A 55,182-nucleotide genomic window follows, 5' to 3' on the forward strand; every position below is an offset into this window, starting at 1 on the left:
CGGGTTTGAGCTCGGGGATTTTTTCTGGGCGGGCCTTGCCCGGCTGCTCGTCGACGGCAATCTCGGTCACGGCCTTGCGCGTAGTGACCGTGACCGGAGCGACTTCATCCGCGAAGGCCCCGTTTTCGATTGCAGCCAGCGCATTGGAGAGCGAGGTCAGCGCATAGTCGTCCTGCGCGGCGCGGGTAAACTGGTACTTCTCTGCGCAATCCTCGGCAAAGGTGCCCATCAGCCGGCCCTTGTCATAGGCGTCTTCGAGCCCGTCGAGAAACATGTGGTCGATGGTTTGACCATGCCCGATCCGGGCGCCGCCGCGCATGTTGGGCAGCAGATAGGGCGCGTTCGTCATGCTTTCCATGCCGCCCGCGACGATCAGATCCGTTTGCCCGAGGGCCAGTTGATCGAAGGCGATCATAGCCGCCTTCATGCCCGAGCCGCACATCTTGTTGAGTGTGGTGGCCGGCACGTCCTGGCCCAGACCGGCCTTGAACCCCGCCTGACGCGCCGGGGCCTGCCCTTGGCCTGCCGGAAGGACGCAGCCCATCAGAAGCTCATCGACCTGATCGGGGCCGGCGCCGGATTGAGCCAGCGCCGCGCTGATAGCGACCCCGCCGAGATCCGCCGCCGACACATTCGAAAAAGCGCCTTGAAACCCGCCCATCGGGGTGCGGGAGGCCCCGCAGATCACCACCTTGTTCATCTGACCCTCCGTCTCTGTCACCGGCCCATGGATACCGAATGGTAAGGATTGCCGTCTATGCTTTAACGCAGCACAGACGGAAGGAACAGCGATGAACCTTGTGAAAGATGCCGCGGGGGCCATCACGATCATTCATGTCGACGAGGATCGGCTAGATGCCGCCGTCGCCATTCAGTTCAAGGACAGTTTTCGCGCGCTGGTCGAAAACGGGACAGGGCCGGTCGTGATGAATCTGGACAAGGTGGAGTTTCTCGATTCAAGCGGGCTGGGCGCAGTTGTCGCCGCGCGAAAACTGCTGGGCGCGGATCGAAGGCTGGATCTGGCAAGCCTGCAGCCCGCCGTTGAAAAAGTGATGACATTGACCCGCATGAACACGGTCTTCACCATTCATGACGATCTACAGCAGGCGTTGGAGGCCTATGGCGCCGCGCGGGCAAGTTGACCGCTGCGAAGATGAGGCGACGACATGTATCGATACACGGGACAGACATCGGAAGATGACCCTTTCGCTCGATTTTCAAAGCACCCCCGACGCGGTGGGGGAGGCGCTTGGACGGATGCGCGCACATGTCAAAGGCCACGGCCTCTCTCCCGAACATGTGGACGCCGTGGAAATCGTGCTGGCCGAGGTTCTGAACAATATCGTGGAACATGCCTACGGGGCCGACGGGAGTTCCGTTATCTCGATGACGGTCACTGTGCACAAGCATGGCGTGGATTGCGTGGTCTGCGACCGGGGGCTGGGGATGCCGGACGGCAAGATACCCTGCCCCAGACGCTTTGATGCGGAGCTGACGGATGTGGACGACCTGCCAGAGGGGGGATTCGGTTGGGGCCTGATTCATGACCTCGCCTCCGATCTGCGGTACACCCGCGAGGGTAACGAGAACAGGCTGAGCTTCTCGATTGCATCGCCTGTCGCATCAATCACCTGATATCCGACCTATTGTTTCGAGTTTTATCAAATTGCCGCGGTGGAGCCACAATAGCTCCGCAACTTGGCCCGGTTGAACGGCCATTACCGGGTCTGTAGCTGCATAGGCTTCCCTCGGCACCGTGTCTCAAAGCCCCCACCCAGTGGCGCGGTGCCGAGGTCCTTCCAGCGTTTCCCGCTTGCCCCCCCTGATTGATCGCTTACCTTGCGCACACGCAGGGGAGAGGCAAAGCTATGCGAGATTTCCATCAACCGGGCCGGTCGGCGGTTTTCGCCGAAAACGGAATGTGCGCCACATCGCACCCGTTGGCCGCGAAGACGGCCATCAACCTTCTGGAACAGGGCGGAAATGCCGTGGATGCCGCCATTGGCGCGGCGGTCCTGCTGGGTATCTGCGAGCCGCAGATGACCGGGCTTGGCGGCGATATGTTCGCGATGATCAAGCGCGGCGACAATGAGATTATCGGTCTGAATGCCTCCGGGCGGGGCCCGGCCGGCCTGTCGGCGGAGGCCTTGCGCGATGCCGGGCACGAGACTATGCCGCTTCGCCATGCCGCCGCCGTCACCATACCCGGCGCCGTCGACGGATTTTGCAGGCTGCACGGCGACCACGGGCAGATGTCATTGGCGGATGTTCTGGCCCCGGCGATCCACTATGCCGAAAACGGTGTGCCGGTCGCGCCGCGCGTCGCCGCGGACTGGATGGAAAGCGAGGGCAATCTCGCCGGGCGCGCGCGGGAGACGTTCCTGCTTGCCGGGGCCGTGCCGAAACCCGGCCAGATATTCGCCGCGCCGGGCCAGGCCGACGTGCTGCGCAAGATCGCGAAAGACGGGCGCGCGGGGTTCTACGAGGGGGAGGTGGCCGCGGATATGGTGGCCAGCCTGCGCGCGCTCGGCGGCAGCCATACCGAGGCGGATTTCGCCGAAACCGCCTGCGATTACGTGACCCCCATCAGCACAACGTACAAAGGGGTCGAGTTGATCGAACTGCCCCCGAACGGACAGGGCGCAACGGCCTTGCTGTTGGCCAATATGCTGGCCGAATTCGATATCGGAAACATGGACCCATGGGGTGCCGAACGTGCCCATATCGAAGCCGAAGCGACCAAGCTCGCCTATGATGCGCGCAACCGCTTCATTGCCGATCCCGGGAGTTGCACGGGCACCGACCATATGATGTCGGCGAAAACCGCCACGGCACTGGCCGCGTTGATCGACCCGGATCGCGCAATGGCCAACCCCAGCCGCGTTTCGGAAGCGGTGCACAAGGAAACGATCTACATCACCGTGGTCGATCGGGACCGGCTGGCGGTTTCGCTGATCTACTCGATCTTTCACAGCTTCGGTTCCGGTCTGGCCAGCGACAGGTTCGGGATCCTCTTTCACAACCGGGGCGCCGGTTTCACCCTGACCAGGGGGCACCCGAACGAGGCCGGGCCAAGCAAGCGGCCGATGCATACCATCATCCCCGGCATGATCCGGCAGGCCGATGGCAGCCTGATGCCCTTCGGTGTGATGGGCGGGGCATATCAGGCAACGGGCCATGCCAGATTTCTGACCAATGTGGTGGATTTCGGCCTGTCACCGCAGGCCGCCATAGACGCGCCGCGTTGCTTTGCCGACGTGGACGGACTGAGCATCGAGCGGGGCTATACCGTGCAGGTGCAGGACGCACTGCGCGCCAAGGGGCATACGCTCACCATTCCCGCATTGCCCATCGGTGGCGCACAGGCCATTCGCATCGACGCCAGAACCGGTTTGCTCGAAGGTGGCTCGGACCCGCGCAAAGACGGTTGTGCGCTTGGATACTGAGAGAGGACGCGGATTGCCGATTACGCCGGTAAAATCACTGGTTGCGGCTGCAAAGGCTGAAATCACGTCTCTATCGCCGGCCGAAGCCCGGGCCCGAGCCGAAGACGGCCGCGCCTTGCTTGTCGATATCCGGGACGTTCGCGAGCTGAAACGCGACGGCCGCATCCCGGGCGCGTTTCACGCCCCGCGCGGCATGCTGGAATTCTGGATTGACCCTGAAAGCCCCTATCACAAACCCGAATTGGCGACCGACAGGACGCTGATCCTTTTTTGCGCCGCCGCGTGGCGATCCGCTTTGTCGGTCAAGACCTTGCAGGATATGGGGGTGGAGGACATCGCCGAGATCGAGGGCGGTTTTTCGGCATGGGCCGAGGCCGGGCTTCCAGTCGCAAAGGACGAAGCGCCCTAGTTCAGCTGGTACTCAAGCGGGTAGCGCCCGTCCTGAAAATCTCCGAAAAGCTCCGGCAGGTCGGGATGATCGACCGGTTCGCCTGTATGGTCGGCCACGAGATTCTGCTCCGACACGTAGGCCACGTAATAGGTCTGATCGTTTTCCGCCAGAAGATGGTAAAACGGCTGCGCCTTGGACGGACGGCTTCCTTCGGGGATGGCATCGTACCATTCCTCGGTGTTCGAAAACTCCGGATCGATATCAAAAACAACCCCGCGGAACGGGTGTTTCTTGTGCCGGACCACTTGGCCCAGATTGTACTTCGCATGACTGGTCAGCATCGCGCGGCGCCCCTTTTACCCTCTCTTTCCTATCCTCTGAGGCAGGGCGTTGTCCATGGAACAGGGCGGATTTCAAGGGAAACAGACTGTGAACCTCGTTCAGACAGTGCCGAAGCGCCTTGCGGGCAAGCCCGATCCGCGCATGCCGGCGCCGTCTTCACATTCCCGTTTCCGATCAAGCCGAAATGACGACAGCCCATTCCCACCGGCCCCGATTTCCATTATGATACGGCAAAACACAACAATATGTTCGAGCAGGCAGTTTTCATGAGACAGGTCGTATTCTTCCTGATTCTACTGGTGTTGGCAGGCTGCGGGCGCAACTTTTCCGCCCCGCGGGATCTCGACAACGCGTGTTCCATCATCAATGAGCGCCCGGCGTACTTTCGTGCCATGCGCGCAAGCGAGCGGAACTGGGGCGTGCCGGTGCATGTCCAGATGGCGACAATCTATCAGGAAAGCAGATTTATCGGCGATGCACGCACTCCGTTCCGCTATGCGCTTGGCGTGATCCCGCTTGGGCGGCAAAGCTCCGCATACGGGTACAGTCAGGCGCTGGATGGCACCTGGGACGAGTATCGCCAGCGCACGGGCAATCGCGGGGCGCAGCGCCACAATATCCGCGACGCGACCGATTTCATGGGCTGGTACATGACGCAGACGGTCGAGCGGAACGGCGTGCCGCTCACCGACGCGCGCAGCCAGTATCTGGCCTATCACGAAGGCCATACGGGTTTCAGCAGGGGCAGCTACAATGCCAAGCCCTGGCTTCTGCGGGTGGCAGACGAGGTTGCGGCGCGGGCCCAGGTCTATCAGTTGCAACTCGCACGCTGCCGCTGATCCCGGCGCGCCCGCGTCAGTCGAAGTCGCGGGATGCTATCTCTTGCGGGATGTTGAAGAGCCGCGCGCCCATGCGGCCGCCGGTTTCCAGCCCACGGAGGATCACGGTGGTTTCGCTGCCCGTTTCGTCGGTGATCACCCATTGGCGAAGCTCCACGGGCGAGCCCGTGAAAACCAGGGTGATCTGCCCGATCTCGGGGTTTTCGGGATCCTGGGCTATGACACGTGTCGATGTGCCGTCGCTTTCGTGCCCGACCACCATGCCCGACCGGCCCAGATCGACATTCTGCGCCAGGATCAGATGCAGCGGCGTCCGTTGCAGCGGATACTGCTCGGGCCGGGAGTTGGACCGGCCATCGAATATCGCCACCTGTCCACCCCCCGCTATCACCAGCAGGTCGTCGTCGTCGCCCCCATATTCGAACCTGACACGGCCGGGGCGGTGGAGATAGATCGTACCGTTTGAAATAGAGCCATCGGCGTTAATCTGGGTGAAGTCCCCCTCGGCCGTTTGCAGCGAGTTCAGATAGGCCGAAAGCTGGGACAGCGGTATCGCTTGCGCCCAGGCCGGCAATGCAGTGGCAGTCATCAGCGCCACGGAGAGAAGAAACCGTTTCATAGCCTCAATTTAGGAGATCGATGCAACAGTTACACCTCACGACCGCGAGATCGGCGAAATTTTACGCCTGCTCGGGCACCAGGATTTCGCGTTTGCCCACGTGGTTGGCGGGCGAGACAAGGCCGCTTTCCTCCATCTGCTCCACCAGACGGGCGGCCTTGTTGTAGCCGATCGCCAGTTTCCGCTGAATATAGGAGGTGGAGCATTTGCGATCGGTGATCACGATCTGAACCGCCTGATCGTACAAGGCATCCTCGCCATCGGTGTTGCCGCCGAGACCGAGTACCAGATCGATATCGCTTTCCTTGTCGCCGTCCGGGCCGTCCAGCACCGATGCCGCATAGTCCGGCGGACCGAAGCTTTTCAGATGACACACGATCTCTTCGACCTCTTCGTCGCTGACGAAGGGTCCATGCACGCGGGTGATCTTGGCGCCCCCGGCCATGTAGAGCATATCGCCCATGCCCAGAAGCTGCTCGGCACCCTGCTCACCCAGAATGGTGCGGCTGTCCACCTTGGAGGTCACGTGGAACGAAATCCGCGTGGGGAAATTCGCCTTGATCGTGCCGGTGATCACATCGACGGAGGGACGCTGCGTCGCCATGATGATGTGGATGCCGCTGGCCCGCGCCATCTGCGCGAGACGCTGTATGCAGGCCTCGATCTCCTTGCCCGCCACCATCATCAGGTCGGCCATCTCGTCCACGATCACCACGATGAAGGGCATCTTCTCGGGTGCGAACTCCTCCGTCTCGAACACGGGTTCGCCGGTATCATCGTCAAATCCGGTCTGCACCGTGCGGCTGAACATCTCCCCCTTCGACAAGGCGTCCTCGACCCGGCTGTTGTAGCCCTCGATATTGCGCACGCCCATCTTGGACATCTTGCGATAGCGCTCTTCCATCTCGCCCACGGTCCATTTCAAGGCGACCACCGCCTTCTTGGGGTCGGTCACGACCGGGCTGAGCAGATGCGGAATGCCGTCATAGACGCTGAGCTCCAGCATCTTGGGGTCGATCATGATCATCCGGCACTCTTCCGGCGTCAGCTTGTAGAGAAGGCTCAGGATCATGGTGTTGATCGCCACGGATTTGCCCGAACCGGTGGTGCCCGCAATCAGCAGGTGGGGCATTTTCGCAAGGTTCGCGACGATCGGATCCCCGCCGATATCCTTGCCCAGAGCCAGCGGCAGGCTCTGATTGCCATCGCCGAAATCACGGCTCGACAGGATCTCGCGCAGCACGACCTTCTCGCGATGCTGATTGGGCAGTTCGATCCCGATCACGCTGCGGCCGGGCACTGTGGAGACGCGGGCGCTGAGCGCGGACATGGACCGTGCGATATCATCGGCCAGACCGATCACACGGGAGGCTTTGAGACCCGGGGCAGGTTCCAGCTCGTACATGGTCACGACGGGGCCGGGACGGACCGAGACGATCTCGCCCTTCACGCCGTAGTCATCCAGCACGTTTTCCAGCATCCGCGCGTTTTCCTCCAACGCCTCGTCGGACAGATTGTAACGCTCGACCGCGACCGCGCTGCTCAATAGCGACAGCGGCGGGAATTCGTACTCCGCCGTCTCCGCCTCCAGTGGCAGCGATGGCTGCGCATCGGCCATGGCCGCGCGCGAGGGCGCGGGCCTGCGTGTCTGATGCTGAACGACTTTCTTCGGTTCGGCTTGCGGCACCGCAAAGCCCCCGGCGCGCGACGGCTCTCCCTGAAGCTCGGCAATCCGTTCGGAATAAGGCAGTTCGATCGTCTGCTCCGCGGCATCCGGGGACCGCATGTCGGCGGAGGTGAGCGGCGGTTCAACGCGCGTCAGCGGCGGGACGACGGTACGCATCGCAGCGGCGGACTGGTGCCGTGCCACGGCAGCTTGTGGCGCGGTCAACGGGCGGCGCACCCGGTTCTTGATCACGTCGGCGATTTTCTCGCGGATCCGGTCGTCATCCGGGGCGGAGATCTCCGCCCCGGCAATCGGGGGCGCTGCCAGCAGTTCCGGCTCCGGCTCGGGCGAACGGTCCCGGCTGCGCAACAGGGGCACGCGCTCCAGCAAGCTGGGGCGCGGCGCCGATGCGCGCACGACCGGCTCCACCCTTTCCACAATGTCATCTTCATAGGCGTCCGCCAGATCCTGCCGCGCCGCGATCCGCGAAAGGCGGCGTTCCTGCAAGGCCTGTGCCGCCTGCCCGGCGCCGCGCCCGGCCTGACCGAACAGCGCCGCCAGCCCCGCGATGGTGGAAATCAGGCCCACGATCAGGAACCGCAGACCCACCCGCAGCTCTGCCCCGTTCACACCGAGGACAAATAGGCCAAGCCCGATGGCGGCGAGGAAACTGAGGGCGGCGAGAAGTTTGAGACCAAAGGCCGCGCCGAAAGGCAGTATGTTCAACAGCGCGCCCAGAACCGTATCGCCGAACAGGCCACCCAGCCCGAAACTGTGCGTCCATCCCGCACCGGGGACATAGCTTGCGGCATAGATCGAAGCCAGAGCGACCGCGATCGGCAGAAACACGATGCGTCCGAAAACACGGTCTTCCCCGCGATGCAGCAGGAAACGCAGGCCCCAGACCAGAGCGCCCGCCGCCAGACCATACGCCCCATATCCGACGATCAGCATCAGGACCGCGGCCAGGGACGCCCCGAGATGGCCCAGAATGTTCTGCGGCACGGCATCCGTCGCCACGGTCCAGTTCGGATCCTCGGGCGTGTAGGAGGCCAGCATCAGCGCAAGCGCCACCCCGAGCACACATAGCAGCAGGCCAAGAAGCTCTTTGCCGCGACGCTCGATTGCGGCCTGCATCCGGCTGTCAAGAAGCGGGTCTCTCTGTCGTGTCTGATACGCCATTTCCGTCCTACCTCACCGATACAGGCAGTCACGGAGCTTGATCAGCCCGCGCTGCATTTCTTCCTTGTCGGCCACCATCGCCACGCGGATCCGGTCCGCGCCGGGCGTATGCCCGCCGACATCGCGCGCCAGATAGGCACCGGGCAGAACCCGGACGCCCGTCTCGCGCCATAACTTCATTGTCGCGACTTCGCCGTCATCCACCGGAAGCCACAGGAAAAAACCCGCTTCCGGCGGGGAGTATCCCTGGATGTCGCCAAGGATCTCATCGGCCATCGCATATTTTTCCGCGTAGAGCGCGCGGTTGGCGATCACGTGATCTTCGTCTTGCCAGACCCGTTCAGCGACCGCCTGCAACGGCATGGGCAGCGGGGCACCCGCATAGGCGCGAAGCTGTTTCAGCCGCGCGATGCTGTCGGCGCCACCGGCTGCAAAGCCGGACCGCAGACCGGGCAGGTTCGACCGTTTCGAGAGCGAATGAAAGATCACCACCCGGTCGGGATGTGCGCCAAGCTCCCGTGCCACCTGAAGCGCGCCCGGGGGTGGGGTATCGCGATATATTTCGGAATAGCACTCATCGGCGAAAATCTGGAAGTCATGACGCTCGGCCAGCGCGATCAGGTCGCTCCAATACGCCCGATCCGCGACCGCGCCCTGCGGGTTCGCGGGCGAGCAGATATAGGCCACCGCAACGCGGTTCAGCACGGTTTCCGGCAAACTGCCGTAGTCAGGCAGGTTGCCCGTCGCCTCGGTCGCGGGCACATAGATCGGCTCGGCCCCCACGGCCAGCGCCGCGACCGCGTAGACCTGATAGAACGGGTTCGGCGTCAGCACCACGGGGCGCTTGCCCGCCTTGGTTTCCGGGCAAAGCGCGATCAGCGCGTTGAACAGCCCCTCCCGCGTGCCGTTCAGCGGCAAAACCTGCCGCGCGGCGTCAACCGTCACGTCATATCGGCGCGCAATCCAGTCGGCAATCGCCTGTTGCAAGGCCGGCGTGCCGTCATTCGCGGGGTATTGGCCAAAACCGGCGACATTCTCCGCCAGCACGTCCCGGACCCAATCCGGAAACGCATGGCGCGGCTCGCCAATGGTCATCACAATCGGCTCGCCCCCCGGTTCATGGGAATCGAGCAAGGTCCGCAAACGCGGAAAAGCATATTCTGGCAGGTCCGAAAACCGCTCGGGGAAAATCATATGTGCCTCGGTTTCAGGATCATGACGCCCTGATTTGGCAACAGGTTACCCGCCAAGACCGCGCGGGTCCAGAAAAACGAGCCATTTCAGGCCGTAAAGGCGCGATGTCTGTGGCGATTAGGCCAATACTGCCTCTGCCGCGGCCGCAATGCGCAGAAGTTGTGGCTCAGCCATCGGCGGACACAAGATCATGATGCCGGTTGAGGGCACACCTGTCGGCAGGGTCACTCCGCATAGCCCCATCAGGTTGCCGACACGGGTGTTTCTGAGCGTCAGAAGGTTTTCGGCCACGAAATACGCATCATCGCTCATCAGCCGTTGCGCATGTGCGGGCAGGTTCGCCGCCGTCGGCAAGAGCACCGCGTCATACGCGGCCGTCTCGCGCGCCCAGTCTTGCCGAAGCCGCCGCAGACGTTGCCATCCGGCCACGAAATCAGGCGCGCTGACCTCACGGCCCTGCCGAAACCGCTCCCGGATGCGGTCGAACATCTTTTCGGGCGCCGCTTCGATCACATCGCCCCAGGTGCCATAAGCCTCGCCCGTGAACAGCATCAGCGTCTTCTGCATCGCCTCGTCAATCGCGGGAACGTTGCCGGTTTCGATATGGGCGCCCGCCGCACCAAGCCTGTCCAGCGCGGACTGAAACGCCGCGCCGGGCCCGTCCCGGACATCGCTGGAATACGGCTCCAGAACCAGAAACCGTTTGCCGGAAAGATGCGCGCCCTTCAGGTCGACCGGTTTCGTGCCTTCCATCACCGCCAGAAGATGCACCGCATCCTCGACCGTTCTGGTCAGGGGTCCGACCGTATCGAAGCTTTCGGCCAGCGGCACGACCCCCTTCAGGCTCAGCCGCCCGTGCGTGGTTTTCAGCCCGACCAGATCGTTATAGGCCGCCGGCAGGCGGACGGAGCCGCCCGTGTCCGACCCTATGCCCGCCGCCGCCAGACCGAACGCGACCGAGGCCGCCGCGCCGGAAGATGATCCGCCGGGCACCAGATCGGGATCGTTGACGTTGGGGGGCGTCGCGGTCTTGGGGTTCAAACCAAGCCCCGAGAAGGCCAGTTCCGTCATATGCGTCTTGCCGAGACAGACCAGCCCGGCGCGGGTGGCACGGGCCAGAACCTCGGCGTCTTCTGCAGGAACACGGCCTTTCAGCAAGGCCGATCCCGCCTCCGTCGGCAACCCGGCGGTGTCGAACAGATCCTTCCATGAAATCGGCACGCCATCCAGCAGACCGTGGCGCAGGCCACTCCTGGCGCGCAGCGCGGCAGCCCGCGCCTCCGCAAGGGCGCGATCGGGTGTCAACATCGTATAGATCCGGTTCCTGTGGGCATGCGCGCCGCAGGCCTGCAGATAGGCTTCGGTCAGCTCCACCGGGTCGATCTCTCCGTCACCGATCGCACGGCCCAGATTGCTTGCGCTCAAGCTTTGCCAATCGTCCCGCATGTCCCTGCCCCCGTCATGGTGTCGCGGGTCACGCTATCCGGGCGCAGTTCGTTGGACAATCCTTGCCGCACCTGCATATTCCCCCTCATGGCACATGACGCAGATATTCTGATTGTCGGTGGCGGACTGAACGGTCCCTGCCTCGCGCTGGCCCTGTCGCAGGCCGGGTTCTCGACCGTGGTTCTGGACGCGCTCAGCACCGAAAACAGGGGCGCGGACGCGTTTGACGGTCGGTCATATGCGCTGGCTCTGGCCTCTACCCGGCTGCTGGCTGCACTTGGTCTCTGGGACGATCTGGTGGCGCAGGCGCAGCCGATCTTGGAGATCACGGCCAGCGACGGGCGCGCGGGCGAAGGGCCTTCGCCCTTCTTCCTGCATTTCGATCATGCCGAGATCGAGGAAGGCCCGATGGGCCATATGATTGAAGACCGCTACCTGCGTCAGGCCCTGCTTGCCGCGATGGAGGCCGACCCGCGTATCACCCACCGGCCCGGCGCGCGCGCGACCGCGCAAGATACCGCAACCGGCGCCAGCGTGACGCTGGAGGACGGAACCACGCTGTCCGGGCGTCTGCTTGTCGGTGCCGATGGCCGGCAAAGCGGCACCGCCGCGCGCGCCGGGATCAAACGCACCGGATGGGAGTATGGTCAGACCGCGCTGGTCTGTGCCATCGCCCATGAAAAACCTCACAATGGTATTGCGCACCAGTTCTTCATGCCGCCCGGCCCTCTTGCGATCCTGCCGCTTCCGGGCAACCGCTCGTCCATCGTATGGAGCGAGACCCATGCCGCCGCCGCAAAGCTCACCGCGATGGATGACGCGGGCTATCTCGACCATCTGCGCCCCCGCTTCGGCGATTTCCTGGGCGAGATCCGGCTTGAAGGTCGGCGGTTCAGCTATCCGCTCGGGCTGAGCCTCGCCAACAGGTTCGTCGCGCCGCATCTGGCGCTTGTCGGCGATGCGGCCCATGGCGTTCACCCGATCGCCGGGCAGGGCCTGAACCTCGGCTTCCGCGATGTCGCGGCCCTTGCCGAAGTCCTGACGGATGCCAGACGCCGGGGGGAAGATTTCGCTGCGCTGGATGTGCTGGAACGCTATCAAAGCTGGCGCAGGTTCGACACTGCCGCCTTGGCCGCGGCGACGGACGCGTTCAACCGGCTGTTCTCAAACGACAACCCGGTTCTTCGCGGGGCGCGGGATCTTGGATTGGGGGTGGTGAATGCGCTGCCCGGCATCCGGCGCAGGTTCATTCGCGAAGCCGCCGGCCTGACCGGGGATCTGCCCCGCTTGCTGCAGGGGCGGCCACTTTGACGGCAATGGCTCAGTCGAGTTTCCGAGCTTCCTCTTCCAGCATGATCGGAATGCCGTTCCGGATCGGAAAAGCCAGATGCGCGGCCTTGGAAATCAACTCCTGCGCATCCGCGTCATAGCTCAGCGGCGCATGGGTCAGCGGGCATACCAGCGCTTCGATCATGCGCCGGTCCGCAAGCGGGTCAGCACTCATTGCAGGATTTCCTCCGTGGTTCCGCCGCGCAGCGCGAACTCGATCAGGGTCACCAGCGTTTCGCGCCTTGTGCCAAGCGAGGGCGCCTCCAGCAACGCCTGTTTCTCCTCGGGCTCGAAGGGACACAGCATGGAGAGCGAGTTGATCAACAACTCGTCTTCGGCGTCCTTCAGGCTGTCCCAATCCGTCGACAGCGACAGCGCCTCGAAATACCGGGACAGAAGGTCGAGAAAGCGCGGGCGATCGAAACTGCGGTCCTTCTCCACGCCGCCCAGATCGACTTCGAACCCCTCCCAGGAGATATCGGCCTTGAGATAGGGGCTGAAGCCCGAAACCTCGCGCGTCACGCGATAACGAGAGATGCCGCTCAGGGTGATCATGTAGCGCCCGTCTTCGGTTTCCGAAAACTGCGTGACACGGCCCGCGCAGCCAATCGCGTGCAGGCGCTTGTCGCTCTTGCCGGGCACTTCGCGCGGCTGAACCATGCCGATCAGCCGGTGTGAGGTCTTGAGCGCATCATCGAGCATCGCGAGATAGCGCGGCTCGAAAATATGCAGCGGAAGGCGCGATCGCGGCAACAGCAATGCCCCCGGCAAGGGGAACAACGGGATCGTCTGGGGAAGATCAGCAGGTGACATCATGCCCTTTACCTAGCGCTCCGCGCGATCAGGCAAAGATCATCGAGCTGAGTTTCCGCCGTCCGGTCAGTACAATCGGATCTTCCGGCTTCAATGCGTCGAAGATCGTGAAAAGCTGCGTCTTGGCGGCGCCATCGTTCCAGTCCCGGTCCCGGCGAAACAGATCCAGAAGCTGCGTCACCGCATCCTCGACCTGACCGGCGGCGTGAAGCGCCAGCGCATAGTCGAACCGCGCCTGATGGTTGTCGGGCTCCGCCTCGACCGCGGCGGACAGTTCGGCCAATGGGCCTGCATCCTGTGCCTGCCGGGCCAGTTCCAACTGCGCCCGGGCCGCCTCGACCTCTGCTGCGGCGGCAATCGCGGCGGGGACATTCGCCAGCAAGGCCTCCGCCTGATCCAGTTCGCCCATGGCCAGATGCGCCCGGGCCAATCCACCATAGGCCGCGGGATTTTCGGGCTCTTCGCCAAGGATCGCGGCAAAGGTCTGTGCCGCATCCACGGCAGCCCCTTCGTCCAGCATTGCCTCGGCCGCTTCGATGGCTTCGCCAAGACCGCCGTCATCACCGGACAGGGCAGAGAGTTTCTCGACGAAACGCTTGACCTCCGCCTCGGATACCGCCCCCTGAAACCCGTCGACGGGCTGGCCCTGATAGAACACATAGACCGTCGGGATCGACTGAACCCGCAACTGCGCCGCGACCTGCTGGTTCTGGTCCACATCGACCTTCACCATTCTGACCTTGCCCTTGGCCGCGGCGACCGCCGCTTCAAGCTGGGGACCAAGCGTCTTGCAGGGGCCGCACCAGGGCGCCCAGAAATCGACGATGATCGGCACATCCTTGCTGGCTTCGACGACATCGGCCATGAATGTCGCATCGCTGCTGTCCTTGATCAGATCGGCTGTGCCCGTGGCGTCCTTCGCCTGTCCAAATTCAAGCATGGCTCATCTCCGTTCAATTCTCGTGCTTGCGTGTTATATGCGCCTGCGGCCCAGCCCCGCCAAGGGGTCACAGATCGAATGTGGCGAATACCGGTGCATGGTCGGACGGTTTTTCCCACCCCCGCGCATCACGCAACACGCGCGAGCCGTGGGCCGCGTTGGCGATATCCGGCGTGGCCCAGACATGATCGAGCCTGCGGCCCTTGTCCGCTGCATCCCAGTCCCGTGCCCGGTAGGACCACCAGGAATAGAGCTGCCCTTCCGGGATATCCTTGCGCGTCACGTCGACCCAACCGGCGCTGTCTTGCACCTGCGCAAGATGGTCGACCTCGATCGGTGTATGGCTCACCACTTTCAGCAATTGCTTGTGGGACCAGACATCGTCTTCACGCGGCGCGATGTTCAGATCGCCGACCAGAATGCTTTTCGCGGGGGTTTCCCCGTGAAACCAATCCCGCATCTCCGTCAGAAAATCGAGCTTGTGGCCGAATTTCTCGTTCACCTCCCGGTCCGGGAGATCACCACCAGCGGGGACGTAGAAGTTGTGAATGGTAACGCCGTTTTCCAGCTTGGCCGCCACATGGCGCGCATCGCCCCGGGCAACGAAATCGCGATGGCCCACGTCTTCGACCGGCAGTTTCGACAAGATGGCCACACCGTTATAGCCCTTCTGGCCACGGGCCACGATATGGCGATAGCCCGCCGCGGCGAACAGCTCGACTGGGATCTTGTCGACCGGCGATTTGCATTCCTGAAGGCACAGCACATCCGGCGCTTCCTCGCGAAGAAGCTTCGTCACAAGATCCGCACGCAGCCGGACCGAGTTGATATTCCATGTGGCAAGGGAAAAGGACATCGGCGCATGCTCCGTCTGGCTAGGCCCTTGGTCTAGGCTGCAAGCCCACGGCTTGCAAACCGATTGCTGACATGCGCGCAAAAAAGGCCCGAACCGCGAGGTTCGGGCCAGTCCAACAGGGAGGTAGTGGGTAAAGAGTATTCACAACTCATGGTTGCGCCTTGATCTCAATCAATCCCGCAATGCGCGCGTCACGCAACCAGCCGGTATCCACCGCTTTCGGTAACCAGAAGGCGCGCGTTGGACGGATCGGGCTCGATCTTCTGGCGCAGGCGATAGATATGCGTCTCAAGCGTGTGGGTGGTGACGCCCGCATTGTATCCCCAGACTTCGTGTAGAAGAATATCCCGGGCAACGACACCATCCTGCGCGCGATAGAGGAACTTCAGGATATTCGTCTCTTTCTCCGTCAGCCTGATCTTCTTGTTGTCCTCGGTCTCCAAAAGCTTCATCGCCGGTTTGAACGTGTAGGGCCCAAGCTGAAAAACAGCGTCTTCGGATTGCTCATGCTGGCGCAGCTGCGCGCGAATCCTGGCCAGAAGCACGGGAAACTTGAACGGCTTGGTCACATAGTCGTTGGCCCCCGCATCCAGACCGAGGATCGTGTCGGCATCGCTGTCATGGCCCGTCAACATCAGGATCGGGCATTTGACACCCTGCTTGCGCAACAGGCGGCAGAGTTCGCGGCCATCGGTATCGGGCAGGCCCACATCGAGGATCACGAGATCGTAGATCGCCTCTTTTGCCCGCTCCATCGCGCCCGCGCCATTCCCGGCTTCGAAGACGTCGAATTCCTCGGTCATCACAAGTTGTTCGGACAGCGCCTCGCGCAGGTCCTCGTCATCATCGACCAGCAGGATCTTTCGCAGTGTGGCCATGGTGTCTACCTCGTTTTCCTGTTTCTGCTCACCGACATGCGCGCCTTGCGTCAACTTGGCAAGACGGTCGAAAAGAACCTCACGCAGCCGTGTCAGGGTGGGAGCGAATGTTTCAAATTGCGACAGCAAAGGGTATGGAACGGAACATCCCGCGCTTATGTGAGAAAGAATGAGCCTGATCCCCACCCCAGCCGAGTTGATGGCCCGCGCCCGCGCCGATCTGCGCGTGGGCCTGCCCGTGGTCGTCGGCGATGCGTCGGGCGGCGGGATCGTCGCCTTGGCCGCTGAGCGGATAGGCGACGACCGGCTTGACGATCTGCGGGTCCTGTCGGCGGAGGTGACGGTTGCCATCACCGCGTGGCGCGCGGAGACGCTGAAGGCGCGGGCTTATGATGGCGATCTGGCGCGGCTACGGTTGCCGGCGGAGGCCCGCGCGGATTGGGTCCAGGCCATCGCCGACCCGGCGAATGACCTGCGCGCGCCGATGAAGGGCCCGTTGCTGAGCCTGCGCGACGGAACCGCGGGCTTGCACCGTCTGGCGCTGCTACTGATGAAATCGGCGCAGTTGCTGCCCGCCGCGGTCATCGTGACGGTGCCCGATGCCCGCGCCATTGCCGAAAACCACGGCCTTACGCTTCTTTGGGCCGACAGCGCGGGCGAAGATCTTGCCGCGCATCACCCCCTGCATCCGGTCGCCGCCGCGCGCCTGCCGCTGGAAGCGGCCGAGGCGGGGCGGTTGCATATCTTTCGCCCCGACAATGGCGGGATCGAGCATTACGCAATCGAAATCGGGCGGCCCGACCGGGCCAAGCCCGTGCTTGCACGCATCCATTCCGCCTGTTTCACGGGCGATGTGCTTGGATCCCTGAAATGCGATTGCGGGCCGCAATTGCAGACCGCGCTGGCGGCAATGGCCTCCGAAGGCGCGGGGCTTCTGCTCTACCTCAATCAGGAGGGGCGCGGGATCGGTCTGGCCAACAAGATGCGCGCCTATTCCCTTCAGGATCAGGGGTTCGATACGGTCGAAGCCAATCACCGGCTTGGGTTCGAGGATGACGAGAGGGATTTTCGCCTCGGGGCCGGGTTGATCAAGACCATGGGCTTTGGCGCCGTTCGCCTGATGACGAACAATCCGCGCAAGGTGGAGATCATGGGCCAGATGGGCGTTGCAGTGACCGAGCGCGTCCCGCTTGTGACCGGCACCAACCGCCACAACGCTCATTATCTGGCCACAAAAGCCGAGAAATCGGGGCATCTGCTTTGACACCTGCCGATCTGGTTCTGACCCCGCGCGGGCTGCGCTTCATGGGCCGGATGTTTCCCTGTACGATCGGGCGTGGCGGCCTGAGCGTCCGCAAACGCGAAGGCGATGGCGCGACGCCGGTGGGTATCCATCGGATCATCGGCTGCCTGTATCGCCCGGACCGTCTTGCTAGGCCCTGCGACTGGGCCGTACCTGTGGGGCCCCGCGATCTGTGGTCCGACGATCCGGAGGATGAGGATTACAACCTGATGGTCCGCGCACCTTATGCGGCCAGTCACGAACGGCTTTGCCGGGCCGATCCGCTTTACGATCTGATCCTGCTGACGGACTGGAACTGGCCTCGTGCGGTGCGGGGACAGGGTTCAGCGATATTCCTGCATCAATGGCGGCGACCCGGATATCCGACCGAGGGATGCATCGCCTTCGATCGCGGCGATCTGCACTGGATTGCGCCACGGATCACGCATCGCAGCCGCGTCATCGTGCCGCCACTCGCTGAGGTCACCGGCAGGTTGAACCAGCCACGGACGCGCGGCGGAGCCAGCTGCATGTTGACGTGATTTTTGGCAGGTCTCCAGGTCTTCGGCGCAGATCAGGCCTGCTGGGCCGGCCGCTCTCCGAAGATCGCCGATCCGACGCGCACATAGGTCGCCCCGAAGGCGATTGCCTTTTCGAAATCCGCGCTCATCCCCATGCTGAGTTCGCGCAGATCGTTGCGCGCGGCGAGTTTCGCCAGAAGCGCGAAATGAAGGCTCGCCTCCTCCTCCACGGGCGGGATACACATAAGCCCGGTCACCGGCAGATCCATCGCGCGCGCCTCTGCGACGAAGGCATCGGTTTCGGCGGGCAGGATCCCGGCTTTCTGCGGCTCCTCGCCGGTGTTCACCTGGATCAGCAATTCCGGGCAGGCGCCGCGCTCCTGCGCCAGATCGGCAAAGCGGCGGGCCAGCTTGATCCGGTCCAGCGTATGGATCGCATCAAACATCTCGACCGCCTGGCGGGCCTTGTTGCTTTGCAACGGCCCGATCAGATGCAGCGAGATGTCCTCGTAGCGCTCCTGAAAGGCGGGCCATCTGCCAGCGGCCTCCTGCACCCGGTTCTCGCCAAAGAGCCGATGACCCTGATCAAGCACCGCCGCCACCCGGTCTTCCGACTGAACCTTGGAGACCGCGATCAGCTTGACCGACCCGGCCGGGCGATCCGCGGCGGCTTCTGCCTTGGCTATGGAAGCCGTAATGTCAGATAACGCCATCGGCCACCTCTGAAACAGAAAAGAGCGGGCCCGGGGCCCGCTCTCTCCTTACCAAATAATCCGTGAGGATTAGAAGGACATTGCAACACCGAGCGACCAGAAGTCGGTGCTGAAACCGCCTTGGTCGGAGGAGCCGTATCCAAGATGGATGCCTGCACCGCCGCCGAGATCATAGGCAGCTGCCAAGCCGAAGCCTTCGGCGCCACTGTCGAACTCACCATAGTTGGCATGGATCGAGAAGGCGTCAAAGGAGTAGCCCAGACCGATGCCGATGTGGTCATCATCTACACCTGCGGCACCGTTTACGTCGGTCCAGTCACTGTACTGGATTGTGGCCTCGAAGCCGCCGGCAAAGACAGCTGCAACGCTTACGCCAACGATCGCCTGATCGTCAGCCGTGCCAAAATCGGTAACCTGGTAACCCAGACCGAACTGCAGATCGACACCTGCGAGAGCAGCATCGTAACGGAAACCGATAGCAGTTGAACCATCACGTGCGTTCGTCGGCACAAGGCCAGTTGCCGCGGGGGCGTTCTGCTCATGCGAGATTGCGATGCCAAAGGAGTCGAAGGTGTATTCGTAACGGAGAACTTGGTTGTCACCGTTAACGCCACCGCCTTGACCGTCGCCATAGGAACCGAGGTAACCGGCATGCACGGTTTCCGCGTCGTCGATCGAGCCGGGGTTGCCCGCAGTGTTGGCTTCGGACAGTGCCCAGTCCAAGGCGCCATCGGTATCACCCAAGGTCAGGGTGCCGAAGTTGCCGGACAAGAACACCGAGGTGCCCTGATTGTCGATCTCGTTACCCAGGTTACCGGCTTCGTCCAGGTCGACGACAGCGCCAAAGGTCAGGCCGTTATCGGTCGTGCCCGAAAGAGTGAATCTGATGTCCACGTCGTTGAAGAACTGTGTCGCATCAGTCGTAGCCAGGGCGCCGTTGACCGGATCGCCAGCCGCATCGCGGTCGCCGCCAATGATACCCATCTCGGCCGAGCCGCTGATGGTTACGTCGGCTGCCGCTGCGCCGGCCAGAGCAACCAGTGCCGTGGTAGCGAAGAGAACCTTTTTCATGGTTTTTCCCTCGTATTCTTAAAGAAGGTGCACCTCAACACGGGGAATTCCGAATTGAGTATGCCCTTCTCTACCTCTTCGCCCCCTGAATTGCAAGAAAGGCCAAAGACATGGCGCCATCTTGCACCGGTCTGGTGCAGACTTGCCACAGTCATGGTCACGTCCGGCGGGCCAAGACCCTTGCCGCGCAAAGAGGCCTAAGATACCAAGGCGCTGATGGTTCGAGCGAAGAAGGGGCAGCCCGGCATGAAATTTTCCCGTGTTGCAAGAATTGGCGCCGTTATTCTGCTGATGACCGCACTTGTCGCCTGCGGTCGTTCCGGCAACGTATTCAACAACGAGATGAACTCGGAAACGCGGGCACAGTTGGAAGAAGCCGGTCTTCTGCCAGACCCGGATCGTCGCACGATCTTCGATCTTTTCGATAACAGCGCCGACCCCAATGTCACGGTCGAGGTCAATCGCTATCTCTGGAACGCGTCCCTTGAGATCCTCGATTTCATGCCGATCGAGGCGGCCGATCCGTTTTCCGGCGTGATCGTCTTCGGTTACGGCACACCACCGGGCTCCGGCCGCGCCTATCAGGCGACGGTCTATGTGCAGGACCCGGCGCTGGACGCGCGCAGCCTGCGGGTTGCGCTGCGGAGCCGGGGTGGCCCGGTCAGCCGCGAAACCGCGCGCCAGATCGAGGATGCGATCCTGACCCGCGCACGCCAGCTACGGATTCGCGACGCGGACCTCTAGACCCTGCGCTAAGCTCCGCCTAAACACACCGCCGGGCCGTCCTTGCCCGGCGTTTTTGCGTTTGACCCCCTGAGGAATGACCGATGTCCCGCTATCAACCTTCCAAGCTGGAACCGAAATGGCAGCAGGCCTGGGAAAAAGCCGGCACCTTCCGCGCCACGCGAGACGGCGACAAGCCGAAGTATTACGTGCTGGAGATGTTCCCCTACCCGTCGGGCCGCATCCATATCGGGCATGTGCGCAACTACACGATGGGCGACGTGATCGCGCGCTACAAGCTGGCCACCGGCCATAACGTTCTGCACCCGATGGGATGGGATGCCTTCGGTCTGGCCGCGGAAAACGCGGCGATGGACCGCGGCATCCATCCGGCTGACTGGACCTTCAGGAATATCGACGACATGCGCGCCCAGATGAAACCCCTGGGGTTCTCGCTGGATTGGAGCCGCGAGATCGCGACCTGTCATCCGCAATACTATCGCCATCAGCAGGCGATGTTCATCGACATGCTGGAAGCCGGGCTGATCGACCGGAAGAACGCCGTGGTGAACTGGGATCCAGTGGACATGACCGTGCTGGCCAATGAACAGGTGATCGACGGCAAGGGCTGGCGCTCGGGCGCGGATGTTGAACGGCGCGAACTGACGCAGTGGTTTTTCAAGATCTCCGACATGGCCGATGAGCTGCTGCAGGCGCTGGACGGGCTCGACAACTGGCCGGAAAAGGTCAAGCTGATGCAGGCCAACTGGATCGGCAAGTCCCGCGGCCTGCAATTCTCCTTCGGGATAACGGAGGGCGTGGGCGGTCATGACCGCGTGGAGGTCTATACGACCCGCCCCGACACTCTGCTTGGCGCAAGCTTCATCGGCATCTCGCCCGATCATCCGCTGGCCCGGGAACTGGAAACCAGCCGCCCGGACGTTGCGGCCTTCTGCGCCGAGTGTCGCGCCACCGGCACATCCGAGGAAGCGCTGGAGAAGGCGGAGAAGAAAGGCTTCGACACCGGTCTGACCTGCCGCCATCCGTTCGACACATCCTGGGAACTGCCGATCTATATCGCCAATTTCATCCTGATGGATTACGGCACCGGCGCGATCTTCGGCTGCCCGGCCCATGATCAGCGGGATCTCGATTTCGCGCGGAAATACGGACTTGAAGTAGCCTCCACCTATGCGCCGGCGGGCGATCCGGCGGGGTTTACCCTGCCTGAGGATGGCGGTGATGCCTATGTTCCGCCCAAGACGGAAAAGGTTCACTACATCAAGGGATTCGCCGGCGAAGAGTACCAGACGGGCGCCGAAGGCATCGATGCGGCCATCGCCTTTTGCGAGGAAAACGGCGTCGGTCAGGGCGTGACGAAGTTCCGCCTGCGCGACTGGGGCCTGTCGCGCCAGCGCTACTGGGGCTGCCCGATCCCGGTGGTGCATTGCGACGCCTGCGGCGTGGTTCCGGAGAAAAAGGAAAACCTGCCCATCGAACTGCCGAAAGACGTCAGCTTCGACATCCCCGGCAACCCGCTCGATCGCCACCCCACATGGGCGTCAACGCCCTGCCCGTCCTGTGGCGCGCCCGCAAGGCGCGAAACGGACACGATGGACACCTTTGTCGACTCGTCGTGGTATTATGCGCGCTTCACCGCACCCCATGCGGAGACGCCGACCTCGGCCGAGGACGCGGCCTACTGGATGAATGTGGACCAGTATATCGGCGGGGTGGAGCATGCGATCCTGCACCTGCTCTATTCGCGCTTCTTCGCCCGCGCGATGCAGATCACCGGCCATCTGCCTGCCAGCGCCATCGAACCTTTCGACGCGCTGTTCACGCAAGGTATGGTGACCCACGCGATCTACCGGACCGCACGGGGGGAGGACGGGCGGCCCGTCTACCACTATCCCGAAGAGGTGGAGCTTCGCGACGGTGCCGCCTTCCTGAAGGAGGATGGCCGCCCGGTCGAGGTCGTCCCATCTGCCAAGATGTCGAAATCCAAGAACAACGTCGTCGACCCGGTCGCGATCATCGAGCAATACGGCGCCGACACCGCGCGCTGGTTCGTGCTGAGCGATTCGCCGCCCGAGCGCGATGTGGAATGGACAGCCGCAGGCGCCGAGGCCGCTTTCAAGCATCTGGGCCGCGTCTGGGCATTGTGTGACCGGATCGGCAAGATGGACCCCGACGCGACAGGCGACGGCGACGAGGACCTGCGCCGCGCGATGCACCGTACCATCCACGATGTGACGATGGGCATCGAAAGCTTCGGCTTCAACGCCGCCATCGCCAAGCTTTACGCGTTCACCAATGTGCTGACGAAATCCAACGCCGCCCATGCCACGCAGCGCGAGGCAATCATGGTGCTGGCACAGCTCATGTCGCCGATGACCCCCCATCTGGCCGAGGATATCTGGGCCCATCAGGGTGGCGAGGGGCTCATCGCCAACGCCCCCTGGCCCGTCGCCGACGAGGCGATGCTGGTCGATGACAGCGTGACGCTGCCGATCCAGATCAACGGCAAGCGCCGCTCCGAGATCACGGTGCCCAAGGATCTGGCAAAGGAAGAGGTTGAAAAGCTGGCGCTGGCGGACAACGCTGTGATCAAGGCCCTCGATGGCGGGGCGCCGAAAAAGCTGATCGTCGTTCCGGGCCGGATCATCAATGTCGTTATCTGACCGCCGCACCGTTCTTGGGCTTCTGGCCGCCGCTCCGCTCGCGGCCTGCGGGTTTTCCCCGGTCTATGCGCCGGGCGGCGCGGGCGATGCGTTGCGCGGGCAGATACTTGTGGAACCCCCGGAGACGCGAAACGAGTTCCTGCTGGTGGCGCGTCTGGAGGATCGGCTTGGCCGCGCCGGCAGCCCCCGCTATGCGCTGACGCTCGACACGGATGTGGAGGAGCGCGGCATCGCTGTGACCGGGTCGAACGATATCACCCGGATCAATCTGACCGGCACAACCCGGTTCCGCGTGGTGGAGGCGGGAACGGATGTGCAGGTTCATGCAGGATCTGTGCGAACCTTCACGGCCTATTCCACCACAGGCTCGACCATCGCCACGGCGGCTGCCGAACGCGACGCGCAGGAGCGGCTGATGACGGCGCTGGCCGATCAGATCGTCTCCAATCTTCTGGCAAGCGCCAGCCGCTGGTCATGAAACTGTCCCCGCGGGAGGCCTCGGGCTATTTCGCGCGGCCCAATCCCGATGCGACCGGATTGCTGATCTATGGTGCCGATGCCATGCGCGTGGCGCTGAAGCGCCAGCAGGTGCTGGAGGCGCTGCTTGGCCCGGAAGCCGAAGCGGAGATGCGCCTGAGCCGCATTCCCGCCTCCGATCTCCGGTCGGACCCGGCCGCACTGCTCGATGCGATCAAGGCGCAGGGCTTTTTCCCCGGACCGCGCGCAGCCTTCGTCGAGGATGCGGGCGACGGGCTTGCGCCCACCATCAGGACAGCGCTGGAAGACTGGCAGCCGGGCGATGCGCAGGTGATCGTTACGGCAAGGCAGCTTACGGCGCGATCCGCCTTGCGGAAGCTTTTCGAAGGGCACAAGACCGCCTATGCGGTGGGCATCTACGATGATCCGCCCACACGGGCCGAGATCGAAGAGACGTTGCAAAAGGCCGGTATCCTCAACATCTCCTCCGGGGCGATGGTCGATCTGACCAGCCTCGCGCAATCGCTCGATCCCGGTGACTTCCGCCAGACGACCGAAAAACTGGCGCTCTACAAATATGCCGATACCGACCCGGTGACACCCGAGGACGTGGCCGCCTGCGCGCCCGCCACGATCGAGGCCGAACTGGACGATATCCTTCATGCCGCGGCGGAAGCACAGGCCGGCGCCATCGGCCCGCTGATCACCCGGCTTGGCGGGCAGGGCGTGCAGCCGGTGGGTCTTTGCATCGCGGCCCTGCGTCATTTCCGGGTGCTGCACAGTGCTGCAAGCCATCCCAACGGCGCCTCCGCCGGTATCGCCTCCGCGCGGCCACCGATTTTCGGGCCCCGCCGGGATCGAATGACACGGCAGGCGAATGCCTGGGGCATGCATAATCTGGAAACCGCGCTCAGCCTTCTGGTGGAGACCGATTTGACATTGCGCTCCAGCCAGCAGGCTCCGCAAATGGCCCTGATGGAGCGCGCATTGATCCGGCTGGCGATGATGCCGCGCGCGCAACGGGGAGGATAGGCCATGTATCAGGTGATCGGCGGGGTCAAAAGCCGCGCGCTGCGGGTTCTTTGGACGCTGGAGGAGATCGGGCTGGACTACGAGCATGTGTCCGCGCCGCCCCGGTCCGACGCGGTGATCAGCTTCAATCCGGCGGGGAAAATCCCGGTTCTGGTGTCCGGAGGTGTGCCGATCACCGATTCTGTCGCGATCATGACCTATCTGGCGGACAAACATGGCGCGCTGACCTTCCCGGCCGGCACCATCGAACGCGCGCGGCAGGACAGCCTGACCCAGTTCATCGTCGACGAGTTCGACCAGTTGCTCTGGACCGCTGCCCGGCATTCCTTCGTCTTGCCCGAGGACAAACGCGTGCCCGAGATCAAGGACAGCCTGAAATGGGAATTCGAGCGGTCGCAGAAGGCGCTGATCCCGCGCATGGCCGAGGACGGGCCGTTTCTGATGGGCGACACGATGACGATTGCCGATATCCTGCTGGCCCATTGCGGCGGGTGGGCGGTGGCGGCGAAGTTTCCGATCGTGGAGCCGCAATTTCGTGATTTCGTGACCATGATGCGGGAACGGCCCGCCTTTCAGCGGGCAATGGCAGCCTGAGACAGCACTGGCTCCGCCGCTGACCTGTGGCCGGCGGACCGGTTCCCGCTGATGCTGGCAGGCCGCGCGGCGCGGCGCCTCCACCGGCCACGTTTTCAACCTGGTAATGCGGGCTCCTTGTTCCAATCCGCAGCATGTTGTCCGGCCCACCGCCCCGTGGACAGGCATGCCGTCAGCAGGTAGCCGCCCGTCGGCGCCTCCCAATCCAGCATTTCGCCTGCACAGAAGACGCCCGGCAGCGCCCGCAGCATCAGAGTTTCATCCAGCGCCGACCGTGCGACACCGCCCGCCGTCGAGATCGCTTCGTCCATTGGGCGCGGGCCCTGATGCGGGACCGGCAAGGCCTTGATCAGCGCCGCAAGCGCGGGGCCCTCGGGCAGTGGCCGACCGAACTCCTGCAGGAGCGCGAGCCGGGTGCCGGTCAGGCGCAGGGCCTTGCGCAGGAAATTGGCGAGGCTCTGCTTGCCCCTCGGGCGGAACAACCGCGCGGTGACCTCCTCCGGCCCCAGATCCGGCACCAGATCGAGTGTCAGGGCCGCGCCCTCCCGCAGGGCGCGCGACACGGCGTAGATGCCGCCTCCTTCCAGCCCGCGCTCCGAAATCACGAACTCGCCGCGATGAACCTGCTCGCCCGCTTTCAGCGCCACGTTCTTCACCGGCATCCCGAAATGCGGGGCCATATGCGCGGACCAATCCATGTCAAAGCCCATATTGGCCGGTGCGAACGGCGCGATCTTCACGCCTTTCCCGGCCAGCCAAGGAGCCCATGCCCCATCGGAACCCAACCGGGCCCAGCTTGCGCCGCCAAGCGCCAGAACCGTCACCTTCGGATGCAGCACCTTCTGGCCTTCGGGCGTGTCGAAGACGAACCCCGCCCCCTGCCATCCCTGCCAGTGCCAGCGGCGGCGCAGATCGACCTCCATCCGTGCCATCCAGGATCGCAGCAGTGGCGAGGCTTTCATGGCGACGGGAAACACGCGGCCGGTGGAGCCGGTAAAAAGCTGCTGCCCGAGGGCGCTCGCCCAGCCCTGCACCTGCTTGGGTCCGAACGCGTCCAGCATCGGGGCCAGCCACGGCTCGGCCTCGTGATAGGCCGCCTTGAACCGGGGCAGCGGTTCCACCTTGGTGAGATTCAGGCCCGATTTGCCCGCCATCAGGAATTTCCGGCCTGCCGAAGGCTTTCCCTCTGCAAGCAACACCTGTCGTCCGGCCCGCGCCAGAGTTTCGGCCGCCATCAACCCGGCCGGGCCCGCGCCAATCACCAGAGCATCGGTCATGCCGGGGCCGTCGGCCCTTGTCCGGCTTTCCATTCCAGCACGCGGTGCGGATAGGGGATCTCGATATCGTTGTCTTTCAGCGCGTTCCAGATCAGGAACAACACATCGGAGGTGTATTTGTTCTCGCCGTCATCCAGCCCGTTGACCCAGAACTCCACGCAGAATTCCACGCCGCTCTCGCCAAAGGCGCGCAGTTCGCAATCGGGCGGGTAAGGCAGGTCGAGCACCCCCGGATGGGTGGCCACCGCCGCCTCCACGATTGCGGGAACGAGGTTGATATCCGTGTCATAGCTGACCGAAAACGGCGCCTCGTAACGGTTCGCGCTGCCGCTGTCGGAGTAGTTCACGACCCGGGTGGTGATGAAATCCTCGTTCGGGACCACGACCCAACGCCCATCGAAGGTTTCCAGAACCGCCGCGCGCGCGGTCATCTTGACGATCTTGCCCTGTTCACCGCCATCCAGCTCCACGTAATCGCCGACGGTCGCCTGCCCTTCCAGCAACAGGATCACGCCGGAGATGAAGTTCGACGCGATCTTCTGCAGACCGAAGCCGAGACCCACGCCAATCGCACCGCCAAGCACGGCCAAAGTGGTCAGATCGATCCCCATGATGCTCATCAGCAGCAGGAAGGCCGCGCCGAAGACCAGTATCTCGACCGTCTTGATCGCCAGTTCCCGGGTGGCGGGGCGGATCTCCTCCTGCCGGGCGATGTAGTCGGCGCTGTGCCGGGTGGACCAGCTTCCCAGCCAGAACAGCAGGCTGCCCGCGATGACGCCGCGGATCAGTGCGATCAGCGAGAAGGAGATATTGCCAAGCGAAACCTCCATTTCGGACAAGGCAAGCGTCACATCGTCCAGAAGACCCAGTGCATAGAGCGCGGCAACCGGGATCAGCACGTAGCGCCCGAGTGTTTTCAGGAACGGATCGGTGAGGATCTGGCGGACCAGAATGCGCGCGGCCAGAAACAGAAAAACCCGTTTGCCAAAGGCGATCACGGCACCGCTGTCGAAAAGGGAGACGACGATCGATTCTCCCACTGCCGTGAGCCCGTAGGCCAGAAGCGGCAGGAGAAGCGGAACGAACCGGGCCAGAAACCGCCGCGTCTGCGACAGCAGCGTCTCGCTGCCCTCGGCCGGGCTCAGCAGCCGTTTCAGCGCGGGCGCCATACGACGGGTCAGCAGGAGAGCCAGCAGAAACGCGACGACCAGCAGCGCGAATTGCGACCAGGCCGCGGGGCTGGTCAGCCAGCCAAGCGCCAATTCAAGGGTTTCCCGGGCGAATTCAAGCGCCTGTTCGACGATTTCCGGCTGGTTTTCCATGGCGATGTCTTGCCCCACGCATGTCTCAGGCCATTCTAATGGCTGGCAATACCGCCGAGGACAAGCTGGATGAAGACCGACGAGCCCATTTGCCCCCTATGCGACCGGGCGATCCCGAAGGAGGCCCGGCAAAGCCTTCACCACCTGATCCCGCGCTTGCGGGGCGGCAAGGGCGGGCCGACCGTGCGCCTGCATCAGATTTGCCACAACGAGATCCACGCGACCCTCAGCGAGGCGGAGCTGGCGCGCGATTTCAATACGGTGGAGGCGTTGAAAAGCCATCCGCGGCTGGCCGGGTTCATCGCATGGGTTCGCAAACGCCCGCCCGCTTTTCACTCCAAAACGCCGGGCGGGCGCCGCGCGTGGAAAACGCGGTGACGAGCGGGGGGCCGAAAGCCCCGCCCGCTACCGGCAAAGCCGCTTGATGCCCCGCAGCGTTTCGGCATCGCCCGCCAGCGCATCCGCCGCCAGATCCCGCGCCATCGCCAACAGCCCGTCGCGCAGGACAAGCCGGTCGATCAATCCGAAGTCCAGAGCCTCCTGCCCGGTCAGCTTCTGGCCTGCCAGCAAAACCAGTTTCGTGCGCGCAGGCCCGATCAGCGCCGCCATCCGCGCCGAGTCGGACGGCTGCGGCAGAAAACCCAGCTTCGCCACGGGATAGAAAAACCGGGCCTCGGGCACGGCGATCCGCAGGTCGCAGGCCAGCACCATGCCGAAGGCGCCGCCCGCCAGCGTCCCGTTCAGGGCCGCGATGGTCAGGCAGGGCAGATCCGCGATGGCGCCGGAAAGCCGTTCCCACGCGGGCGACGTCGCAAGGCCCGCCTTCGCCGCCTCCAGATCCGCGCCCGCGCTGAAAACCCGGTCACCCGCACCGGTCAGAACCAACGCGCGCACCGACGGATCCTGCCCTGCCTCCTCCGCGATCTCCGCCAGATGACGCAGCATGTCCTCGGTCAGCGAGTTGGCCTTGTCGGGGCGGTTCAGCGTCACCAGCCACAAGCCACCCTCGCGGATCAGGTCGATCATGCCGTCAGGCCGATCCGGGCGCGCAGGTCTTGGTCGCGCAGCGACAGCTCGGTGCCCAGAAGATCATCCGCCTCGGCCCCGCACATCCAGACAAGCGCCCGGGCCGGCCAATCGGGCGGGATATGGTCCGACCACTCCAGCTGGCTGACCGGGTTCAGGCCGCTGGACTTGATCTCGCGCTGCATCTGCGTCGCCACGGTGCCCGGTGACAGACCCATCGCGCGAATACCCTGATCGGCCGCCTCCTTGTGCAGGCACATGGTCAGCATCGCGGCACCCGCCTTGGACGTGCAGTAATGGCTCCATCCCTCCAGCGCGTTATGCGCCGCACCGGAGCTGATGGTGATGATCGTGCCGCCACCGCGGGCGACCATCCCTGGCATCGCCGCGCGCATCCCGTTGAAAACGCCCTTCAGATTGATGTCGATCACATGGGACCACGCCTCCGGATCGGCATTCACAAGATGGGAGATCGGCTCGATCACCCCGGCATTGTTGATCAGCACGTCCAGCCCGCCAAAGGTCTCCTCGGCGGCGGCAATCGCGGCCTCGACCTCCCAGTAGCGGCTGACGTCGCAAGGCACCGCAAGCGCGGCATCGCCGATCTCGCCGGCCAGATCGGCAATGGCTTCCTGCGACCGTGCCAACAGGACGACATTTGCGCCCTCGGCGGCAAATGCCCGTGCCGCGGCCGCGCCGATACCGCGGCTTGCCCCTGTAATCATCACCGTTTTTCCGCCTGGCATACCCATGTCGCCCCTTTTGCTTGACCTCCGCCGGACCATCGGCCCAATCGGCTCTTGACCCTGTCAGACGCGCGTCCGAACATCGCATGATGCAATTCACCCTTGGTAGGTCGTTATGTCAAAGCTGAAAACCTTTTCCCTAAGTCTTTCCACCATTGCGCTTCTCGCGGCAGCCCCTGCGCTGGCCGATGTCGACGCCCAAGAGCTCTGGGACGAATGGCAGGCGCAAGGCGCCGCAGTCGGTCAAACCCTCTCCGCCGCGTCCGTCACGGATACCGATACCGGTCTTCGGATCAGCGGCATGACCGTGCTGGCGGATCAGGGCGGGAGCACATCGACCGTGCAGGTCGACGAGATCACGCTCAACGAAAACGCCGATGGCACGCTGAGCGTCGAAATGTCCGACCCCGTCCGCATCACGAGCGTAAGCCAGATCGAGGACGGACCGGCAGTCCGCATTGACATGGATGTGCGCCATCAGGGTCTGAACATCACCGTGTCCGGAGATGCCGGGGCGCGCGACTATCAGTATGACGCCGACAGCATAACGATCAGCAGCGAACAGATGACTGTCGATGGCGAGCCGGCGGGAGATATGAATATCGCCGCCACCATCACGGATTTCGCGGGCCAGTACATGCTCACCGGCGATACGGTCGAGACGACGGAGATCACCTCCACCAGCAGTTTCTCGGGCATGTCGGGCACGATCGATGCCGCCGCGCCGAACGGCCAGGATGGCGGGTTCAAGCTCAGCTTCAACATGGGCCCGATGACATCGACCGGTTCCGGCAGCATGTTCGCGTTGGCGTTCATATCGCAGATGTCCGATAGCACATCCGTTCCGGAGAATTTTTCCCTCCTGAGCGATCTGGAATACGAACGGCTGAGTTACGAGATGACCGTCGATGAAGCCGGAAGCAGCTTCAACATGTCCTTCGCCAATGAAGGCGGCGAGATGGGGGTGGAGCTTACCGAAGGTGGGCTGACCTATGATCTGTCGGCCGTGAATGTCGACGCGGCCATTCTGACGAACGGGTTTCCGGCACCGATCGAGATCAGCGCGGACTCCACCGGGTTCCTCTTCACGCTGCCTCTGATGCCCGAGGATGAGCCCTCCGACATGGCGCTCAGGCTGGATTACCGGGGGCTTGAGGTGAATGAGGCGCTTTGGAGCATGGTCGACCCGGGCCAGGCGATCCCGCGCGACCCGGCGACCCTGATCGTCGACATCACCGGCAAGGTTCAGATGCTCGTCAATCTGCTGGCAGGCGATCCAGCCGCGTTTCAGGGCCCTCCGGGAGAGCTGCGCGAGGTTACGCTCAACGACCTGCAGATCAACGCTGCGGGTGCCTCTCTGGAAGGGGAAGGCGATCTTGAGTTCGCGCCCGGCCAGATGGTGCCCATGCCGGTTGGCACAATCGATCTGCGCGCCGCCGGGCTCAATGCGCTGCTGGACCGTCTGACCTCTGCCGGGCTCCTGCCGGAGCCGCAGGCCGCCATGGTGCGGGGCATGTCGGGCATGTTCGCCCGCCCCGGCCCGACCGCGGACACGCTGGAAACCACGATCGAATTCCAGCCCGGCGGCGGCATCACCGCCAACGGCATTCCGCTGCAATAGCGGGCTCTGCCAGTGATCGAACCGCCCGGCGCCGTCCCCGAGCGCCGGGCGGTTTCGCTTTGCCCGGTCTTGCACCACCGGCCACCCGGCTCTAGGTCACATGGCAACAGCGCCGCGCGCGCCTTCAGGACAAATCCGACATGACCCGATCCCTTTCCGATCTGACAGCCGACCTGCTGGCCGCCGCCAAGAGGGCCGGGGCCGATGCCGCCGATGCGATTGCGGTGGATGGCACGTCGGTCTCCATCGGGGTTCTGAACGGCAAGCTGGAACAGGCCGAACGGTCCGAAGGGGTCGAGATCGGGCTGCGCGTCATGGTCGGGGCGCGACAGGCCTGTGTTTCCGCGTCGGACATCAACCCCGCCACGCTCTCCGAAATGGCCGACCGCGCGGTCGCCATGGCCCGTCTCGCGCCCGAGGATCCCACCATCGGGCTGGCCGATCCGGCGCAACTCGCCACCCGATGGGACGCGGAAGTGCTCGACCTGGTAGATCCCACCCCGGAACCCGAACCCGCAGCCCTTGAAGACGCGGCCCTCAGGGCAGAGGCGGCGGCACTGTCCGTCCCCGGCATCTCCCAGGTTCAGGCGACAACCGCCGCCTATGGCCAGCGCCGGGTTCATCTGGCGGCGACGAACGGGTTTTCGGGCGGCTACGGGCGCACCGATCACGGCCTGAGCTGTGTGGCGATCACCGGCGAAGGCACCGGGATGGAGCGGGACTATTACGGCGAAGGCCGCAGCCATGCCGAAGACATGATGGCACCCGAAGAGGTCGGGCGCCTTGCCGCGCAACGCACGATCGCCCGCGCCGGGGCCCGCAAACCGCCCACGGGCGCCTTTCCGGTCCTCTATGACGAACGGATTTCCTCCTCGCTTGTCGGGCATCTTCTGCAGGCATCCAATGGCAGTGCCATCGCGCGCGGCGGATCCTGGCTTCGCGATGCACTGGGTCAGGATGTGCTGCCCAGGGGCCTGTCGATCGTCGAAGACCCACATCGCCCGCGGGTGACCGGCTCCCGCCCGTTCGATGGCGAGGGACTGCCGACCGCGCGGCGCGAGATCGTGGCCGACGGTGTGCTCACCGGCTGGACGCTGGATCTTGCCACCGCGCGCAAGCTGAACATGACCTCCACCGCCAACGCGGCGCGTGGCACCTCGGCGCCGCCATCGCCGTCGGTCACCAATATCGCGCTGACGCAGGGCGATCTGAGCCGGGAGGATCTGCTGGCGCAGATGGGCACCGGGCTTCTCATCACCTCGATGATCGGCGCTTCGATCAACCCGACGACCGGCGATTATTCCAGGGGGGCGTCCGGGTTCTGGGTCGAAAAGGGGCAGATCGCCTATCCGGTCAATGAATGCACCGTCGCAGGCAACCTGCGCAACATGCTGCGCACGATCGTGCCCGCCAATGATGCCCGCACCCATCTGTCGCGGGTTGTCCCGTCGCTGCTGGTCGAAGGCCTGACGATTGCCGGAGCGTGAAGACAATCTGAGCCTGCTTGTCGACGCTGCGCGCCGGGCCGGAGAGATCGCCACACGCCACTGGAAACAGGGCCCGCAGGTCTGGGACAAGCCCGGGGGCGAGGGCCCGGTGACCGCCGCGGATCTGGCGGTGGACGAGATGCTGCGCACGACGCTGACCGCCGCCCGCCCCGATTATGGCTGGCTGTCGGAGGAAACGCCCGATACGCCCGCGCGCCTGTCGCGACGCCGGACCTTCATCGTCGACCCCATCGACGGCACCCGCGCCTTTATCGACGGCTCCCGCGATTTTGCCCATTCGCTGGCCATCGCGGATCGGGGGCAGGTCACTGCCGCGGTGGTCTATCTGCCGGTCAAGGATCGGCTTTTCGCCGCCGCCGCGGGGCGGGGCGCTACGCTGAACGGCGTGCCGCTTGCCGCTTCGACCCGCGATATCGAGGATCAGGCCACCATCCTGACCTCCCGGCCCAATCTGCGCCCCGAGCACTGGCGTGACGCCCCGCCGCCCGTGGCCCGGCATTTTCGATCGTCGCTCGCCTATCGGCTTGCGCTGGTCGGTCAGGGCCGGTTCGACGGGATGATCACGCTCAGGGACAGCTGGGAATGGGACATCGCCGCAGGCGCGCTGATTGTGGCCGAAGCCGGCGGCGCGATTTCCGACCGGCACGACCGGACGCTCGTGTTCAACAACCCGGTCCCGCAACTTCCCGGCGTTCTGGCCGCGGCCCCGGCGCTCCACCGGCAGCTTATGGCGCGTCTGGTCGGCGCCGCTTGACGGCTCACCCCATATCCGTAGGGTGCCGCCAAATTCCGACCCCTAGCCCAAAGGCCCCGCATCCATGACCCAACGCCTGCATCTTGTCTTCGGCGGCGAGCTGAAAGACCCCTCCAAGAATGAGTTCAAGAATGCCGACGATATCCATCTCGTCGGCATGTTCCCCGATTATGCCAGCGCCTATGCCGCCTGGAAATCCGAGGCTCAGCGCACGGTCGACGATGCCCATATGCGGTATTTCATTGCCCATATTCACCGCCTGCGGGACGAGGAAACCGAAGCTTCGCCAACCGAAGAGCTGGGGTAAGCCGCCTTGGGCCAATCCCTTGCTCTTGCCGGCTATCTCCTGTTTTCAGCCCGCGCCGAAGCCTTTGCCGAGCGCAAGCTGGCCGCACGCCTGCGCATCGGCAAGGAGGACGAGGCGCGCCTTGACGAACGCCGCGGCATCGCCTCCCGTCCCCGGCCGGACACGCCGCTGATCTGGTTTCACGCCGCCAGCGTGGGCGAGTCGCTGGCGCTTCTGGAACTGATCCGCCGGCTGATCGAGGAGCGCCCGGATATCTCGGTCCTGGTCACCACCGGGACGGTCACCTCCGCCAAGGTGATGGACAGCCGCCTGCCGGACGGTGCCTTTCACCAGTATGCCCCGATGGACGCGCTGCCTTTCGTGCGCCGCTTTCTCGATCATTGGCGCCCCGATCTGGCGGTCTGGACCGAAAGCGAGCTCTGGCCGGCGCTGATCACCGAAACCGATGCGCGCAGCATCCCGATGCTGTTGATCAATGCGCGCATGTCCAAGGCCAGCCATGACAGGTGGCGGTTTCTCAAGGGCGTGGCGCGCAGCCTGCTGGGGCGCTTCACCTTCGCCCATGTTCAGGATGATGTCACTGCGGGGTATCTGCGCCGGCTTGGCCTGCCGGCGGAGAGGCTCAAGGTGACCGGTACGCTGAAGGAAGGGGCCGCGGCTCTCCCCTATGACGAGAACGAGCGCGCGCGGCTTGCCTCCCGGCTGGCGGGCCGGCCCGTCTGGCTGGCCGCCTCCACCCATAAGGGGGAGGAAAAGAAGATACTGGAGTCGCACAGCCTCGCCATGCGCGGCAACCCGCGCCTGCTCCTGATCATCGTGCCGCGCCATCCCGAGCGCGGCGACGCGGTGGCCGAGCTGCTGCAGACGACGGGCTGGAGCTATGTCCGCCGCACGGCAGACGAGATGCCCGATGGCGACACACAGGTCTATCTGGCCGATACCGTGGGCGAGCTGGGTCTGTGGTATCGTCTGGCCCCGGTCAGCTTCGTCGGCGGCTCGCTGGAGCCCATCGGCGGGCACAACCCTTTCGAGCCGGCGGCGCTCGGCTCGGCCATCCTGCATGGGCCCTATGTCACGAATTTCGTCGATATCTACCAACGTCTGACCGAAGCCAAGGCTGCCCGCCTCGTATCCTCCCCCGAAAGCCTGGCCGCCGCGGTCAACGATCTGATGAACCCCGATCACGCCGCCGCCATGGCCAGCGCGGCGTGGGAGGTGTCCTCCTCGGGCGCGAACGTGACCGATATGGCGGTCGATCTGCTGCTCGATACGCTCGATACGCCTTCGCCGCCGGCATTGCCCGGGCCGGCCTGATGCAGGCGCCCGGCTTCTGGCAGCACCCGCCGGGGCTGCGCGCGGCGCTTCTCTCTCCGCTTGCGGCGCTTTACGCATCCGCGACCGCGCGGCGCTTGCGGGCCGGGCCGCGCGACACGGTCGGCATACCCGTGATCTGCATCGGCAATCTCAACGCCGGTGGCACCGGCAAGACCCCCACGGTCATCGCATTGGCCCAGCACCTGATTGCCCGTGGCTGCACCCCCCATGCGGTCAGCCGCGGCTATGGCGGATCCCTTGAGGGGCCGGTTCAGATCGCCCAAGGCGTGCATGACGCGGCGCAGGCGGGCGATGAACCGCTGCTCCTTTCGGCCTTCCTGCCGACCTGGGTGGCAAGGGACCGGGCAGCGGGCGCGCGGCTTGCCGCGAAGGCCGGGGCCGATGTGATCCTGCTGGATGACGGCTTCCAGAACCCCGCGCTGGCCCATGACCTCTCCGTGATCGTCGTTGATGCGGCATACGGGTTCGGCAACGGGAAGGTCATTCCCGCAGGGCCCTTGCGCGAGCCGGTCAGCACAGGTCTGGCGCGCGCCGATCTGCTGCTGTCGATCGGTCCGGACGCTGCGCAGAAGGACTTCGCCGACCGGTGGGGCAGACTGATCGACCTGCCGCATCTGACCGCCCAACTGGAGCCGCTGCCCACTGGTCTGCCCTTGGCGGGCCGCCCCGTTCTGGCCTTCGCGGGCATCGGACATCCGGAGAAATTCTTCGCCACGTTGCGGCAGATGGGGGCAAATCTTCTGCGGGCCGAGCCCCTGTCCGACCACCAGCCCCTGACCGAGACGCTGCTGATGCGCCTTCAGCGTGAAGCAAAGCTCCTCGGCGCGCAGCTTGTCACCACGGAAAAGGACGCGGTGCGCCTGCCGCCTGCATTCCGCCAGTCGGTGATGACGGTCCCGGTACGCCTGCGGATCCACGACACGGGCCCGCTGGAGGCGGCGCTGAGCCGTATTCTGGACCAAAGCCCGGATATCTGATCACGCCGCCCGGGGTTCAACACCCCTGAATTCAGGCGGTTTCGTCATCTTCCCCCAGTCTGGGCGATGGCCGATGCAACGCCACCTCGGCATCGGAAAAGCGAAAAGGCGGGCGCACGCCCGGCACGCCGTCCAGGTCGATCTGCAACCCCCGCGCCTTGACCTGAGGGTCGGCGAAGACCTCCGCCAGATCGTTGATCGGCCCCGCGGGCACGCCCTCGGCCTCGCAGGCGGCCAGCAGGTCGGCCTTGCTGCGCGCCCGCGTCGCGCCGGTCAGCCGCCGGGTCATCTCCGCACGGTTCGCAATCCGGTCCGCATTGGTCAGGAACTCCGGTGCCTCCGCCATATCGTCCAGCCCGAGCAGCCGGCAAAGTCGCCGGTATTGCCCGTCATTGCCGGTCGCGATGATCAGCCAGCCATCCGCGCAATCGAAGACCTGATAGGGCGTCAGGTTCTGGTGCGCGTTGCCGATCCGCTCCGGCGCCACGCCCGTAACCAGATAGTTCATCGCCTGATTGGCCATGAAACCCGTTGCGACATCCATCAGCGCCATGTCGATATGCTGGCCCTTGCCGGTCGTGCCACGCAGATGCAGTGCCGCCAGGATCGCATTGACCGAATAGAGCCCCGTCAGAATGTCGGTGACGGCAATGCCCACTTTCTGGGGCTGGCCGTCGGGGTCGCCCGTGACCGACATGATCCCGCTCATGCCCTGAATGATGTAGTCATACCCCGCCCTATGGGCATAGGGGCCGGTTTGCCCGAAGCCGGTGATCGAGCAATAGATGAGCCCTGGGTTCAGCGCCCTGAGGCTCGCATAGTCAAGCCCGTACTTGGCCAGCCCGCCGACCTTGAAATTCTCGATCAGGATATCCGCCTCCGCGGCAAGCGCGCGCACCTTCGCCTGCCCTTCGGCGGTACGGAAATCGGCCACGACCGAGCGTTTCCCGCGATTGCACCCGTGGAAATAGGCCGCCGACAGATCCCCCTCGCGCTGCACGAAAGGCGGACCCCATCGTCGCGTATCGTCCCCCTCGGGTGCTTCGATCTTGGTCACCTCGGCGCCCAGATCGGCAAGCGTCTGGCCGGCCCAGGGACCGGCCAGGATACGTGCAAGCTCCAGAACCCTGATACCGTCAAGCGGTGCCGTCATTGGGCGGCGGCAACCCGTTCGTCCAGGATCTCGGCAAAGCTGGCATAGCTCATGTTGCTGAACTGCTCACCGTCGATGATGAAGGTCGGCGTACCGGGGATATTGTGCTCTTCCTGATGCGTTTCGTAGCGGTCGACCAGTGCCTGCGCCATATCCGCATCGGTCAGGCAGGCCTCAAGCTCGGCCTCTCCCAGACCGACCGACCGGCCGATCCGCCGCAGGTTTTCCGCCACGGTGGCAGGTTCGCCCTGCACCCATTCGCGTTGCGTCTCGTAGATGCGGTCGACCACGGCGAAGTACCGCTCCGGCCCGGCGCAGCGCGCGACCATCGTGGCCCAAAGACCGAACCTGTCGAAATAGACCTCGCGGTACACAAACCTGACCTTGCCCGTTTCGATGTAGTTTTCCTTGATCTGCGGAAACACGTTTTCATGGAAGGTCGCGCAATGGGGGCAGGTGAAGGAGGCGTATTCGATCACCGTTACCGGCGCATCCTCCTGACCCAGTGCCATATCGACGATTTCGGGCATGTCGCCGGTCGCCTGCGCACCGGCCGCACCCAAGGGCGGCAGCGCTGGGTTCCGGCCGCTCTGCCATGGGGCGATCAGGGCGGTTCCTCCAAGAACAAGGCCCGTGGCCCCGATACCGGTCAAAATGGTCCTGCGCTTCATAAACTGCTCCTTCTAGGATTTCGAATGGGTCATGATATTGCGTGCCAGCCGTTCAAGCGCCGCTTTCAACTCGGGCGCCTCGACCCCTTCCACGGCGGCTCTGGCCGCGGCATCGATCTGCGGAGAGGGGGCGCGTGTCGGTTTCGGCGCGGCGGTGAAGGCCACCTGACCGTCGGCAAACCCGGTGGGCGCGGTCTGCGTGATCTGCACCCGCGCCACTGCGCGGTACCCGTAACAGGCGTTCACCCGATCCCTGATCTGCTCTTTCTGCATCTCCAGCACCGGCGCATGGGAGCCGGTGGTCAGGATCACCAAAGTGCCGCCCAGCCCGTCCCGCTGGCCATACCGGATCTTGACCGGCTGCGCGATGCGACCTGTCTCTTCGCCCACGATCTCGGCCCAGTGGGTCAGCAGCTTGGCTTCGGAAAACCCACGCTTTTCGAACGGGCCGCGCAGCTGTTGCGCAACCAGACGGCTCGCGGGCTGAAAGCCTCGGCCCCTGCGCGGGCTGGATGTGGGGGTTTGCGGGGGCATTGCGGGGGCTTGGGCTTTCCTTGGTTCCCGATCAATGTATCTGTGGCTCAGGCGTCATCCAATAACAAGACGGGGGCTTGGCGGATAAACCTTGCGTGATCAGGAAAAAAGCGCGGCCTTGCTGGCATGGTACGACAGGCACGCCCGCAGTCTGCCCTGGCGTGTCGGCCCCGCGGCGCGGCGGGCGGGTGTCCGGCCCGATCCCTATCGGGTCTGGCTCTCGGAAATCATGCTGCAGCAAACCACGGTTGCGGCGGTGAAGGCTTATTTCGACCGTTTCACCCGGCTTTGGCCCGGCGTGGCCGATCTGGCTGCGGCCGAAGACGCCACGGTGATGGGCGAATGGGCGGGCCTTGGCTATTACGCCCGCGCCCGCAATCTGCTGAAATGCGCGCGCGTGGTGGCCCATAATCTGAATGGCCGCTTCCCAGACAGCGAAGAGGCGTTGCGCGCCCTGCCTGGCGTCGGGCCCTATACCGCCGCCGCCATCGCCGCGATAGCCTTCGATCGGCCCGCCACGGTCATGGATGGCAATGTGGAACGGGTCATGGCGCGGCTCTTCGCGTTGGAAACCCCATTGCCCGCCGCAAAACCCGAGTTGAAGGCCCTTGCCGCTGCCCTGACGCCGCAGATGCGCCCGGGCGATCACGCGCAGGCGGTGATGGATCTGGGCGCCACGATCTGCACCCCCCGCAATCCGGCCTGCGGCATCTGCCCGCTCCGCGCGCCATGCCGGGCCCGCGCCGAGGGAATTGCCGCCGAACTGCCCCGCAAATCGCCGAAAAAGCCCAGGCCCACGCGGCATGGCATTGCCTATCTGGCCCGGCGAGAGGACGGTGCCTGGCTTCTGGAAACCCGCCCGGACAAGGGCCTGCTTGGCGGCATGCTTGGCTGGCCCGGAACGGATTGGGCGGAAAGCGCCCCGGACGAGGCGCCGCCGCTTCGCGCGGCCTGGCACGATCCGGGCGCCGAGGTGCGGCATACCTTCACCCATTTCCACCTTCGTCTTGCGCTGCGCGTCGCCCATGTCACCGCCGATGCGAGGCCCGATCGCGGCCGCTTCCTTCCAGCCGCCCAATTTCGGCCATCGGATCTGCCTACAGTTATGCGCAAGGCCTATGACCTAGCGTCCCGATTGCCCGCCGTTAATTGAGATCATGCAGAATTCACGTCAGACTGTCCCCCGTGTTCCATCATATCGAGTCGCCCGATGATCCCCGCTGCAACCGTCGCCAAACTGCACAACGCCCTGCCCTTCTGGCTGTCGCTCGGCCTGATCCCGCTTTTCGTCTTCGTCGCGACCCAGGGCGGGCTCTGGCTGTTGCTGATGCCGCTCTCCACCTGGTGGCTGTTCGCCGTTCTTGACGCCTTCACCGGGCTCAATCTGGAAAACGCGGACCTTCAAACCACCGAGGAACAGCTTTTCTGGTATCGCGCGATCACGCTGATCTGGTTCCCGTTGCAGTTCTGCGTGATTTTCGGCGCGATCTGGTATGTCTCCCATACCGACCACCTGAACACGCTGGAACAGATCCTGCTCTTCTTCGGCGTCGGCATCATCAGCGGCACGATCGGGATCAATTACAGCCACGAGCTGATGCATCAGAGAAACAGGCTCGAACGCTGGCTGTCCGACCTGCTCCTTGCGTCGGTGCTTTATTCCCATTTCCGGTCCGAGCATCTGCTGGTCCATCATCGCTATGTGGGAACCAGGCGCGACCCGGTGACCGCGCGCTACAACGAGGGCTTTCACCGCTTTTTCCCGCGCGTGCTGCGGCAATGCTGGATCTCCGCATTCAAGGCCGAACGGGATATGCTGGCCCGCAAGAATCTGCCCTGGCATGACCTTTCAAATCCGTTCTGGAAGTACTGGGCCCTGCAGGCCGTACTCCTGTTGCTTGCCTTCGCCATCGGCGGCATTCCGGGCGTCGCCCTTTTCGTGTTTCAGGCTTTTGTCGCCATCTGGCAGCTTGAACTGACCAATTACGTGGAACATTACGGTCTGACCCGAAAATATCTGGGCGATGGCAAGTATGAGCATGTTCTGCCGCGCCACAGCTGGAATGCGGCGCACAAGGCGTCCAACTGGCTGCTGATCAATCTGCAGCGCCATTCCGATCATCACTACAAGCCCGACCGGCGGTTCCCGCTCTTGCAGAACTATACCGAAGCGGACGCCCCGCAACTGCCCTACGGGTACACGATCATGACTTTGGCGGCGATGTTTCCGCCCTTGTGGAAACGGGTCATGAACCCGCGCGTGCGCAAGTGGCGACAGATGTATTACCCGGAAATCACCGACTGGCATCCCTATAACAAGGCGCTGCACCCGGCCCCCCGCTGAGCCCGAGAAGTGCGGGACGTGGCTGCGCCCGGACACTGCACTGTCGTCAGGGCGTTGCGGATATGGCGGCCAAAGGCACCGGATACTCCGCAAAAAAAGCCCCACCGGTCCCGGAGACCGGCAGGGCAAGGGTCGTGCCGGACCCCAAGGGGCCGCAGGCACGGGCGGTATTCTCTTGAAAGTCTTAGCTCTGCATCTCGGCGCGGATCTGCTGGCGCAGCAGATCGATGGGCACGGTCTTTCCGTCGCGCCGGAAATGCCAGTAGGTCCAGCCGTTGCAGCTTGGCGCGCCTTCCAGCCGCGCGCCCACCTGATGGATCGAACCTTTGGTATCCAGGGCCACCAGCGTTCCGTCGGCCCGGATCCGGGCGCGGTGGCGACCATTCAGGCTGGTCAGTTCCTCCCCCGGGCTCAGCAGGCCGCGCTCGACCACCTGGCCGAACGGCACCCGGGGTTCCGCACGCTTGCCTTGGGTGACCTCAAGCGAGGCACGGTCGAACCTGCGGACCTTGGAAATCCGTTTTTCGGCGATTTCTCGATACGCCGCCTCGCGCTCGATCCCGATGAAATCGCGGCCCAGCTTCTTGGCGACGGCTCCGGTCGTGCCGGTTCCGAAGAACGGATCCAGCACCACATCGCCCGGATTCGTCGCGGCCACCAGCACCCGGTGCAACAGCGCCTCCGGCTTCTGCGTCGGATGCGCCTTGTCGCCCTTTTCATCCTTCAGCCGTTCGCCGCCATTGCAGATCGGCAGCACCCAGTCCGAGCGCATCTGAATACCCTCGTTCAGCGCCTTCAAAGCCTCGTAATTGAATGTGTATTTCGCGCCTTCGGACTTGCTGGCCCAGATCATCGTCTCATGGGCGTTGGTGAAGCGCTTGCCGCGGAAGTTCGGCATCGGGTTCGATTTACGCCAGACCACATCGTTCAGGATCCAGTATCCCTGATCCTGCAAGGCGGAGCCGACACGGAAGATGTTGTGATAACTGCCGATCACCCAGATCGCGCCATGGGGCTTCAAGAGACGCTGCGCCGCTTTCAGCCATGCCCGTGTGAACGTGTCATAAGCCTTGAAGCTGTCGAACTGGTCCCAGTGATCGTCCACCGCGTCCACAAGGCTGTTGTTCGGGCGGTGCAGATCGCCCTTGAGCTGGAGATTATAGGGCGGATCAGCAAAAATCAGATCGACGGATGCCGCAGGCAGACTGTTCATCGCTTCGATGCAGTCTCCGGACAGAATACTGTTGAGCGGAAGCGCGCCGGCTCCCGTGGATTTGGTCTTGATGGTCATCACTGCCTCTGACTTAACCGCCTCTTCCGGGCGCTCAATTCTTGTCCACAGGATGAGTCAAAGGTGATTCGTCGTCAATTTCTTTTTTGAATCAGCGGCTTAGGATTTCTCTTGATACAAGATATTGTGCACCGGCCGGAACGAACGTCTATGAACAGGGGTCACACCAAGGCGCCGCAGAGCGCCCAGATGCTCCGCCGTGGGGTAACCCATGTTGCGCTCCCAACCATAGCCCGGATGCTGTTGCGCCAGAGCCACCATCACCCGATCCCGCGCCACCTTCGCCACAATCGACGCCGCCGCGATGGAGAGCGACCGCGCATCCCCCTTGATCAGGGCCGTCGCCGGGCAGGGCAGCCCGTCGGGCACGGCAGTCCCGTCAATCAGCGCGTGGCCGGGCATCTGCGGCAAACCTTCGACCGCCCGGCGCATCGCCAGAAGGGAGGCTGCACGAATATTCATCGTGTCGATCTCGGCCACGCTGGCCCATCCGATCGAGACATTCGCCACCTGATGCAGGATCTCGAACAAGGCCAGCCGCCGGGCCAGTGGCACTTTCTTGGAATCGTTCAGGCCGTCGGGTATCGACCCCGGGTCCAGCACCACCGCCGCTGCCGTCACCGGCCCGCAAAGCGGTCCGCGGCCAACCTCGTCGACGCCCACCACCACACCGCCCAGCGCCAGTTCGGTCTCGAAATCCGGTTTGCTGCCCATGGGCCCAAAGACCACGACCACGCAGACGAAACAAGCCAGTGCCCCAACCGGAGCCCGTGCCGGTGCCGGAAAAGACTTGGACGCACCGCGTCCAAGTCACGTTAAATGAAAGATGCAAGATCAGCCCGCTGGCTGCCGTCATCCTCATTGGGGCCGTGCAGCTTGCCGCCCCGCAAAAAAGGACGGCGGTGCCACATTCCTGCACCGCCGTCTCCCCTGCCTCACTGCTCGTTCTCTTTTTCCGGCTCAGGGGTGAAACCCGCGCTCCCGCTGCCACCCATTCCGCGCAAGACACCGCCCGCCATAGAGATTGCGCGTTCCGCGATTGGTCTGGACCCGGCGAATGCAGTCCGGCGGCAACAGGCCCGGACGACGCACATTGTTCTGCATGCATCGCGCGCCATAGCCGCGCACATATCCGCCGGTTGTCTGGAACTCCCTGAAACAGCGTGCAGGCGCGACAAGATCGTGCTGGCGCGGAGGTTGCGGTGTCACCGCCGGACGGTGGTCGCGACGGTCATTGCGCCGCTCGACCGCGCGGCCGATGGCATAAAGCGCAATGATCCCGGCGATGATTGCGGCGGCGTCTTCACTATCGGCGCGCGCCGTGCCCGGCGTTGCGGCGACACCGCTCAGAGCGAGGGTACAGGACAGAACCGCGGCCATCGCGGTCTTCGGCAGAAATCTTTGCATGGCATCCTCCAGGGTCTCTTTATGCGTGGGCGTTTCCGGCATGGGCAAACGCGATGGACCAAGGCTGAGCTTGCAGGCCGGGTCGTTCAATAACGCGGGCGTGCTATCGAATAACGGGCCGGGCAAACCTTTGCGGTTATTGTATAACGGGCCTCTTTCCCGCATCGTGCCGTCATGAAACAGCATCTTCATAAACTCGGGCTGGCCTTGGGTCTGGCCCTGGCGGCGGCGCCGGTTCATGCAGCCTGCTTCGCCGATTACAAGGCCAAGATGGATGATCCGCTCCGGCTGCATTACGGTGTGATCGAACTGCCCGATACCGCCTGCGATCCGGGCGCTGCCTTCGGCGTCATCGCGCCGCGCGTGGCCGCCGGCGGATGGGAGTTGCTGGAGGTCATGTCGATCTTCGACGAAACCGGTCTTGATGCACGGAGGGACGATGCAGGACAATTCTACCTCCGCTTCTGATACAAGGGCCACAGGCACCCGCGTCGTCCAGATCGGCATTGCCGCGATTGTCGCGATCCTTCTGGGCGCGGCGATCCTTCTGTTTGTAAACCTGCCCGACGCCAATGCCTTCAACGAGCGGGTCGAACGGATCTTCGTTGAAAACGACGCACTGACATCGGGGGAGGCGATCCGCCTGCTGGAGGTGCTGGCGCAGTCCGGCACCTCCTTCTCCGAAGTGCTGGCCAGTTACCGCGCGATCATCTTCGTGCTGCTGATCTTCGCCACCGCGTTGCTGATCGCCTGTCTCGTCTTTCTGGTCACCATCATCGCGCTCAACCGCCGGATGGGTGAGATCGAGAGATCCGGCATTCAGGTCTCCTCTTTGATACTCAGCCGGGAGGAACGGGTCGTTCTGCTGAACAACATGGAGTTTAAGCTGACCGACGCGGCGATGGAAACGCTTTCCGTTCTGGCCGAAGCGCGGATGGATGACGACGTGCTTTCGGGCGCCGAGATCGAGGCGATGGTGTCCGGCAAACCCGCCGTCGATTGTGACGAGGCCGCGGGCGCGACGCGGATCAAACGGCTGCGCGACACGCTCGGCAACCAGATGGTCAGCGAGTTGCTCGTGAAGAACATCGCCCGTCGCGGCTACATGCTGGCCATCGACAAGGATGTCATCCGCATGGTGTGAGAGCTATCCGGGCGCGCGCACGGTCCTGAGGCCCTTCCCCTTTGTCCCTGTCAGACGGGGAGCAAGGGCCGGGACGGATCAAAGCCAGCACGGGTCAGGGCACGGATTGGCCGACGACAAAACGCGGCCCGCAATGGGCCGCGTCTGTCCAGGTTTCTGGCGATGCAATTCAGCAGTAAGGCGCGCCTCGGCCATAGCCGCCCTGATCCGTGATCGCACCGTTGTCACTATCTGTCACTCCGGTGAAAATGCCGCCGCTGCCGCGTGGGCAACTGCCACTGTCGGTCCACTGCCCGTTGTCCACATCCGCGGCCTGTGCCTGATTTGTGGAACCCACAACCGTGACGGCGGCACCGCCCAACGCCATCAGACCCAGAAACCCGCGGCGCCCGGCCCGGCGCTGAGTGCTGATATCGCTATCTGCCAGACTATTGGTGTTTTGCTTGCTTTTGTTGGACATAATTGCCTCTCCAGTACATCAAATCAGGTGATCAAAGCCGCTTTGGCCAGACCCTAATCCGTGAGCGACCCGAAGGTCAACGATAGCGTGCCTCTATTGGACGGGAACGGATTGCCTATCGCGCCCTCCCATGGTCTGTGTGTTACACACTGAGATTCCATGGCCAACAAGAGAACCCATATGACCAAACCCGATTTCGGCTTCGACCGGGCCATTTCGCCCGTAACACGCGACCAGTTTTTCACGGATTACCTTGAAAAGAAACATCTGGTCGTGAAGCGCGACCAGCCCGACTATTACTCCCACCTGCTGTCCTTTGCGCAGATCGACCATGTGGTGACGACGATGGGCCTCTATGCGCCCGAAATCACCGTGACGAAATCCGATGCTCACGGGCACGACGCCGACCACGATAGTGCGCCCGCTCCGACGTCGACAGATGCCGATACGAATACTGGCGGCCATCACGGCGCTTCCCCGATCCAGCCTGCGGACTACACCTATGACAGCGGCTATATCGACCCGGTTCGCGTGGCCCAGCTTTTCGCCGATGGCGCCACCGTGATCCTGTCCGGCCTGCATGAACGCCTGCCGCAGCTGGGGCAGTTCTGCCGGGCCCTGGAAAGCGTCATGTCCTGCCGAGTGCAGACCAATATCTACATGACGCCCACCCAGTCCCAGGGCTTCAACCCTCATTACGACAGTCATGATGTCCTTGTCCTGCAGGTCGAGGGGACCAAGGAATGGCGCATCTACGACACTCCGCTGGAACTCCCGATGGCCTCTCAGGGCTTCACCCCCGACGCCGTGCCGATCGGCGCCGAAACCGACCGTTTCACGCTCGAACCGGGCGACATGTGCTATATCCCGCGCGGCCTTGCCCATGACGCGGTGGCCACGGACCAGACATCGCTCCACATCACCACCGGGCTGATGGTCCGCACCTGGGCCGATCTCATGGCGGAAGCGGTGGGCGTCATGGCGCACAAGGATCCGGTATTCCGCCGCGCGCTGCCGCCGGGCCACGCCGCCCCGGGCTTCGATCCCGCACCACACGAGCAAACCTTTCGCGAGATGATGACAAGACTCGCGGAAACCGCGCCCTTCGAAGCGCTTCTTGCTGGCTTCAAACAGGATTTCATCTCAAATCGTGTGCCCCGCGTCGAAGGGCAGATGGCCCAGGTCGCCAGGCTGGGCGAGATGACCGTCGACAGCATTGTCGGCGCGCGTCCCGATCTGGTCTATGACATCGCGGTGATGGGTGCCGAAGACGGCAAGGATCCGGTCGTCAGCGTTCTTTGCTATGGTTCGGAGATCAGCCTTCCATCCCATGCGGAAACCGCGCTCCGCTTCGCGCTTTCCACGCGGTCTTTCAGGGTGGGCGACATGGCGGGCGATCTGGATGACGCCGGCAAGCTGGTCCTTGCAAGACGTCTCCTGCGAGAGGGGCTGCTGATGCTGCACTAAGGGCATCCGCGATACGTCAGCCACGCCTCACCTGTGGCCGCCGAGGTGTCGCTGGCAACCCGTCGCATCCCCCTAATCCATGTCGCGCCGCTCCCCCTCTTTCGGGGTCAGTCCGTAGCGTGCCGCCACACGCCAGACATGCTCCGGCACCATGTTCTTCATCTTCGCGCCATGGGCCCGGCGCAGATGCAGCACGGTCTCGATCGCCTTCATCTCCACCCGCGCCCGGGCAAACTCCAACCCGCGCGGTCCGATCCGTGGCTGAAGGAAGCTTACAACCGGGCGCAGCCAGTCGGGCATGGACCGCAAGGGCATCCCACCCGCGGCGCGTTCGGTATTGGCCAGAAACCCCTTCACCGCCCCCTCACGCTTTCCCTTGTCGGTCAGCGGTCTGGTCTGCAAGCGCCCCTCCAGCAGGGCCAGCATTTCCGCCCCGCGGTCATTCCGAACGATCAGCCACTGGTCGCCGTCGCCTCCCATATAGCCCACCGTGATATCGGCAAGCCGGTTGGTGTAATCGACGCAGGTCTTGCAGGTCATCGGGAAGAAGTCCGCCGGCAGTCTGGAGATCGGCAGGCTCAGGAACGGCACCACGCGGGTCGGGCGCCCGTCGTCGAAGCGCAGTTCGACCCTGTAGTCGGCGCGAAACTCCAGATAGCTCACCGTTTCCGGCTTTTCATCCAGAAGCGCCAGAAAGGTGTGGAAATTCTCGGTCGTGGTATTGTCCGAACACGGCGTGCCGATCACGTAGATCCGCTCGAAGCCCAGCTCGGCTTCCAGCGCCCTCAGCGCATAGACCTGGCAGGGAATGCCAACCAGCGCGATCCGCTTGTGCCCCGCCGCGGCCGCGGGCTCGACCAATGCGACGGTGGGTCCGTAGCCCATCCGCATGCCCCGGCATTGCGCCATCTCGTCGGGGTCGGTCACGATGACCGGCAAGGGCTTCCACCGGTCCGTGGGGTCCGGAGCCACGCTCAGAACCGCATCCACCGCACCGGCCCTGAGCAACTCGGCGGCCAGCGTCGTGGTGATCCCGGTCCATTGCGCCCCCGGCGCGGCGGGCTCAAGCCGGGCGCGCATCATCTTTTGGGTCACGCCGAAAAAGTGCTCTTCACCCTGATCCGGGATCGTCTCGCGCCCATGGGCCGCCCGCTCCAGCGCAGGGTAATCGGGCGCAATGAACTGACAGGCGCGCCCGCAGGCCTTGCCATCGCCCATCCGGCTCACGCCGCAATCGGTGCACAGCCCGGGCCGGGGCGCGCCGCCAATCCGGGGCGCTGTCAGTCCGCTTGTGGGGGCGTCCTTCGGCATGAACCGACTTTCCGCCGCGCCCTGCAAGGTGTCAATAAAAGTTTACACCTTTGGGCGCAGACGCGCGGGCAGCCCTGGGGCAAGCCGTGCAAATCGGGCTACTCATCGCAGGTATGCGGGATATGTGCAGCCCGCTCGTGGTGACCCCGGCAGGACTCGAACCTGCAACCTATCCCTTAGGAGGGGATTGCTCTATCCAGTTGAGCCACGGGGCCACATGGGCCGTTTCTGGTGGAATTTGGCGCGGGGCGCAAGCACGGCCATTCTCTTGGACAACCAAAATCAGACCGCGTATCAACAGGATGACAGAAACGTAAACGGGGCATGATCTTGCGCGGACGCAACCCTTTCGACGGCAAACCCCAGCTGACCCTACGCGACGTGGCCGAGGCTGCCGGCGTTTCCGAGATGACTGTCAGCCGCGTGCTTCGCAACCGTGGCGATGTTTCCGACCGCACCCGCGCCCGGGTCTACAGCGCCGCGCGAAGCCTTGGCTATGTTCCCAACAAGATAGCCGGTGCGCTGGCCTCCAACCGGGTCAATCTCGTGGGTGTCGTCATCCCGTCGCTGTCCAACATGGTCTTCCCCGATGTCCTTGGCGGAATTGGAGAAGTTCTGAGCGAAACGCCGCTTCAGCCGGTGATCGGCACCTCTCAGTACGACCCTGAAACAGAGGAAAAGGTGATCTACGAGATGCTCTCCTGGCGTCCGTCCGGGCTGATCGTTGCGGGGCTGGAACACACCTCGGCCGCGCAGGCGATGATGCGGAGCGCGGGCATCCCCGTGGTCGAGGTGATGGATGTGGATGGCGATCCGGTCGCGGCCGCCGTCGGCATCTCCCATATTCGCGCAGGCCGCGACATGGCCCGTGAAATCATCGCCCGCGGCTACCGGAAAATCGGCTATCTCGGCTCCGGCTCCGGCGGTGACCACCGCGCGCAGAAGCGTCTGCAAGGCCTTCGGGAGGGGTTGTCGGCGGCTGGTGTCTCCCTCACCGACAGTTGCTTTTACGAGGGCGCGTCGGGCTTTGGCACCGGACGTCAGATGACTGCGGACATGCTGGCGCGTCATCCCGATCTCGATTTCCTCTACTACAACACGGACATGAATGCCGCGGGTGGCCTTCTCTATTGCCTTGAAAAGGGGATGAAAATTCCGGAGGAGATCGGTCTGGCCGGGTTCAATTCCTTCGAGGTGCTCGACGGCCTGCCCATGCGCATCGCGACGATGGACAGCCGCAGGACGGAGATCGGTCAGAAGGCCGCCGAATTGATCGCCGCCAATGCACTGTCAGACGAGGTCATTGCGTTGGAGCCAAGGTTCCTCGAAGGCGAAACCGTTCGCCACGGCTGACGCCGACGGGCTCCTCGGCAGGTGACGCGACGCTTCAAGCCCCCTCAGCATTCCGGCAGATTGACCGCCAATCCGCCCTGGCTGGTTTCCTTGTACTTGCTGTTCATATCCAGCCCCGTCTGGCGCATGGCCTCGATGCAATTGTCCAGCGGCATGAAATGCGTACCATCGCCTCTCAACGCGAGGGACGCGGCGGACACGGCCTTGATCGCGCCCAGCCCGTTGCGCTCGATACACGGCACCTGAACCAATCCGCCCGCCGGGTCGCAGGTCATCCCCAAGTGATGCTCCAGGGCGATTTCCGCCGCATTTTCAACTTGCTCGTTGGTTCCACCCAAGGCCGCGCACAACCCCGCAGCCGCCATTGCCGCCGCAGATCCGACCTCCCCCTGGCAGCCGACCTCGGCGCCCGAAATCGAGGCGTTGTGCTTGATCAAACCGCCGATCGCCGCCGCGGCCATCAGGAAATCGACGGCACCTGCGTCGCTCGCACCGATGCAATGACCCCTGTAATAGCGAAGCACCGCCGGGATCACACCGGCCGCGCCGTTGGTCGGCGCCGTCACCACCCGTCCACCCGCGGCGTTTTCCTCGTTCACGGCCATGGCGTAGACACTCAACCAGTCATTCACCACGTGAGGCTGCGCGATGTTTCGACCCGCCTCGGCCTTCAGCTGCTCATGGATCGCCTTTGCCCGGCGTTTGACGCGAAGCCCGCCGGGCAATTCCCCCTCCATCCGCAGGCCATGTTCCAGGCAATCTTCCATCGCGCGGCGTATCTCTTCCACCCGGCCGGTCACCTCGGCGCGGTCCGCCAGCGCCAGTTCGTTTGCCCATTTCATTTCGACGATGCTCTTGCCCGATGCCTTGCCCATCGCCAGCATTTCCGCCGCCGACCCGAACGGGTAGGGATAGCCGACCTCTTCCTTCTCCGCATGAAGCTGCGCCGCGCCGCCATGCTTCTGTGCCTCCAGTTCCGCGGCTGTCATCACGAAGCCACCGCCGATGGAGTAATAGGTTTCCTCCAGATAGAGGCTTCCATGCGTGTCGAAGGCCCGCAGGATCATCCCGTTCGCATGGCCCGGCAATCTCAGGTCGTAATCGAACACCAGATCGGTCGCCGGATCGAAACGCAGCTCAGGCAGACCGGGGGGCGTCACCCGCCCGCTCTTGCGCAGGGCCGCCTCGATCTCCGCGGCCCGATCCGGGTCGAGCGTATCCGGCTTCAACCCGCACAGGCCCAGGATAACCGCCCGATCCGTCGCGTGACCCTTGCCGGTAAAGGCCAACGACCCGTGAAGCGAGCAGGCCAGAGCGCCAAGATCTCCCGCACCCGGCTCTTTCTCGCGGCCATTGCGCAGATCGTCCAGAAACCGTGCCGCCGCGCTCATCGGGCCCATCGTGTGGGAGGAGGACGGCCCGATCCCGATCTTGAATATGTCAAAGATGCTCAGAAACATGTGCCCTCCCTCCCCGCTGATCTAGCGCGAAACCGGCGACGGATGCGAATGAATACCGACATCCGGCAGGTTTCGACCGACCATCATGTGCGGGGCACCTTGCGATGCGCAAGGTGCCCCGCACATGAGGCAACGCCCTTATCCGCCAAAACGCGATCTTCCAGACGGCGGTAACGGCCGGCCCGCATCAGCGGGTATGGCAATTACGGAGGGTGTTTCCGCGCCCGGAAGTTACGGATAGGTCACGACGCGCAGATCGCCATAGAGCATCATTGGCAGGAACAGCGTGTTTCCGTGGGAAGAGATATCCGCCACGCCGGGCGAGAGGTCCATCGCCAGGTCAACCTCGCCCACGCCGTTGACCGTGAACACCTCCCCGGTGACCCAGTCATTCAGCAGAATCTCGTCCCCCACTCGGGTTATGCCGTCGATATTGCCGATTTCCGGCACAACGACCGAGATGGCACGGGTTTCAAGATCGACCGACAGGAGGGAGCCTGCGACTTCTGTCGAAAAATCCTCTCTCAGGCCCTCGCCCCATGTCCCGACCAGCAGGCGCCCGCCGTCCAGCAGCAGACCATTGGGATGGCTCAACTGGTCATGCTGCATCCATAGCGTCACGCGACCATCGGCGTAACGCCAGATGCTGTCTGTCATCAGATCGCTGATATAGGCCGTCTGTCCGTCCGAGGTGACATCATTGAGAAACCCGGCCCCTTCGACCATGATCGACCGCCGGATGACGCCCGTTTCCGCGTCGATGACGTGCAATGTGTTGAGATCGGCGACCAGCAGGGTTTGCCCGACAAATGCCATCCCCTTCGGAGCATCCAGCCCATCGACCCAGTCGAGATCCAGGATTTGCCCGGTTGCCGACAAGAGGGTCAGAAACCCGTTTCCATCGGCTTCACCGGGGTGGCCCGCGATATTGCTCAGGATCACCCGGTTTCGGGTGCTGTCGAAAACTGCGGATTCCGGCATATCGAAACCGCCGGCATTCCATGGCGCTTCCGCAAGGGCGGCCGGCGTGTGCGACAGGCTTGCAATCGCAATGGTCGCGGCGGCAACAGCGAAACTTGGTAGCATTTTCATGTCACATTCCTCATCTGGCCTCGTTAAGACTGCGACATCGGTATCTTAGATGGATACCTTGATGAACTGAGGTTAATCTTGGTATCGATTTGTGATACCGATTTGCCTTTAAACAGATCAGGAGCGCACCATGCGCGGAACCATGTTCGAGGTGTTGAAACAAGCGTTGCGGGCGCGGCAGATGACCTATGGCGACCTTGCCGCACGCATGTCCCTGTCGGAACCGACGATCAAGCGCATCTTCGCAAGCGGAGATGCGAAAATGAGCCGGATCATGGATATCTGCGACGCCCTCGATCTTCCGTTCGAGGATATTGTCGCAACCGCCAAGCGCACCATCGTCCGGCCGGTCCAGTTGACGGCGGAGATGGAGGCCGGGCTGGCGCAGGATCCGTCGCTCTTCTTTCTGTTCATCCTGCTGCATGACGGCATGGCCGAAGCGGCGATCCGCGAAGAGTTCGGGTTAAGCAGGAACGCCCTCTTCATTCTGGGTCGCAAGCTGGAACGGCTTGGATTGGCCGAGGTTCACGCCGAGGGCCGCATTCGTCTGACGCTGGCGCATCCCGTTAAGTTCCGGCGAAACGGCCCGCTTCACCGGACGCTCAGGGATCTTAACCTCGCCTTTATCCGCACGGTCTTTGACCAGCCCGATGGGGAGCAATCCGGCTACCTGACCCAGTCCCGGCGTATCTCCCGACAGACGGCGCGACAGGTCATGGCCGATCTGCGCAACCTCAATCAGCAGCTTTCCGAAATGGCGCGTCAGGACCAGCTAACTGTCCCGGCGCAGGATCTGCAGACCTACAAGCTGTGCGTTGCCTGGTCGGAGATGTCCTTTCCCGCCTTCGCCCGGATCGACGGCGAAGCGCCTAAGCCGTGATCGAGCCCGCGGCGTTTGCCTGGCTTTGGATCGGAAAAGAGCCGATCGCGCCGGCCCATGCCGGCGCGGGCCGGTCTGCGGCATGAACGCAATATGCCTCGTCACAGATGGCCAGGAACGGCAGGTCGCTCTGATGATCTCCATAGCCGATGGTTCTGGCATAGGGCCCGCGCGACTGGATCAGGTTTCGCAACGCAGCCGCCTTGCCCTCACCAATGGTCTGAATGCCCTCGATCTGGCCATCGGTCGTGCCGTCCGGCAACCGCCTGAGCACGATTGCCAACAGGCCTGTGGCGCCAAGGTCGTCGGCTATGGGCGCGACGATGAAGCTCGCCGACCCCGACAGAAGCACGGTTTCATGGCCCTGCGCCTGATGCTGTCGGAACCGGTTCAGCACCTCGGGCACATAAAAGGACCGCGCCTTGCTTTGCGCAAACCACTCTTGCGAAAGCTCGGCGAGCTGATCGAGGGACCAGCGGGAAAAGTTGCGATAAAACAGCCGATTGACGACCTCGCGCGGCTCCGTTTCGCGCGCCGTCTGTAACTCATAAAGCGCGGCGCGATATGCCTGCGCCCCGCCGATGTCCCCGGCGACTTCCCTGAACGCGAATTCAAGAAACGAAAACATCGATTTGCACCCGATTAGGGTTTCATCGACATCGAAAACGGCAAGGCTGGGCGCTGAGCGGATATCGGGCATGTTTCGGGCCCTCACGCGACTTGAGAGACGGATTGAAGCGCTTCTTCGTCGCGATACTGCTCCACCAGTTTGTTCAGGCACTCCTGCGCAACGACAAGCTCCCTGTCGGCGATCGTTTTCGCTTCGAAGGCCGTGAAGGCTACGCTGACGCGGGTACATACGGTTCCGGCCTGTATGATCGTGATATCGGCATCGAACCCGTGACGGTTTTCCTTATGCGAGGCGCGGGTGATTTCATAGCGCAGGACCGCGTCGAACGGGAACACGAAGTTCTGGAACCCCGTTTCCATGCTTTTGATAACGTAGTAGTAATCGCGCTCGTCCTCGGCGAGGAAGAACGCCTCCGTCACGGTCAGGAAAGCCTGGCGCGCCGCTTCGATCAGGGCCATCCCCTGAATGTGCATCCCGGTCATGTGGTCGAGGAAAAACTCGTTCTGGGCGGAAAAGCACAGGTCCATCTCGAACAGCGTGTCCGACACCCTGCGCGGTGCACAGATGACGATGTTTTCCGCGCGGTTCTTGTGGGCAAACCGCCGCGTGGACCGGGGCGCGCGTTTGCAGGACACCAGATTGAAACTGCCGCCGGCTTTTCCGTTCGTCGTGTTGAAATGCCGGACGGCGGCATAGAGGCTGCGCATGTCGACGCCCTGTTGCAGGTACAGGTGGACATCGGTGTCGAGATGAACGCTTGTCAGAACTTTTTCCAATGCGTCGGTTTCGGTAATCAAACCATCAATATGCCTGGCCGTACCTGAAAATGTATCCCCGACGACAAAGAACCGTTGGATCGAATTGGTCATTTCACTCTCCAAATTGACTCGGTGGTTCGTGCAATCAGTAGAGTGCCATCCGACAATCCCAACAATCGCCAGTATCGAAATGCCCATTCCATTTCTGCAACGCAGCATTGGCGTATTTCCGCCAAAACGGAAGGAAATGGCGGGCACAGATGATTGTGCCCGCCATGGAAGTCTTGATTTGCGAATGGAATCAGGTGCGAACCGACTGGCGCTGGCGGCTGACTACGGCCAGCAGGAGACCCGCACCGCACATGGCCGCCCCGATCAGCGGCACCTGCGTGTAGGTGACGCCGGAATGCAGGGCCTGGCTGCCCAGCCAAGCGCCAAGACCGTTGCCGAGATTGAAGGCCGCGATGTTGAAGGCCGAAGCCATGACCGGCGCATCGCCCGCATGCGACATGACCTGTACCTGCAGGGCCGGGATGGTGGAGAACAACGCCATCCCGAAAAAGAAGACCGCCACGATCATCGCGATCGGATAGGGCATCACGAAGGAGATCACGATCAGAACCGAGATCAGGAACATGAGGCTGATTTGAATGGCGCGGCCGAGATTCCAATCAGCCAGCCGCCCGCCCAGTGGATTCCCGAGGAACATCCCGAAGCCGAAGAGCAACAGGATACTGGGCACCCAGCTGGATGGCAGGCCCGTCACATCGGTCAGCATCGGCGCGATGAAGGTGAAGGTGGTGAAGGTGCCGCCAAAACCCAGAGTGGTCATCATCAACGCTCTGATCATCTCGGGCCTCAGCAACACCGCGAATTCGGCCCGCAGGTTGGAGACTTTGGAGGATTCGACCCGTGGCAGCCACATTATCAAGGCAACCGCCGTGACCGCCGCAAGCCCGGACAGGATGACAAATGTGGATCGCCAGCCCAATGCCTGCCCCACCGCAGTGCCGGCCGGTGAGCCGAACATGTTGGCGATGGTCGACCCCAGAAACACCGCCGCGATGGCCCGGGCCGCTTTGCCCGGTTCCACCAACTGGGTCGCGACAACGGCGCCCAGCCCGAAGAACGTTGCTTGCGCCAGGGCGGTGATGATCCGCGCGGTGAGCATGAGCTCATAGGTCGGCGCGATCGCGCAGGCCAGATTGCCCAAGGTGAAGAGACCCATCAACGCGATCAGCACGCGCTTGCGTTGAAACTGGATCAGAAATGGCGTCAGCAGCGGCGCGCCAAGCACCACGCCGAAGGCATAGCC

The 55,182-nt window shown here is 63.6% G+C and carries 57 protein-coding genes and 1 tRNA gene (2 of these 58 cut by a window edge); 27 read left to right on the top strand and 31 right to left on the bottom strand.

Annotation, left to right across the window (positions count from 1 at the left end; all coding sequences use genetic code 11):
* Positions 1–700, bottom strand: partial view of a thiolase family protein gene (locus ACQ651_RS15255; protein WP_227285782.1) — the 5' portion only. Its footprint begins 479 nt before the window's first position; only the first 700 of its 1,179 coding nucleotides appear in the window; its start codon is at positions 698–700; its stop codon lies off the left edge, out of view.
* Positions 701–791: 91 nt separating this feature from the next.
* Between ACQ651_RS15255 and ACQ651_RS15260 the strand changes: the two genes are divergently transcribed.
* The 4 genes from ACQ651_RS15260 (at position 792) to ACQ651_RS15275 (ending at position 3,855) form a co-directional block, all read left to right on the top strand.
* Positions 792–1,142, top strand: coding sequence for an STAS domain-containing protein (locus tag ACQ651_RS15260; protein WP_227285781.1), 351 nt, complete (start codon positions 792–794; stop codon positions 1,140–1,142).
* Positions 1,143–1,197: 55 nt separating this feature from the next.
* A complete protein-coding gene (locus ACQ651_RS15265) occupies positions 1,198–1,635 on the top strand; it encodes an ATP-binding protein (RefSeq protein WP_430449744.1) in 438 nt (145 codons plus the stop codon).
* Positions 1,636–1,868: 233 nt separating this feature from the next.
* The gene (locus ACQ651_RS15270) at positions 1,869–3,446 is read left to right on the top strand and encodes a gamma-glutamyltransferase family protein (RefSeq protein ID WP_430449745.1); all 1,578 of its coding nucleotides are present in this window, start codon (positions 1,869–1,871) and stop codon (positions 3,444–3,446) included.
* Positions 3,430–3,855: a rhodanese-like domain-containing protein gene (locus ACQ651_RS15275; RefSeq protein ID WP_430449746.1), complete on the top strand. Its 426-nt coding sequence runs from the start codon at positions 3,430–3,432 to the stop codon at positions 3,853–3,855. The genes ACQ651_RS15270 and ACQ651_RS15275 overlap by 17 nt, the downstream gene beginning before the upstream one ends.
* On the opposite strand, the gene hspQ is transcribed toward ACQ651_RS15275, so the two are convergent.
* Positions 3,852–4,178: a heat shock protein HspQ gene (gene hspQ / locus ACQ651_RS15280; protein ID WP_121897414.1), complete on the bottom strand. Its 327-nt coding sequence runs from the start codon at positions 4,176–4,178 to the stop codon at positions 3,852–3,854. The two genes, ACQ651_RS15275 and hspQ, sit on opposite strands and share 4 nt — an antisense overlap.
* Positions 4,179–4,445: 267 nt before the next feature.
* Between hspQ and ACQ651_RS15285 the strand changes: the two genes are divergently transcribed.
* The gene (locus ACQ651_RS15285) at positions 4,446–5,018 is read left to right on the top strand and encodes a lytic transglycosylase (protein ID WP_227285777.1); all 573 of its coding nucleotides are present in this window, start codon (positions 4,446–4,448) and stop codon (positions 5,016–5,018) included.
* A 16-nt stretch (positions 5,019–5,034) separates the two neighbouring features.
* Here the strand turns inward: ACQ651_RS15285 and ACQ651_RS15290 are convergent, their stop codons facing one another.
* The 4 genes from ACQ651_RS15290 to ACQ651_RS15305 all read right to left on the bottom strand — a co-directional run bounded on the left by ACQ651_RS15290 (position 5,035) and on the right by ACQ651_RS15305 (position 11,125).
* On the bottom strand, positions 5,035–5,637 hold the full coding sequence (locus tag ACQ651_RS15290; protein ID WP_227285776.1) for a LolA family protein: 603 nt from the start codon (positions 5,635–5,637) through the stop codon (positions 5,035–5,037).
* Positions 5,638–5,698: 61 nt separating this feature from the next.
* A complete protein-coding gene (locus ACQ651_RS15295; RefSeq protein WP_430449747.1) occupies positions 5,699–8,485 on the bottom strand; it encodes a DNA translocase FtsK in 2,787 nt (928 codons plus the stop codon).
* Positions 8,486–8,497: 12 nt separating this feature from the next.
* Positions 8,498–9,676: an aminotransferase class I/II-fold pyridoxal phosphate-dependent enzyme gene (locus ACQ651_RS15300; RefSeq protein ID WP_430450338.1), complete on the bottom strand. Its 1,179-nt coding sequence runs from the start codon at positions 9,674–9,676 to the stop codon at positions 8,498–8,500.
* A gap of 120 nt (positions 9,677–9,796) precedes the next feature.
* On the bottom strand, positions 9,797–11,125 hold the full coding sequence (locus ACQ651_RS15305; protein ID WP_430449748.1) for an amidase: 1,329 nt from the start codon (positions 11,123–11,125) through the stop codon (positions 9,797–9,799).
* Positions 11,126–11,212: 87 nt separating this feature from the next.
* On the opposite strand from ACQ651_RS15305, the gene ACQ651_RS15310 reads away from it, so the two are divergent.
* Positions 11,213–12,436, top strand: a complete 1,224-nt coding sequence (locus ACQ651_RS15310) for an FAD-dependent monooxygenase (RefSeq protein WP_430449749.1) — start codon at positions 11,213–11,215, stop codon at positions 12,434–12,436.
* Positions 12,437–12,446: 10 nt separating this feature from the next.
* On the opposite strand, the gene ACQ651_RS15315 is transcribed toward ACQ651_RS15310, so the two are convergent.
* The 5 genes from ACQ651_RS15315 to ACQ651_RS15335 all read right to left on the bottom strand — a co-directional run bounded on the left by ACQ651_RS15315 (position 12,447) and on the right by ACQ651_RS15335 (position 15,941).
* Positions 12,447–12,629 carry a Trm112 family protein gene (locus ACQ651_RS15315; RefSeq protein ID WP_121897419.1) on the bottom strand — a complete coding sequence of 61 codons (183 nt, stop codon included), beginning with the start codon at positions 12,627–12,629 and terminating at the stop codon, positions 12,447–12,449.
* Positions 12,626–13,270, bottom strand: coding sequence for an LON peptidase substrate-binding domain-containing protein (locus ACQ651_RS15320; RefSeq protein ID WP_430449750.1), 645 nt, complete (start codon positions 13,268–13,270; stop codon positions 12,626–12,628). Before ACQ651_RS15320 ends, ACQ651_RS15315 begins: the two co-directional genes overlap by 4 nt.
* A gap of 25 nt (positions 13,271–13,295) precedes the next feature.
* Entirely contained in the window at positions 13,296–14,207 is a 912-nt protein-coding gene (gene trxA, locus ACQ651_RS15325) for a thioredoxin (protein ID WP_430449751.1), read from the bottom strand.
* Between the two features lie 67 nt (positions 14,208–14,274).
* Positions 14,275–15,063 (bottom strand): exodeoxyribonuclease III, encoded by a 789-nt coding sequence (locus ACQ651_RS15330; protein ID WP_227285770.1) that lies wholly within the window; start codon positions 15,061–15,063, stop codon positions 14,275–14,277.
* Positions 15,064–15,254: 191 nt separating this feature from the next.
* Positions 15,255–15,941, bottom strand: a complete 687-nt coding sequence (locus ACQ651_RS15335; protein WP_227285769.1) for a response regulator transcription factor — start codon at positions 15,939–15,941, stop codon at positions 15,255–15,257.
* A 169-nt stretch (positions 15,942–16,110) separates the two neighbouring features.
* Between ACQ651_RS15335 and ribA the strand changes: the two genes are divergently transcribed.
* On the top strand, positions 16,111–17,205 hold the full coding sequence (ribA, locus tag ACQ651_RS15340; protein ID WP_430449752.1) for a GTP cyclohydrolase II: 1,095 nt from the start codon (positions 16,111–16,113) through the stop codon (positions 17,203–17,205).
* Positions 17,202–17,765: a L,D-transpeptidase family protein gene (locus ACQ651_RS15345; protein WP_430449753.1), complete on the top strand. Its 564-nt coding sequence runs from the start codon at positions 17,202–17,204 to the stop codon at positions 17,763–17,765. Before ribA ends, ACQ651_RS15345 begins: the two co-directional genes overlap by 4 nt.
* A 32-nt stretch (positions 17,766–17,797) precedes the next feature.
* On the opposite strand, the gene ACQ651_RS15350 is transcribed toward ACQ651_RS15345, so the two are convergent.
* Complete coding sequence (locus ACQ651_RS15350; RefSeq protein WP_430449754.1) at positions 17,798–18,457, bottom strand: YggS family pyridoxal phosphate-dependent enzyme; 660 nt, start codon at positions 18,455–18,457, stop codon at positions 17,798–17,800.
* Between the two features lie 69 nt (positions 18,458–18,526).
* Complete coding sequence (locus ACQ651_RS15355) at positions 18,527–19,528, bottom strand: porin (RefSeq protein ID WP_375551258.1); 1,002 nt, start codon at positions 19,526–19,528, stop codon at positions 18,527–18,529.
* Between the two features lie 246 nt (positions 19,529–19,774).
* On the opposite strand from ACQ651_RS15355, the gene ACQ651_RS15360 reads away from it, so the two are divergent.
* From ACQ651_RS15360 to ACQ651_RS15380, 5 genes are all read left to right on the top strand, one after another.
* Positions 19,775–20,272 carry a DUF3576 domain-containing protein gene (locus tag ACQ651_RS15360; RefSeq protein ID WP_430449755.1) on the top strand — a complete coding sequence of 166 codons (498 nt, stop codon included), beginning with the start codon at positions 19,775–19,777 and terminating at the stop codon, positions 20,270–20,272.
* A gap of 83 nt (positions 20,273–20,355) precedes the next feature.
* Positions 20,356–22,935, top strand: a complete 2,580-nt coding sequence (gene leuS, locus ACQ651_RS15365; RefSeq protein WP_430449756.1) for a leucine--tRNA ligase — start codon at positions 20,356–20,358, stop codon at positions 22,933–22,935.
* Positions 22,922–23,413 carry an LPS assembly lipoprotein LptE gene (gene lptE, locus ACQ651_RS15370; protein WP_227285762.1) on the top strand — a complete coding sequence of 164 codons (492 nt, stop codon included), beginning with the start codon at positions 22,922–22,924 and terminating at the stop codon, positions 23,411–23,413. Before leuS ends, lptE begins: the two co-directional genes overlap by 14 nt.
* Entirely contained in the window at positions 23,410–24,444 is a 1,035-nt protein-coding gene (holA, locus tag ACQ651_RS15375) for a DNA polymerase III subunit delta (protein WP_430449757.1), read from the top strand. The genes lptE and holA overlap by 4 nt, the downstream gene beginning before the upstream one ends.
* Before the next feature lie 3 nt (positions 24,445–24,447).
* Entirely contained in the window at positions 24,448–25,038 is a 591-nt protein-coding gene (locus ACQ651_RS15380) for a glutathione S-transferase family protein (RefSeq protein WP_430449758.1), read from the top strand.
* 95 nt (positions 25,039–25,133) lie between these two features.
* Here ACQ651_RS15380 and ACQ651_RS15385 read toward each other — a convergent pair whose 3' ends face one another.
* Entirely contained in the window at positions 25,134–26,315 is a 1,182-nt protein-coding gene (locus ACQ651_RS15385) for a TIGR03862 family flavoprotein (RefSeq protein ID WP_430449759.1), read from the bottom strand.
* Positions 26,312–27,637, bottom strand: a complete 1,326-nt coding sequence (locus ACQ651_RS15390; protein ID WP_430449760.1) for a mechanosensitive ion channel family protein — start codon at positions 27,635–27,637, stop codon at positions 26,312–26,314. The genes ACQ651_RS15385 and ACQ651_RS15390 overlap by 4 nt, the downstream gene beginning before the upstream one ends.
* Before the next feature lie 69 nt (positions 27,638–27,706).
* On the opposite strand from ACQ651_RS15390, the gene ACQ651_RS15395 reads away from it, so the two are divergent.
* On the top strand, positions 27,707–28,015 hold the full coding sequence (locus tag ACQ651_RS15395) for an HNH endonuclease (protein ID WP_375551253.1): 309 nt from the start codon (positions 27,707–27,709) through the stop codon (positions 28,013–28,015).
* A gap of 27 nt (positions 28,016–28,042) precedes the next feature.
* Here ACQ651_RS15395 and ACQ651_RS15400 read toward each other — a convergent pair whose 3' ends face one another.
* Both ACQ651_RS15400 and ACQ651_RS15405 read right to left on the bottom strand, forming a co-directional pair.
* Positions 28,043–28,663 carry an enoyl-CoA hydratase/isomerase family protein gene (locus tag ACQ651_RS15400; protein WP_430449761.1) on the bottom strand — a complete coding sequence of 207 codons (621 nt, stop codon included), beginning with the start codon at positions 28,661–28,663 and terminating at the stop codon, positions 28,043–28,045.
* Entirely contained in the window at positions 28,660–29,409 is a 750-nt protein-coding gene (locus tag ACQ651_RS15405) for an SDR family oxidoreductase (RefSeq protein WP_430449762.1), read from the bottom strand. Before ACQ651_RS15405 ends, ACQ651_RS15400 begins: the two co-directional genes overlap by 4 nt.
* A 115-nt stretch (positions 29,410–29,524) precedes the next feature.
* Between ACQ651_RS15405 and ACQ651_RS15410 the strand changes: the two genes are divergently transcribed.
* From ACQ651_RS15410 to lpxK, 6 genes are all read left to right on the top strand, one after another.
* Entirely contained in the window at positions 29,525–31,030 is a 1,506-nt protein-coding gene (locus ACQ651_RS15410; protein WP_227285754.1) for a DUF2125 domain-containing protein, read from the top strand.
* Between the two features lie 140 nt (positions 31,031–31,170).
* Entirely contained in the window at positions 31,171–32,517 is a 1,347-nt protein-coding gene (locus ACQ651_RS15415) for a TldD/PmbA family protein (RefSeq protein WP_430449763.1), read from the top strand.
* The gene (locus tag ACQ651_RS15420; RefSeq protein WP_430449764.1) at positions 32,504–33,292 is read left to right on the top strand and encodes a 3'(2'),5'-bisphosphate nucleotidase CysQ; all 789 of its coding nucleotides are present in this window, start codon (positions 32,504–32,506) and stop codon (positions 33,290–33,292) included. The genes ACQ651_RS15415 and ACQ651_RS15420 overlap by 14 nt, the downstream gene beginning before the upstream one ends.
* A gap of 64 nt (positions 33,293–33,356) precedes the next feature.
* Positions 33,357–33,599, top strand: coding sequence for a DUF4170 domain-containing protein (locus tag ACQ651_RS15425; RefSeq protein ID WP_121897437.1), 243 nt, complete (start codon positions 33,357–33,359; stop codon positions 33,597–33,599).
* 6 nt (positions 33,600–33,605) lie between these two features.
* Positions 33,606–34,913: a 3-deoxy-D-manno-octulosonic acid transferase gene (locus tag ACQ651_RS15430; RefSeq protein ID WP_430449765.1), complete on the top strand. Its 1,308-nt coding sequence runs from the start codon at positions 33,606–33,608 to the stop codon at positions 34,911–34,913.
* Entirely contained in the window at positions 34,913–35,911 is a 999-nt protein-coding gene (lpxK, locus tag ACQ651_RS15435) for a tetraacyldisaccharide 4'-kinase (RefSeq protein ID WP_430449766.1), read from the top strand. The genes ACQ651_RS15430 and lpxK overlap by 1 nt, the downstream gene beginning before the upstream one ends.
* Positions 35,912–35,942: 31 nt before the next feature.
* Here lpxK and ACQ651_RS15440 read toward each other — a convergent pair whose 3' ends face one another.
* Genes ACQ651_RS15440 through ACQ651_RS15450 form a run of 3 tightly spaced genes read right to left on the bottom strand, consistent with a single transcriptional unit; the run spans position 35,943 to position 38,269 of the window.
* Positions 35,943–37,064 carry a CaiB/BaiF CoA transferase family protein gene (locus ACQ651_RS15440; RefSeq protein WP_227285749.1) on the bottom strand — a complete coding sequence of 374 codons (1,122 nt, stop codon included), beginning with the start codon at positions 37,062–37,064 and terminating at the stop codon, positions 35,943–35,945.
* Positions 37,061–37,735: a DsbA family protein gene (locus ACQ651_RS15445; RefSeq protein WP_227285748.1), complete on the bottom strand. Its 675-nt coding sequence runs from the start codon at positions 37,733–37,735 to the stop codon at positions 37,061–37,063. The genes ACQ651_RS15440 and ACQ651_RS15445 overlap by 4 nt, the downstream gene beginning before the upstream one ends.
* A 12-nt stretch (positions 37,736–37,747) precedes the next feature.
* Positions 37,748–38,269: a DUF721 domain-containing protein gene (locus ACQ651_RS15450; RefSeq protein WP_227285747.1), complete on the bottom strand. Its 522-nt coding sequence runs from the start codon at positions 38,267–38,269 to the stop codon at positions 37,748–37,750.
* A 91-nt stretch (positions 38,270–38,360) separates the two neighbouring features.
* Here ACQ651_RS15450 and mutY point away from each other — a divergent pair, with 91 nt between their 5' ends.
* Positions 38,361–39,422, top strand: coding sequence for an A/G-specific adenine glycosylase (gene mutY / locus ACQ651_RS15455; RefSeq protein ID WP_430449767.1), 1,062 nt, complete (start codon positions 38,361–38,363; stop codon positions 39,420–39,422).
* A 57-nt stretch (positions 39,423–39,479) separates the two neighbouring features.
* Complete coding sequence (locus ACQ651_RS15460) at positions 39,480–40,613, top strand: alkane 1-monooxygenase (RefSeq protein WP_375551244.1); 1,134 nt, start codon at positions 39,480–39,482, stop codon at positions 40,611–40,613.
* A 184-nt stretch (positions 40,614–40,797) separates the two neighbouring features.
* Here ACQ651_RS15460 and ACQ651_RS15465 read toward each other — a convergent pair whose 3' ends face one another.
* The 3 genes from ACQ651_RS15465 to ACQ651_RS15475 form a co-directional block, all read right to left on the bottom strand.
* Positions 40,798–41,904, bottom strand: coding sequence for a site-specific DNA-methyltransferase (locus tag ACQ651_RS15465; protein WP_430449768.1), 1,107 nt, complete (start codon positions 41,902–41,904; stop codon positions 40,798–40,800).
* Between the two features lie 99 nt (positions 41,905–42,003).
* Positions 42,004–42,618 (bottom strand): ribonuclease HII, encoded by a 615-nt coding sequence (locus ACQ651_RS15470; RefSeq protein ID WP_227285743.1) that lies wholly within the window; start codon positions 42,616–42,618, stop codon positions 42,004–42,006.
* Between the two features lie 246 nt (positions 42,619–42,864).
* A complete protein-coding gene (locus tag ACQ651_RS15475; RefSeq protein ID WP_227285742.1) occupies positions 42,865–43,311 on the bottom strand; it encodes a hypothetical protein in 447 nt (148 codons plus the stop codon).
* Positions 43,312–43,485: 174 nt separating this feature from the next.
* Here ACQ651_RS15475 and ACQ651_RS15480 point away from each other — a divergent pair, with 174 nt between their 5' ends.
* Both ACQ651_RS15480 and ACQ651_RS15485 read left to right on the top strand, forming a co-directional pair.
* Positions 43,486–43,779: a hypothetical protein gene (locus tag ACQ651_RS15480; protein ID WP_227285741.1), complete on the top strand. Its 294-nt coding sequence runs from the start codon at positions 43,486–43,488 to the stop codon at positions 43,777–43,779.
* Positions 43,751–44,455 (top strand): winged helix-turn-helix domain-containing protein, encoded by a 705-nt coding sequence (locus ACQ651_RS15485; protein WP_430449769.1) that lies wholly within the window; start codon positions 43,751–43,753, stop codon positions 44,453–44,455. The genes ACQ651_RS15480 and ACQ651_RS15485 overlap by 29 nt, the downstream gene beginning before the upstream one ends.
* 169 nt (positions 44,456–44,624) lie before the next feature.
* Here ACQ651_RS15485 and ACQ651_RS15490 read toward each other — a convergent pair whose 3' ends face one another.
* Positions 44,625–44,915: a hypothetical protein gene (locus tag ACQ651_RS15490; RefSeq protein ID WP_227285739.1), complete on the bottom strand. Its 291-nt coding sequence runs from the start codon at positions 44,913–44,915 to the stop codon at positions 44,625–44,627.
* A gap of 180 nt (positions 44,916–45,095) precedes the next feature.
* Here ACQ651_RS15490 and ACQ651_RS15495 point away from each other — a divergent pair, with 180 nt between their 5' ends.
* Positions 45,096–46,382, top strand: coding sequence for a cupin domain-containing protein (locus ACQ651_RS15495; protein ID WP_227285738.1), 1,287 nt, complete (start codon positions 45,096–45,098; stop codon positions 46,380–46,382).
* Between the two features lie 72 nt (positions 46,383–46,454).
* Here the strand turns inward: ACQ651_RS15495 and ACQ651_RS15500 are convergent, their stop codons facing one another.
* Positions 46,455–47,693, bottom strand: coding sequence for a Coenzyme F420 hydrogenase/dehydrogenase, beta subunit C-terminal domain (locus ACQ651_RS15500; protein WP_227285737.1), 1,239 nt, complete (start codon positions 47,691–47,693; stop codon positions 46,455–46,457).
* Positions 47,694–47,831: 138 nt separating this feature from the next.
* Positions 47,832–47,908 (bottom strand) — tRNA-Arg (locus ACQ651_RS15505).
* Positions 47,909–48,017: 109 nt separating this feature from the next.
* Between ACQ651_RS15505 and ACQ651_RS15510 the strand changes: the two genes are divergently transcribed.
* A complete protein-coding gene (locus tag ACQ651_RS15510; protein WP_430449770.1) occupies positions 48,018–49,046 on the top strand; it encodes a LacI family DNA-binding transcriptional regulator in 1,029 nt (342 codons plus the stop codon).
* A 44-nt stretch (positions 49,047–49,090) separates the two neighbouring features.
* Here the strand turns inward: ACQ651_RS15510 and ACQ651_RS15515 are convergent, their stop codons facing one another.
* The gene (locus ACQ651_RS15515; RefSeq protein ID WP_430449771.1) at positions 49,091–50,506 is read right to left on the bottom strand and encodes an L-serine ammonia-lyase; all 1,416 of its coding nucleotides are present in this window, start codon (positions 50,504–50,506) and stop codon (positions 49,091–49,093) included.
* A gap of 231 nt (positions 50,507–50,737) precedes the next feature.
* The gene (locus ACQ651_RS15520; protein WP_227285734.1) at positions 50,738–51,598 is read right to left on the bottom strand and encodes a YncE family protein; all 861 of its coding nucleotides are present in this window, start codon (positions 51,596–51,598) and stop codon (positions 50,738–50,740) included.
* Between the two features lie 130 nt (positions 51,599–51,728).
* Between ACQ651_RS15520 and ACQ651_RS15525 the strand changes: the two genes are divergently transcribed.
* Positions 51,729–52,478 (top strand): helix-turn-helix domain-containing protein, encoded by a 750-nt coding sequence (locus tag ACQ651_RS15525; RefSeq protein ID WP_430449772.1) that lies wholly within the window; start codon positions 51,729–51,731, stop codon positions 52,476–52,478.
* On the opposite strand, the gene ACQ651_RS15530 is transcribed toward ACQ651_RS15525, so the two are convergent.
* The 3 genes from ACQ651_RS15530 to ACQ651_RS15540 form a co-directional block, all read right to left on the bottom strand.
* Entirely contained in the window at positions 52,468–53,178 is a 711-nt protein-coding gene (locus ACQ651_RS15530; protein WP_430449773.1) for an HAD family hydrolase, read from the bottom strand. The genes ACQ651_RS15525 and ACQ651_RS15530 overlap by 11 nt on opposite strands.
* A gap of 11 nt (positions 53,179–53,189) precedes the next feature.
* Positions 53,190–53,978, bottom strand: coding sequence for an AfsA-related hotdog domain-containing protein (locus tag ACQ651_RS15535; RefSeq protein ID WP_227285731.1), 789 nt, complete (start codon positions 53,976–53,978; stop codon positions 53,190–53,192).
* A gap of 190 nt (positions 53,979–54,168) precedes the next feature.
* A protein-coding gene (locus ACQ651_RS15540) for an MFS transporter (protein ID WP_227285730.1) crosses the window boundary here: on the bottom strand, positions 54,169–55,182 show its 3' portion. The gene runs 135 nt beyond the window's last position; the window shows 1,014 of its 1,149 coding nt (coding positions 136–1,149); its start codon lies beyond the right edge, outside the window; its stop codon occupies positions 54,169–54,171.

Origin of the sequence: Rhodophyticola sp. (genome assembly GCF_965284195.1) — a bacterium.
Taxonomy (GTDB): domain Bacteria; phylum Pseudomonadota; class Alphaproteobacteria; order Rhodobacterales; family Rhodobacteraceae; genus Rhodophyticola.

Coding starts and splice junctions, on each gene's coding strand:
- ACQ651_RS15260 (WP_227285781.1), top strand. CDS start 792: ATGAACCTTGTGAAAGATGCCGCGGGGGCCATCACGATCATTCATGTC.
- ACQ651_RS15265 (WP_430449744.1), top strand. CDS start 1,198: ATGACCCTTTCGCTCGATTTTCAAAGCACCCCCGACGCGGTGGGGGAG.
- ACQ651_RS15270 (WP_430449745.1), top strand. CDS start 1,869: ATGCGAGATTTCCATCAACCGGGCCGGTCGGCGGTTTTCGCCGAAAAC.
- hspQ (WP_121897414.1), bottom strand. CDS start 4,178: ATGCTGACCAGTCATGCGAAGTACAATCTGGGCCAAGTGGTCCGGCAC.
- ACQ651_RS15285 (WP_227285777.1), top strand. CDS start 4,446: ATGAGACAGGTCGTATTCTTCCTGATTCTACTGGTGTTGGCAGGCTGC.
- ACQ651_RS15290 (WP_227285776.1), bottom strand. CDS start 5,637: ATGAAACGGTTTCTTCTCTCCGTGGCGCTGATGACTGCCACTGCATTG.
- ACQ651_RS15295 (WP_430449747.1), bottom strand. CDS start 8,485: ATGGCGTATCAGACACGACAGAGAGACCCGCTTCTTGACAGCCGGATG.
- ACQ651_RS15305 (WP_430449748.1), bottom strand. CDS start 11,125: ATGCGGGACGATTGGCAAAGCTTGAGCGCAAGCAATCTGGGCCGTGCG.
- ACQ651_RS15310 (WP_430449749.1), top strand. CDS start 11,213: ATGGCACATGACGCAGATATTCTGATTGTCGGTGGCGGACTGAACGGT.
- ACQ651_RS15315 (WP_121897419.1), bottom strand. CDS start 12,629: ATGAGTGCTGACCCGCTTGCGGACCGGCGCATGATCGAAGCGCTGGTA.
- ACQ651_RS15320 (WP_430449750.1), bottom strand. CDS start 13,270: ATGATGTCACCTGCTGATCTTCCCCAGACGATCCCGTTGTTCCCCTTG.
- trxA (WP_430449751.1), bottom strand. CDS start 14,207: ATGCTTGAATTTGGACAGGCGAAGGACGCCACGGGCACAGCCGATCTG.
- ACQ651_RS15330 (WP_227285770.1), bottom strand. CDS start 15,063: ATGTCCTTTTCCCTTGCCACATGGAATATCAACTCGGTCCGGCTGCGT.
- ACQ651_RS15335 (WP_227285769.1), bottom strand. CDS start 15,941: ATGGCCACACTGCGAAAGATCCTGCTGGTCGATGATGACGAGGACCTG.
- ribA (WP_430449752.1), top strand. CDS start 16,111: ATGAGCCTGATCCCCACCCCAGCCGAGTTGATGGCCCGCGCCCGCGCC.
- ACQ651_RS15350 (WP_430449754.1), bottom strand. CDS start 18,457: ATGGCGTTATCTGACATTACGGCTTCCATAGCCAAGGCAGAAGCCGCC.
- ACQ651_RS15355 (WP_375551258.1), bottom strand. CDS start 19,528: ATGAAAAAGGTTCTCTTCGCTACCACGGCACTGGTTGCTCTGGCCGGC.
- ACQ651_RS15360 (WP_430449755.1), top strand. CDS start 19,775: ATGAAATTTTCCCGTGTTGCAAGAATTGGCGCCGTTATTCTGCTGATG.
- leuS (WP_430449756.1), top strand. CDS start 20,356: ATGTCCCGCTATCAACCTTCCAAGCTGGAACCGAAATGGCAGCAGGCC.
- lptE (WP_227285762.1), top strand. CDS start 22,922: ATGTCGTTATCTGACCGCCGCACCGTTCTTGGGCTTCTGGCCGCCGCT.
- holA (WP_430449757.1), top strand. CDS start 23,410: ATGAAACTGTCCCCGCGGGAGGCCTCGGGCTATTTCGCGCGGCCCAAT.
- ACQ651_RS15380 (WP_430449758.1), top strand. CDS start 24,448: ATGTATCAGGTGATCGGCGGGGTCAAAAGCCGCGCGCTGCGGGTTCTT.
- ACQ651_RS15385 (WP_430449759.1), bottom strand. CDS start 26,315: ATGACCGATGCTCTGGTGATTGGCGCGGGCCCGGCCGGGTTGATGGCG.
- ACQ651_RS15390 (WP_430449760.1), bottom strand. CDS start 27,637: ATGGAAAACCAGCCGGAAATCGTCGAACAGGCGCTTGAATTCGCCCGG.
- ACQ651_RS15395 (WP_375551253.1), top strand. CDS start 27,707: ATGAAGACCGACGAGCCCATTTGCCCCCTATGCGACCGGGCGATCCCG.
- ACQ651_RS15400 (WP_430449761.1), bottom strand. CDS start 28,663: ATGATCGACCTGATCCGCGAGGGTGGCTTGTGGCTGGTGACGCTGAAC.
- ACQ651_RS15405 (WP_430449762.1), bottom strand. CDS start 29,409: ATGCCAGGCGGAAAAACGGTGATGATTACAGGGGCAAGCCGCGGTATC.
- ACQ651_RS15410 (WP_227285754.1), top strand. CDS start 29,525: ATGTCAAAGCTGAAAACCTTTTCCCTAAGTCTTTCCACCATTGCGCTT.
- ACQ651_RS15415 (WP_430449763.1), top strand. CDS start 31,171: ATGACCCGATCCCTTTCCGATCTGACAGCCGACCTGCTGGCCGCCGCC.
- ACQ651_RS15425 (WP_121897437.1), top strand. CDS start 33,357: ATGACCCAACGCCTGCATCTTGTCTTCGGCGGCGAGCTGAAAGACCCC.
- lpxK (WP_430449766.1), top strand. CDS start 34,913: ATGCAGGCGCCCGGCTTCTGGCAGCACCCGCCGGGGCTGCGCGCGGCG.
- ACQ651_RS15440 (WP_227285749.1), bottom strand. CDS start 37,064: ATGACGGCACCGCTTGACGGTATCAGGGTTCTGGAGCTTGCACGTATC.
- ACQ651_RS15445 (WP_227285748.1), bottom strand. CDS start 37,735: ATGAAGCGCAGGACCATTTTGACCGGTATCGGGGCCACGGGCCTTGTT.
- ACQ651_RS15450 (WP_227285747.1), bottom strand. CDS start 38,269: ATGCCCCCGCAAACCCCCACATCCAGCCCGCGCAGGGGCCGAGGCTTT.
- ACQ651_RS15460 (WP_375551244.1), top strand. CDS start 39,480: ATGATCCCCGCTGCAACCGTCGCCAAACTGCACAACGCCCTGCCCTTC.
- ACQ651_RS15465 (WP_430449768.1), bottom strand. CDS start 41,904: ATGACCATCAAGACCAAATCCACGGGAGCCGGCGCGCTTCCGCTCAAC.
- ACQ651_RS15470 (WP_227285743.1), bottom strand. CDS start 42,618: ATGGGCAGCAAACCGGATTTCGAGACCGAACTGGCGCTGGGCGGTGTG.
- ACQ651_RS15475 (WP_227285742.1), bottom strand. CDS start 43,311: ATGCAAAGATTTCTGCCGAAGACCGCGATGGCCGCGGTTCTGTCCTGT.
- ACQ651_RS15480 (WP_227285741.1), top strand. CDS start 43,486: ATGAAACAGCATCTTCATAAACTCGGGCTGGCCTTGGGTCTGGCCCTG.
- ACQ651_RS15485 (WP_430449769.1), top strand. CDS start 43,751: ATGCAGGACAATTCTACCTCCGCTTCTGATACAAGGGCCACAGGCACC.
- ACQ651_RS15490 (WP_227285739.1), bottom strand. CDS start 44,915: ATGTCCAACAAAAGCAAGCAAAACACCAATAGTCTGGCAGATAGCGAT.
- ACQ651_RS15495 (WP_227285738.1), top strand. CDS start 45,096: ATGACCAAACCCGATTTCGGCTTCGACCGGGCCATTTCGCCCGTAACA.
- ACQ651_RS15500 (WP_227285737.1), bottom strand. CDS start 47,693: ATGCCGAAGGACGCCCCCACAAGCGGACTGACAGCGCCCCGGATTGGC.
- ACQ651_RS15510 (WP_430449770.1), top strand. CDS start 48,018: ATGATCTTGCGCGGACGCAACCCTTTCGACGGCAAACCCCAGCTGACC.
- ACQ651_RS15515 (WP_430449771.1), bottom strand. CDS start 50,506: ATGTTTCTGAGCATCTTTGACATATTCAAGATCGGGATCGGGCCGTCC.
- ACQ651_RS15520 (WP_227285734.1), bottom strand. CDS start 51,598: ATGAAAATGCTACCAAGTTTCGCTGTTGCCGCCGCGACCATTGCGATT.
- ACQ651_RS15525 (WP_430449772.1), top strand. CDS start 51,729: ATGCGCGGAACCATGTTCGAGGTGTTGAAACAAGCGTTGCGGGCGCGG.
- ACQ651_RS15530 (WP_430449773.1), bottom strand. CDS start 53,178: ATGCCCGATATCCGCTCAGCGCCCAGCCTTGCCGTTTTCGATGTCGAT.
- ACQ651_RS15535 (WP_227285731.1), bottom strand. CDS start 53,978: ATGACCAATTCGATCCAACGGTTCTTTGTCGTCGGGGATACATTTTCA.